This is a genomic window from Gemmobacter nanjingensis (assembly GCF_014652195.1).
GTDB lineage: Bacteria > Pseudomonadota > Alphaproteobacteria > Rhodobacterales > Rhodobacteraceae > Gemmobacter > Gemmobacter caeni.
In genome coordinates this window covers 1-55,832 of the sequence record NZ_BMYI01000012.1, presented here as the reverse complement: position 1 = coordinate 55,832, position 55,832 = coordinate 1, and the positions used below count along the sequence as shown (strand labels likewise).

Annotated in this window: 55 protein-coding genes (1 of these 55 running past the window's edge); 28 read left to right on the top strand and 27 right to left on the bottom strand. The window is 64.7% G+C overall.

All coding sequences use genetic code 11. The features are described 5' to 3' along the window. Nucleotides 1-514: the 3' portion of an alpha/beta fold hydrolase gene (locus tag IE126_RS17300; protein ID WP_189381717.1), read on the top strand. It extends 188 nt beyond the left edge of the window; the window shows 514 of its 702 coding nt (coding positions 189-702); its start codon lies off the left edge, out of view; its stop codon occupies nt 512-514. On the opposite strand, the gene phaZ is transcribed toward IE126_RS17300, so the two are convergent. Continuing rightward, complete coding sequence (gene phaZ / locus IE126_RS17295; protein ID WP_108129726.1) at nt 515-1,786, bottom strand: polyhydroxyalkanoate depolymerase; 1,272 nt, start codon at nt 1,784-1,786, stop codon at nt 515-517. Nucleotides 1,787-1,885: 99 nt separating this feature from the next. Here phaZ and phaC point away from each other — a divergent pair, with 99 nt between their 5' ends. The 4 genes from phaC (at nt 1,886) to IE126_RS17275 (ending at nt 5,983) form a co-directional block, all read left to right on the top strand. Then, complete coding sequence (gene phaC / locus IE126_RS17290; RefSeq protein ID WP_189381716.1) at nt 1,886-3,679, top strand: class I poly(R)-hydroxyalkanoic acid synthase; 1,794 nt, start codon at nt 1,886-1,888, stop codon at nt 3,677-3,679. A gap of 151 nt (nt 3,680-3,830) precedes the next feature. Then, entirely contained in the window at nt 3,831-4,286 is a 456-nt protein-coding gene (locus IE126_RS17285; protein ID WP_054302763.1) for a phasin family protein, read from the top strand. A gap of 143 nt (nt 4,287-4,429) precedes the next feature. Next, entirely contained in the window at nt 4,430-4,993 is a 564-nt protein-coding gene (gene phaR, locus IE126_RS17280) for a polyhydroxyalkanoate synthesis repressor PhaR (protein WP_189381715.1), read from the top strand. Between the two features lie 21 nt (nt 4,994-5,014). Then, entirely contained in the window at nt 5,015-5,983 is a 969-nt protein-coding gene (locus IE126_RS17275; protein ID WP_054302765.1) for a LysR family transcriptional regulator, read from the top strand. Here the strand turns inward: IE126_RS17275 and IE126_RS17270 are convergent. The 16 genes from IE126_RS17270 to IE126_RS17195 form a co-directional block, all read right to left on the bottom strand. Further along, complete coding sequence (locus IE126_RS17270) at nt 5,980-7,167, bottom strand: DegT/DnrJ/EryC1/StrS family aminotransferase (RefSeq protein WP_189381714.1); 1,188 nt, start codon at nt 7,165-7,167, stop codon at nt 5,980-5,982. The two genes, IE126_RS17275 and IE126_RS17270, sit on opposite strands and share 4 nt — an antisense overlap. 113 nt (nt 7,168-7,280) lie before the next feature. Continuing rightward, nucleotides 7,281-8,582 carry an NAD(P)/FAD-dependent oxidoreductase gene (locus tag IE126_RS17265; RefSeq protein WP_189381713.1) on the bottom strand — a complete coding sequence of 434 codons (1,302 nt, stop codon included), beginning with the start codon at nt 8,580-8,582 and terminating at the stop codon, nt 7,281-7,283. A gap of 7 nt (nt 8,583-8,589) precedes the next feature. Then, the gene (locus IE126_RS17260) at nt 8,590-9,945 is read right to left on the bottom strand and encodes a glutamine synthetase family protein (protein WP_054302768.1); all 1,356 of its coding nucleotides are present in this window, start codon (nt 9,943-9,945) and stop codon (nt 8,590-8,592) included. A gap of 30 nt (nt 9,946-9,975) precedes the next feature. Further along, nucleotides 9,976-10,662, bottom strand: coding sequence for a type 1 glutamine amidotransferase (locus IE126_RS17255; protein ID WP_189381712.1), 687 nt, complete (start codon nt 10,660-10,662; stop codon nt 9,976-9,978). A gap of 69 nt (nt 10,663-10,731) precedes the next feature. Beyond that, a complete protein-coding gene (locus IE126_RS17250) occupies nt 10,732-12,066 on the bottom strand; it encodes a glutamine synthetase family protein (RefSeq protein ID WP_054302814.1) in 1,335 nt (444 codons plus the stop codon). A gap of 205 nt (nt 12,067-12,271) precedes the next feature. Then, nucleotides 12,272-13,099, bottom strand: coding sequence for an ABC transporter permease (locus IE126_RS17245; RefSeq protein ID WP_054302770.1), 828 nt, complete (start codon nt 13,097-13,099; stop codon nt 12,272-12,274). Further along, complete coding sequence (locus IE126_RS17240) at nt 13,096-13,977, bottom strand: ABC transporter permease (protein WP_108129732.1); 882 nt, start codon at nt 13,975-13,977, stop codon at nt 13,096-13,098. The genes IE126_RS17245 and IE126_RS17240 overlap by 4 nt, the downstream gene beginning before the upstream one ends. A 75-nt stretch (nt 13,978-14,052) precedes the next feature. After that, complete coding sequence (locus tag IE126_RS17235; protein ID WP_054302772.1) at nt 14,053-14,772, bottom strand: transporter substrate-binding domain-containing protein; 720 nt, start codon at nt 14,770-14,772, stop codon at nt 14,053-14,055. A gap of 74 nt (nt 14,773-14,846) precedes the next feature. Next, on the bottom strand, nt 14,847-15,647 hold the full coding sequence (locus tag IE126_RS17230; protein ID WP_054302773.1) for an ABC transporter ATP-binding protein: 801 nt from the start codon (nt 15,645-15,647) through the stop codon (nt 14,847-14,849). Nucleotides 15,648-15,784: 137 nt separating this feature from the next. Further along, nucleotides 15,785-16,552 carry a phosphate/phosphite/phosphonate ABC transporter substrate-binding protein gene (locus IE126_RS17225; RefSeq protein WP_189381711.1) on the bottom strand — a complete coding sequence of 256 codons (768 nt, stop codon included), beginning with the start codon at nt 16,550-16,552 and terminating at the stop codon, nt 15,785-15,787. Further along, complete coding sequence (locus tag IE126_RS17220; RefSeq protein WP_189381710.1) at nt 16,549-16,989, bottom strand: tellurite resistance TerB family protein; 441 nt, start codon at nt 16,987-16,989, stop codon at nt 16,549-16,551. The genes IE126_RS17225 and IE126_RS17220 overlap by 4 nt, the downstream gene beginning before the upstream one ends. 36 nt (nt 16,990-17,025) lie before the next feature. Then, the gene (locus tag IE126_RS17215; protein ID WP_108129735.1) at nt 17,026-17,322 is read right to left on the bottom strand and encodes a DUF1330 domain-containing protein; all 297 of its coding nucleotides are present in this window, start codon (nt 17,320-17,322) and stop codon (nt 17,026-17,028) included. Then, nucleotides 17,322-18,233: a PhzF family phenazine biosynthesis protein gene (locus IE126_RS17210; protein ID WP_229825619.1), complete on the bottom strand. Its 912-nt coding sequence runs from the start codon at nt 18,231-18,233 to the stop codon at nt 17,322-17,324. The genes IE126_RS17215 and IE126_RS17210 overlap by 1 nt, the downstream gene beginning before the upstream one ends. Then, complete coding sequence (locus IE126_RS17205) at nt 18,230-19,006, bottom strand: 23S rRNA (adenine(2030)-N(6))-methyltransferase RlmJ (protein WP_189381709.1); 777 nt, start codon at nt 19,004-19,006, stop codon at nt 18,230-18,232. Before IE126_RS17205 ends, IE126_RS17210 begins: the two co-directional genes overlap by 4 nt. A gap of 56 nt (nt 19,007-19,062) precedes the next feature. Further along, on the bottom strand, nt 19,063-21,072 hold the full coding sequence (locus IE126_RS17200; RefSeq protein WP_189381708.1) for an NADPH-dependent 2,4-dienoyl-CoA reductase: 2,010 nt from the start codon (nt 21,070-21,072) through the stop codon (nt 19,063-19,065). An 80-nt stretch (nt 21,073-21,152) separates the two neighbouring features. After that, the gene (locus IE126_RS17195) at nt 21,153-21,590 is read right to left on the bottom strand and encodes an RbsD/FucU family protein (protein WP_189381707.1); all 438 of its coding nucleotides are present in this window, start codon (nt 21,588-21,590) and stop codon (nt 21,153-21,155) included. A gap of 72 nt (nt 21,591-21,662) precedes the next feature. Between IE126_RS17195 and IE126_RS17190 the strand changes: the two genes are divergently transcribed. From IE126_RS17190 to IE126_RS17140, 11 genes are all read left to right on the top strand, one after another. Next, complete coding sequence (locus tag IE126_RS17190; RefSeq protein WP_189381706.1) at nt 21,663-22,277, top strand: hypothetical protein; 615 nt, start codon at nt 21,663-21,665, stop codon at nt 22,275-22,277. 74 nt (nt 22,278-22,351) lie between these two features. After that, nucleotides 22,352-22,747 (top strand): tol-pal system-associated acyl-CoA thioesterase, encoded by a 396-nt coding sequence (gene ybgC / locus IE126_RS17185; RefSeq protein WP_189381705.1) that lies wholly within the window; start codon nt 22,352-22,354, stop codon nt 22,745-22,747. Between the two features lie 143 nt (nt 22,748-22,890). Then, a complete protein-coding gene (gene tolQ / locus IE126_RS17180) occupies nt 22,891-23,586 on the top strand; it encodes a protein TolQ (protein ID WP_054302782.1) in 696 nt (231 codons plus the stop codon). A gap of 3 nt (nt 23,587-23,589) precedes the next feature. After that, nucleotides 23,590-24,087 (top strand): protein TolR, encoded by a 498-nt coding sequence (tolR, locus tag IE126_RS17175; protein WP_054302783.1) that lies wholly within the window; start codon nt 23,590-23,592, stop codon nt 24,085-24,087. A gap of 10 nt (nt 24,088-24,097) precedes the next feature. After that, nucleotides 24,098-25,327, top strand: a complete 1,230-nt coding sequence (locus IE126_RS17170) for a hypothetical protein (protein ID WP_054302816.1) — start codon at nt 24,098-24,100, stop codon at nt 25,325-25,327. A 220-nt stretch (nt 25,328-25,547) separates the two neighbouring features. Further along, entirely contained in the window at nt 25,548-26,810 is a 1,263-nt protein-coding gene (gene tolB / locus IE126_RS17165) for a Tol-Pal system beta propeller repeat protein TolB (protein WP_229825633.1), read from the top strand. Nucleotides 26,811-26,904: 94 nt separating this feature from the next. Continuing rightward, nucleotides 26,905-27,432: a peptidoglycan-associated lipoprotein Pal gene (pal, locus tag IE126_RS17160; RefSeq protein WP_054302785.1), complete on the top strand. Its 528-nt coding sequence runs from the start codon at nt 26,905-26,907 to the stop codon at nt 27,430-27,432. Nucleotides 27,433-27,436: 4 nt separating this feature from the next. Further along, a complete protein-coding gene (ybgF, locus tag IE126_RS17155) occupies nt 27,437-28,246 on the top strand; it encodes a tol-pal system protein YbgF (RefSeq protein ID WP_189381704.1) in 810 nt (269 codons plus the stop codon). Next, nucleotides 28,243-29,514 (top strand): tRNA lysidine(34) synthetase TilS, encoded by a 1,272-nt coding sequence (gene tilS / locus IE126_RS17150; RefSeq protein ID WP_189381703.1) that lies wholly within the window; start codon nt 28,243-28,245, stop codon nt 29,512-29,514. The genes ybgF and tilS overlap by 4 nt, the downstream gene beginning before the upstream one ends. Nucleotides 29,515-29,591: 77 nt before the next feature. Next, nucleotides 29,592-31,496 (top strand): ATP-dependent zinc metalloprotease FtsH, encoded by a 1,905-nt coding sequence (gene ftsH, locus IE126_RS17145; protein ID WP_054302788.1) that lies wholly within the window; start codon nt 29,592-29,594, stop codon nt 31,494-31,496. After that, nucleotides 31,493-32,272 carry a methyltransferase domain-containing protein gene (locus IE126_RS17140; protein ID WP_229825618.1) on the top strand — a complete coding sequence of 260 codons (780 nt, stop codon included), beginning with the start codon at nt 31,493-31,495 and terminating at the stop codon, nt 32,270-32,272. The genes ftsH and IE126_RS17140 overlap by 4 nt, the downstream gene beginning before the upstream one ends. On the opposite strand, the gene IE126_RS17135 is transcribed toward IE126_RS17140, so the two are convergent. Continuing rightward, nucleotides 32,262-33,647, bottom strand: a complete 1,386-nt coding sequence (locus IE126_RS17135) for a calcium-binding protein (RefSeq protein WP_189381702.1) — start codon at nt 33,645-33,647, stop codon at nt 32,262-32,264. The genes IE126_RS17140 and IE126_RS17135 overlap by 11 nt on opposite strands. A 280-nt stretch (nt 33,648-33,927) precedes the next feature. Here IE126_RS17135 and IE126_RS17130 point away from each other — a divergent pair, with 280 nt between their 5' ends. The 5 genes from IE126_RS17130 to IE126_RS17110 all read left to right on the top strand — a co-directional run bounded on the left by IE126_RS17130 (nt 33,928) and on the right by IE126_RS17110 (nt 38,693). Continuing rightward, nucleotides 33,928-35,604, top strand: coding sequence for a formate--tetrahydrofolate ligase (locus IE126_RS17130; protein WP_054302791.1), 1,677 nt, complete (start codon nt 33,928-33,930; stop codon nt 35,602-35,604). 73 nt (nt 35,605-35,677) lie between these two features. After that, nucleotides 35,678-35,971 (top strand): chorismate mutase, encoded by a 294-nt coding sequence (locus IE126_RS17125; protein ID WP_054302792.1) that lies wholly within the window; start codon nt 35,678-35,680, stop codon nt 35,969-35,971. 19 nt (nt 35,972-35,990) lie between these two features. Further along, nucleotides 35,991-36,869 (top strand): bifunctional 5,10-methylenetetrahydrofolate dehydrogenase/5,10-methenyltetrahydrofolate cyclohydrolase, encoded by an 879-nt coding sequence (locus IE126_RS17120; protein ID WP_054302793.1) that lies wholly within the window; start codon nt 35,991-35,993, stop codon nt 36,867-36,869. An 11-nt stretch (nt 36,870-36,880) separates the two neighbouring features. Next, on the top strand, nt 36,881-37,771 hold the full coding sequence (gene folD / locus IE126_RS17115; protein ID WP_108129746.1) for a bifunctional methylenetetrahydrofolate dehydrogenase/methenyltetrahydrofolate cyclohydrolase FolD: 891 nt from the start codon (nt 36,881-36,883) through the stop codon (nt 37,769-37,771). Nucleotides 37,772-37,898: 127 nt separating this feature from the next. Next, entirely contained in the window at nt 37,899-38,693 is a 795-nt protein-coding gene (locus tag IE126_RS17110; protein WP_194678712.1) for a LytTR family DNA-binding domain-containing protein, read from the top strand. Here IE126_RS17110 and pdeM read toward each other — a convergent pair. The 7 genes from pdeM to IE126_RS17075 form a co-directional block, all read right to left on the bottom strand. Continuing rightward, nucleotides 38,657-39,349, bottom strand: coding sequence for a ligase-associated DNA damage response endonuclease PdeM (pdeM, locus tag IE126_RS17105; protein WP_054302796.1), 693 nt, complete (start codon nt 39,347-39,349; stop codon nt 38,657-38,659). The genes IE126_RS17110 and pdeM overlap by 37 nt on opposite strands. A gap of 84 nt (nt 39,350-39,433) precedes the next feature. Then, nucleotides 39,434-41,035 carry a 5-guanidino-2-oxopentanoate decarboxylase gene (locus IE126_RS17100; protein ID WP_189381700.1) on the bottom strand — a complete coding sequence of 534 codons (1,602 nt, stop codon included), beginning with the start codon at nt 41,033-41,035 and terminating at the stop codon, nt 39,434-39,436. A 3-nt stretch (nt 41,036-41,038) separates the two neighbouring features. Beyond that, complete coding sequence (locus IE126_RS17095; protein ID WP_189381699.1) at nt 41,039-41,842, bottom strand: ABC transporter permease; 804 nt, start codon at nt 41,840-41,842, stop codon at nt 41,039-41,041. Beyond that, complete coding sequence (locus IE126_RS17090; protein WP_189381698.1) at nt 41,839-42,651, bottom strand: ABC transporter permease; 813 nt, start codon at nt 42,649-42,651, stop codon at nt 41,839-41,841. Before IE126_RS17090 ends, IE126_RS17095 begins: the two co-directional genes overlap by 4 nt. A gap of 53 nt (nt 42,652-42,704) precedes the next feature. Then, nucleotides 42,705-43,820 (bottom strand): ABC transporter substrate-binding protein, encoded by a 1,116-nt coding sequence (locus IE126_RS17085; protein WP_189381697.1) that lies wholly within the window; start codon nt 43,818-43,820, stop codon nt 42,705-42,707. A gap of 57 nt (nt 43,821-43,877) precedes the next feature. After that, complete coding sequence (locus tag IE126_RS17080) at nt 43,878-44,903, bottom strand: ABC transporter ATP-binding protein (RefSeq protein WP_229825617.1); 1,026 nt, start codon at nt 44,901-44,903, stop codon at nt 43,878-43,880. A gap of 138 nt (nt 44,904-45,041) precedes the next feature. Then, nucleotides 45,042-45,926: a LysR substrate-binding domain-containing protein gene (locus tag IE126_RS17075; RefSeq protein WP_054302817.1), complete on the bottom strand. Its 885-nt coding sequence runs from the start codon at nt 45,924-45,926 to the stop codon at nt 45,042-45,044. Nucleotides 45,927-46,097: 171 nt separating this feature from the next. On the opposite strand from IE126_RS17075, the gene IE126_RS17070 reads away from it, so the two are divergent. From IE126_RS17070 to IE126_RS17055, 4 genes are read left to right on the top strand one after another with little or no spacing between them, the layout of a single operon-like run. After that, nucleotides 46,098-47,690: a zinc-binding metallopeptidase family protein gene (locus tag IE126_RS17070; protein WP_189381696.1), complete on the top strand. Its 1,593-nt coding sequence runs from the start codon at nt 46,098-46,100 to the stop codon at nt 47,688-47,690. A 14-nt stretch (nt 47,691-47,704) separates the two neighbouring features. Next, entirely contained in the window at nt 47,705-48,628 is a 924-nt protein-coding gene (locus tag IE126_RS17065; protein ID WP_189381695.1) for a dimethylarginine dimethylaminohydrolase family protein, read from the top strand. Continuing rightward, nucleotides 48,625-49,776: an alpha-hydroxy acid oxidase gene (locus tag IE126_RS17060; RefSeq protein WP_189381694.1), complete on the top strand. Its 1,152-nt coding sequence runs from the start codon at nt 48,625-48,627 to the stop codon at nt 49,774-49,776. The genes IE126_RS17065 and IE126_RS17060 overlap by 4 nt, the downstream gene beginning before the upstream one ends. Beyond that, entirely contained in the window at nt 49,776-51,125 is a 1,350-nt protein-coding gene (locus IE126_RS17055) for an FAD-binding oxidoreductase (protein ID WP_189381693.1), read from the top strand. Before IE126_RS17060 ends, IE126_RS17055 begins: the two co-directional genes overlap by 1 nt. 65 nt (nt 51,126-51,190) lie before the next feature. Here IE126_RS17055 and IE126_RS17050 read toward each other — a convergent pair whose 3' ends face one another. Then, nucleotides 51,191-51,982 carry an enoyl-CoA hydratase gene (locus tag IE126_RS17050; protein ID WP_189381692.1) on the bottom strand — a complete coding sequence of 264 codons (792 nt, stop codon included), beginning with the start codon at nt 51,980-51,982 and terminating at the stop codon, nt 51,191-51,193. 58 nt (nt 51,983-52,040) lie between these two features. On the opposite strand from IE126_RS17050, the gene IE126_RS17045 reads away from it, so the two are divergent. After that, nucleotides 52,041-52,460, top strand: coding sequence for a PaaI family thioesterase (locus tag IE126_RS17045; protein WP_229825616.1), 420 nt, complete (start codon nt 52,041-52,043; stop codon nt 52,458-52,460). Nucleotides 52,461-52,465: 5 nt separating this feature from the next. Here the strand turns inward: IE126_RS17045 and IE126_RS17040 are convergent, their stop codons facing one another. Further along, entirely contained in the window at nt 52,466-52,816 is a 351-nt protein-coding gene (locus IE126_RS17040; protein ID WP_108129756.1) for a bactofilin family protein, read from the bottom strand. Nucleotides 52,817-53,003: 187 nt separating this feature from the next. Between IE126_RS17040 and IE126_RS17035 the strand changes: the two genes are divergently transcribed. Next, on the top strand, nt 53,004-53,978 hold the full coding sequence (locus IE126_RS17035) for an agmatinase (RefSeq protein WP_189381691.1): 975 nt from the start codon (nt 53,004-53,006) through the stop codon (nt 53,976-53,978). Nucleotides 53,979-54,026: 48 nt separating this feature from the next. Then, nucleotides 54,027-55,712, top strand: coding sequence for an amidohydrolase (locus IE126_RS17030; RefSeq protein WP_229825614.1), 1,686 nt, complete (start codon nt 54,027-54,029; stop codon nt 55,710-55,712). The last annotated feature ends 120 nt before the right edge of the window (nt 55,713-55,832 follow it).

Sequence of the window (55,832 nt, the reverse complement as noted above, 5' to 3'; positions counted from 1 at the left end):
GGGCGGCGATGTGGCGCTGGATGTTCTGCGGCGCGCGGGCGACCGGATCAGCCGGATCGCGCTGATCTCTACCGATCCGCTGGCCGAACCCGCGAATATCGCTGCCGCGCGCGAGGCGCGCATGGTGGCCGCGCGCGCGGGGCGGCTGTTTCAGGCGGTGGCAGAGGAATACCCGCTGGACGAAGCCGGGCCACGCACAGGGGCCATGACCGCGCTGTTGCGCGAGATGGCGGATCATCTGGGCGAAGGTGTCTACCTTGCGCAGTCGCGCGCCATGCAGCGACGGCCAGACCAGCAAAAGACCCTGCGCCGCGCGACGGTGCCTGCCCTGATCCTGGGTGGCGCACGCGATACGCTGGTCCCGCCGCGGCGGCACGAGTTGGTGGCCGGGCTGATGCCCTTTGCCAAATTGCGGATGATTGAGGGGGCTGGGCACCTTCTGACGCTGGAAGCGCCCGAGGTGGTGACGGCCGCGCTGGAGGAATTCCTGCGCGGCCCGATGCTTCTGCGCTGATTACTTGGAAACGGCGAGCTTCACCGGCGCTTTCGCCGGTTTGCCGGAATTGGCGTCGATGAAGCTCAGCACGAGCGGACGGATATTCAGGCGCCAGGACTTGCCCGCGAAGATGCCGTAATGGCCTGCGCCGGGTTCAAGGTGCTGCGCCTTTTTCGACTCGGGCAGGTTGGTCAGCAGCTTCAGCGCAGCAAGGCATTGACCGGGGGCCGAGATATCATCCTTCTCGCCCTCGACGATCTTCACGGCGACATTGGTGATCGCGCCCATGTCGACCTTCTTGCCCGCCACGGTAAAGACGTTGCGCGCGATTTCGCGGTTCTTGAAGACGCGCTCCACCGTCGACAGATAGAATTCTGCGGTCATGTCCATCACCGCCAGATATTCATCGTAGAAGCGGTTGTGGGCATCGTGGTCCGACGACTCGCCACGCGCGGCGCGCATGATCTGGTCGGTGAATGCCTTGGAATGCCTTTCGGCATTCATCGACATGAACCCCGCGAGTTGCAGCAGCCCCGGATAGACCAACCGCCCGGCGCCCTTGTATTTGAAGCCCACACGCTGAATCGCCCATTGCTCCAGCTGACCCATGGTGACCCGACGACCGAAATCGGTCACTTCTGTCGCGGCGGCATCCGGGTCCACCGGCCCGCCCATCAGTGTCAGCGAGCGCGGCTGAGCGGCGGGGTCTTCTGCGGCGAGATACGCGGTGGCGGCCAGCGTCAGCGGCACCGGCTGACACACGGCGATGACATGGGTGTCAGGCCCGAGGTGGCGCATGAAGTCGACCAGATAAAGCGTGTAATCCTCGACATCGAATTTCCCGGCCGAAACCGGGATGTCGCGGGCATTGTGCCAGTCGGTGACATAGACATCGGCATCGGGCAGCAGGCTGGCGACGGTCGGGCGCAGCAGCGTGGCGTAGTGGCCCGACATCGGCGTGACGACGAGGATCTTGCGGGCCATCGGCGGGCGGCGGCGCACGAAGAACTGGATCAGGTCGCCAAAGGGCTTTTCGACCACCTGCTTGATGTCGACGAGGTGATCCTGCCCGTCCGGCCCGACGATCGAACGGATACCCCAGTCGGGCTTGGCAACCATGCGACCGAAGGTCCGCTCGGTCACCTCGCCCCATGCGGCGGTGAGGTTGACAAGCGGATTGGTGGAAAGTGCGAAAGCCGGGTAAGAGGCCATGGCCCGTGCGGTTGCCCCAAGCCATTCATTTGTGTTGCGGGCAGTTTCCATAAGGTCGTAAGTCGCCATATACTTCATCGCGTCTCCTTGCCCGTTGGGGCCGTGGCTCTGCCGCGCAACCCCGGAAGGCAGGCGGAAATGCTGCATGCGCAAAAACTTTAGGGGGGAATTGTTGATATGACAACCGAGACCAAGGACGATGACGCACGGCTGGAACGGCTCAATGCGAATCTTGTCAGGGTCGACGAGTTGTCGAGGCGCCTTGCAGCGGCGCTAACACATCGCAAACAGGTTGATATGTCGCTTCATGGCCCCTCTCAGGAGGTCTATTTGAAGGCGGCGGCGGCCTATGTTGCTGAAATGATGCAGGACCCCTCGAAAATCATCGAACAGCAGGTCGGCTACTGGGGGAAGACCCTGAAACACTATGTGCAGGCGCAGCATGCGCTGGCGCAGGGAGAATTGAAGGCTCCGGCAGACCCCGGCCCGAAGGATCGCCGATTCGGCAACCCGCTCTGGGACAGCCACCCGTTCTTCAATTACCTCAAGCAGCAATATCTGATGAATGCCGAGGCGATCAGCGGCGCTGTTTCCGGTATCGAAACGCTGGATGCCACTGACAAGAAGCGGATCGAGTATTTCTCGCGCCAGCTGGTCGATATGTTCTCGCCCACCAATTTCCTTGGCACCAACCCTGACGCGCTGGAGCGCGCGGTGGCAACCGATGGCGAAAGCCTGGTGCGGGGGCTGGAAAACCTGGTGCGCGATATCGAAAGCAACCATGGCGATCTTCTGGTCACGCTGGCGGATCGTGATGCGTTCCACGTTGGCGAGAATATCGCCACCGCGCCGGGATCGGTGGTTTTCCGCAATCACATGCTGGAACTGATCCAGTATACCCCGACGACCGAGAAGGTGCATCAGACCCCGCTGCTGATCTTCCCGCCGTGGATCAACAAGTTCTACATCCTCGATCTGAAGCCTGCCAACAGCCTGATCCGCTGGATCGTCGATCAGGGCTTTACCCTGTTCGTGGTCAGCTGGGTCAACCCGGATGCGAGCTATGCCGATGTCGGCATGGATGATTACATCCGTGACGGCTATCTGGCGGCGATCAACGAGGTGAAGCAGATCACCGGCGAAAAGCAGATCAACGCGGTGGGCTATTGTATTGCGGGCACGACGCTGAGTCTGACGCTGGCCCATATGCAGAAAACCGGCGACAAGTCGGTGAAATCGGCAACGCTGTTCACCACACTGACTGACTTCAGCGATCAGGGCGAGGTCGGGGTTTTTCTCAACGACGACTTCATCGACGGAATCGAGCGGCAGGTTGCTGTCGACGGGGTGCTGGACAAGTTCTTCATGAGCAAGACCTTCAGCTTCCTGCGCTCGAACGACCTGATTTATCAGCCTGCCATCAAAAGCTACATGATGGGCGAGGCGCCGCCTGCTTTCGACCTGCTGTTCTGGAACGGCGACGGGACAAATCTTCCGGCGAAGATGGCGGTCGAATACCTGCGCGGCCTGTGCCAGCACGACGAATTTGCCCGCCAGGGCTTTCCGGTCTTTGGCGAGCGGGTTCGGCTGGCGGACGTCAAGGTGCCTCTGTGCGCGATTGCCTGCGAGACCGACCATATCGCCGCCTGGAAAAGCAGTTTCAACGGCGTGCGGCAGATGGGGTCGAAGGACAAGACCTTTATCGTCTCGGAAAGCGGCCATATCGCGGGCATCGTCAATCCGCCGTCGAAAGGGAAGTACGGGCACTACACCAATGATGCCCAGATGACCTCGGCGGACGAGTGGATGCAGGGCGCAACCTTCACGCCCGGAAGCTGGTGGCCGCGCTGGGGAGAGTGGCTTGCAGCGCGGTCGGGCAAGATGATTGCTGCCCGCGTGCCGGGCGATTCGACCAATCCGGTACTGGCACCTTCGCCTGGCACCTATGTCGCCGCAGTCCCAAGTCTCTGAATCGGATATCTATTGTCGTTCCGCCCGGCTCTGCAACCTCTGATTTTGCTGCGTCGCAGAAATTTCACTTGATTTTCTGCGGCGCAGCATTTATGTAGGTGGTCAGGAAACGGCACTGCTTCAGTGCAGACCCGATAGATGGAGCACTAGTATGACCAAGACCCCCGACATGACCAAGATGGTTCAGGACATGATGGCTGCGTTCCCGGTGGACGGCACCGCGTTCCAGAACGCCTTCAAGACCCAGGCCGCCATGGGTGAAAAGCTGACCAAAGTGGCTCTGGAAGCCGCTGAAAAGTCGACCGAGATCACCTCGAAATGGGCCAAGGACACCATCGCCAAGATGGCCGACGCCTCGAAAGCCAAGGCTGACGTCGCCGAATACGGCAAAGCCGCTTCGGACTTCGCTTCGTCCGCTGCCGAGATGGCTGCCGAGAACATGGCCGCTTTCGCCGAGATCGCCAAGAAAGTTCAGATGGAAACCGTCGAACTGATGCTGGCTGCTGGCAAGGACGCTTCGGAAGAAGCTCAGGCTGCCGTGAAGAAAGCCACCACCGAAGCGACCGCTGCGGTGAAGAAAGCTGCTTCGGCTGCTGCCGCGAAGTAATTCTTCGCGCGCATTCCCGGCCTCTCCTCCCTGCCGGGAGAATGCGCAGGGGCGGGCTTCGGCCCGCCCTTTCTTTTTGCTTTCCTTTTCCGCTGCGCCTGCCCTAATCTTCTCTGCAAGCGCATAAAAGGGGAGGCGCCGCCATGGCCAACACCGAGAAGCCGCTGCTGATCAAACGCTATGCCAGCCGCCGTCTCTATAATACCGAAACCAGCGATTATGTGACGCTGGAAGATATTGCCGGATTCATCCGCGCCGGGCGCGAGGTGCAGATCGTCGATCTGAAATCGGGCGATGACCTGACCCGTCAGTACCTGCTTCAGATCGTGGCCGAACATGAAAGCAAGGGCGAAAGCGTCCTGCCGATCAACGTGCTGACCGATCTTGTCCGCAGCTACACCACCGAAATGCAAAGCGTCGTGCCGCATTTCCTCGCCGCCTCGTTCGAGATGCTGCGCGACGGCCAGTCCAAGATGCTGGAGAATTTCAGCAGCTTCCCCAACCCGATGAGCGCGATGCCGGGGTTCGAGGCGATGCGCAAGCAGCAGGAAGCCTTCATGAAATCCATGATGGGCGGCTTGCCTGCCTGGGGCACGACGGTGCCAGGCCGCGAGGCGGATGACGACAAGCAGGGATCTTCTGCCGAAGAACTGGCACAGATCCGCAAGCAACTGGCCGATCTGCAATCCAAGCTGTCCAAGCTTTGATGCCCTGATCCCGGTGCGGCGATGAACGACACCCAGAGCCGCATTTCCCTGTGGGGGGTCGAAATCTTTCTGGCAACCGCCGAAGCCGGGTCGATTTCTGCCGCGGCGCGGCGGCTTGGGGCGAGCACATCGACCCTGAGCCAGCAACTTGCCGGGCTAGAGGGCGTTCTGGGGGTGACGTTGCTGGATCGCGGCGCGCGCCCGATGAGGCTGACCTCAGCGGGGCGCGTCTTTCTGCGGCACGCCCGCAGCATGCTGGACAGCGCGACGGCCGCCCGTGCTGAACTGGCGCTTGCGGATCTGTCGGGGCTGCCCCGCCTGCGTCTGGGCGTGATCGAGGATCTGGACGCCGATGTCACGCCGCGCCTGCTGACCGCGCTTTCGGCGCAATTTCGCAACAGCCGCTTCCTGCTGGAAACCGGCGCGAGCCATCGCCTTCTGGAGCAGCTTTCCGCCCGTGCGCTGGATATGGTGATCACCGCCGACCCGGGGCTTGCCCGCAGCGCCGAGCCGGGGGAGGAAAGCTATCCTCTGCTGGCAGAGCCGTTTGTGGTCGCCATTCCTCGGGGAACACCGACCGATGCGCTGGCAGACACGCTGCGCGGGCTGCCGCTGATCCACTATTCCGCGCGGCATCTGATGGGGCGGCAGATCGCGGCGCATCTGGCCGGCCAGAGCCTGACACTGGCGCATCGGTTTGAACTGGACAGCTATCACGCCATTTTGGCGATGGTCGCGGCAGGGCAGGGCTGGACGATCCTGACCCCGCTGGCTTTGCACCATGCCGCGCGCTTCCTGCCCGAGGTGGAGGTCTGCCCGCTTCCTTTCGGGGGGCTGGAACGGCGGATCGTGCTGTCAGCCCGCAGCGGCGCCTTGCAGACCATGCCGGGGCAGGTGCGCGAGCACGTGCAGGCCCTGCTGGCCGAGGCGGTGATCGCCCCGGCGCTGCTGCGGTGGCCCTGGCTCGACGGGCAGTTGCGGCTGCTTTAGCCCTTCACATCCGCTGCTGCGGCGACCAGTGCCTCGGCAATGAAGTCCAGTTCCGCCCGGTTCAGCCGGGTCGGCAGCCGCACATCGCAGGCGCGCATCAGCATGGCCCGGGTCTGCGGCAGCTCTGGCAGGTCACCAAGGAATTGCCAGTTCCAGAAGGCGCGGGCGTTATCATCGCTGAGACCGAAGACCTGCACCGACACGCCGCGTGTCTTCGCGGCGGTCTGGAATGCGCGCGCTTCGGCATCAGTCTCAAAGCCCACGAGGTTGAACTGAATCGAATCCGGCGCGCGCTCCTCCGGGGCCAGCGGCGCGGGCACCGACAGCCAGGGCGAGCGGTTCAGCGCCTCCGCCACATGGTCATGGTTCTCGCGCCCCTTTTCGACACGCCGTGCCAGTTCCGGCAGTTGCGGGCGGATGACGGCGGCAGACAGGTTTTGCATCCGCATATTGTAAAGTGGCAGCTTGTTCTGCCACAGCATATAGCTGTTTTGCAGGCCCGGATGCTTCTTCCAGTTGTGCTCGTAGGCGCCCGACATGATGACCGCACGAGCTGCCAGTTCGGGATCGTCGGTGATCAGGATGCCACCTTCGCCGGCGTTGATCATCTTGTAAGACTGAAAGCTGAAACAGCCGATCTTGCCGATGGTGCCGATATTGCGGCCATGCCAGGTGGTGCCGAGGCTATGCGCCGCATCCTCGACCACCGGCACGCCCGCAGCATCGCAAAGCTGCATGATCGCGTCCATGTCCGAGGTATGTCCGCGCATGTGGCTGATGATGACCGCCGCCGCGTCGGGCAGCTTGGCGGCGAAGTCGTCCATGTCGACGCGATAGTTCTCGCCCACCTCGACCAGAACGGGAGTGCAATCGGCATGCACCACGGCCGAGGGCACAGCGGCGAAGGTAAACGCCGGGATCAGCACCCTGGCGCTGCGCGGCAGGTCCAGCGCCTTCAGCGACAAAAAGAGCGCAGCGGAACAGGACGATACCGCCAGCGCATAGCGCGCGCCCAGAAGCTCGGCGAATTCCGCCTCCAGCAGCGCGACCGGGGCACCTTCCGGCGCTGTGTATCGGAACAGATCGCCCGAGGCGAGCAGCCCCTCGATTGCCGCGCGCGCGGCCTCGGGGATCGGTTCGGCGTCATAAACATTGGGCGGGGCGATCTGTCCGTCAGCGGCCATATTCGGCTTTCCTGAAACTTTTCTTCGGAAAACCTGTAAGCGCTATGCCCCGCCAACGCCAGCAACAACTGCATGACCAGGCGTCGGGACGGGGCTTTCCGCCGACCAGCGCGTCAGATTCCCAGCCGGTCGCGCAGAGAAAACCACGTCATCGCGGCCACCAGCATTGGCCAGCGCAGCGCGACGCCGCCGGGGAAACGTGGCTGCGGCAGGGCTGCCATCAGATCGAACCGTTCCGCCTGCCCGCGCAACGTCTCGGCCATCAGCTTGCCCGCCAGTGTCGCCATCGCGACGCCGTGGCCGGAAAATCCAGAGGCCGACAGGATGTTGCCGGTGATGCGGGTAAAGCAGGGCAGGCGGTTCATTGTGATCGCCAGTGTCCCGCCCCATGCGTAGTCAATCTTCGCATCGCGCAGTTGCGGGTAGACCTCCAGCATCGGTTTCGACACGGTTTTCACGATGTCGGGGAACTTCCAGCCATAGCTTTCGCCGCCGCCGAACAGCAGGCGGTTGTCTTCCGACAGGCGCCAGTAATTCACCACGAATTTGGTATCTGCTACCGCAACGGGTTGTGACAGGATTTCTGCCGCGCGGTCGCCCAAAGGCTCGGTCGCGACGATGAAATTGTTGATCGGCATGACCTTGGCCGCCACCTGCGGCTCAAGCCCGCCGAGATAGCCGTTGCAGGCCAGAACCACATGATCCGCGACGACGCGGCCATGATTGGTGGCGACGGTCGCCGGGGCACCCTTGTCGATCCGGTGCACGGGGCTGGTCTCATGGATCACCGCCCCTGCAGCCATCGCCGCCTGCGCGAGGCCCAATGCATAGTTCAGGGGATGCACATGCCCGGCGCCCCAGTCGATTTCGCCGCCCTTGTAGGCGTCCGACCCGATCAGCGCGCGGATGCCCGCATGGTCCAGCACCTCCAACTGATCATAGCCGTAATCGCGGCGCAGCTTTTCGGCATAGGCATGGGTATGGCGGACCTCGCGGTCATGCCAGCAGGCATGGGCAACGCCGGGATGGAAGGTGCAGGGCATCGCGTGATCGGCGATCAGGCTCTTGACCAGCACCTTGGCCTCTTCCGCCAGATCCCAGTAGCGGCGGGCGTTTTCACGCCCGGCGATCCGCTCCATTTCTTCCTGGTCAAGCCGCTGGCCGCTGCCGACCTGCCCGCCATTGCGGCCCGAGGCGCCAAAGCCCACGCGATGCGCCTCCAGCACCACGACGCGCAACCCGGCTTGCGCCAGATGCAGCGCGGCGGAAAGGCCAGTATAGCCCGCGCCGATCACGCAGACATCGGCGCGCACCTCGCCCCGCAACTCGGGGAAGGGGGCAAGCTCGGCCTTTGTCGCAGCATAGAAGCTGGCCGGGTAATGCCCCGGCCGGTCATTTGCGTAGAGAAGGTTCATGCGGGCCTCAGACGTTCAGCAGAAGATGCTCACGCTCCCACGGGCTGATGACTTGCAGGAACTCTTTGTATTCATTGCGCTTCACGCTGTCGTAGACACCGCAGAACGTGACGCCCAGTACCTCGCGCAGCGGGCCGTCCTCTTCCAGAAGGTCCAGTGCATCTCCAAGGTTATAGGGGATGTCGTCGCTGTCGATATAGGCGTTGGTCGTGCATTCGGCACGGGGCATCTTCTTTTCCTTCAGGCCCAGATAGCCGCAGGCGAGGCTGGCGGCGATCCCCAGATAGGGGTTGCAGTCCATGCCTGGCAGCCGGTTTTCCACCCGCCGCGCAGCGGGGCCGGAGATTGGTACACGCAGGCCGGTGGTGCGGTTATCGCGGCCCCATTCCAGATTGATCGGCGCCGCGAAGTCGGGAACATAGCGGCGATAGCTGTTCACATAGGGCGCGAGCAGCGCGATGGCCGCCGGAAGGTGGTTCTGCATCCCGGCGATGAAGTGCAGGAACTCCAGCGTCTCGCCGCCCTCGGCATCGGAAAAGATATTGGCGCCGGTTGCCGTATCCACCACAGAGTGATGGATATGCATGGCCGATCCCGGTTCGCCCGCGATGGGCTTGGCCATGAAGGTGGCGAAGCAATCGTGGCGCAGCGCCGCCTCGCGGATCAGCCGCTTGAAGAAAAACACATCATCGGCCAGCCGCACCGGATCGCCATGGGCAAGGTTCAGTTCGATCTGCCCTGCGCCGCCTTCCTGAAGAATACCGTCAATCTCCAGCCCCTGCGCCTCGGCGAAATCATAGATGTCGTCGATGACCTTGCCATATTCATCCACCGCCGACAGGCTGTAGGCCTGTTTCTGCGCGGCGCGGCGGCCGGTGCGGCCCATGGGCGGTTGGATCGGCTGGTTCGGGTCGGTGTTGCGGGCGGTCAGGAAGAATTCCATCTCGGGCGCGACAACCGGGGTCCAGCCCTCGGCCTTGAACAGATCGACCACACGTTTCAGCACGTTGCGCGGGCTGAAGGCAACCGGATTGCCCTGCTGGTCCTGCGCGTCATGGATCACCTGAAGCGTGACATCGGCGGTCCAGGGCGCGGCGGTCGCGGTGCTGAAATCCGGCACGAGGATCATGTCGGGCTCGGTGAACGCATCGAAAGGATTGTCGGCCCATTCGCCGGTGATGGTTTGCAGGAAGATCGAGTTCGGCAGGAAATAGCTGGTCTGCTTGCCGAATTTCGCGGCCGGCATCGCCTTGCCGCGCGCCACACCGGCGACGTCGCCGATCACGCATTCCACCTCGTCCACGCGGCGGTTGGCAATATAGTTCCGGGCTGCCTCGGGCAGCTTGCTCGTCCAATCGGACATGGGTCACACTCTGGTTTTGGCCCTGTGGCCTCAGTTTTCCCCGCGAGGGGCTTTGAAAAATGCGGCAATCCGGCGCGCAATGGTCTGGTCATGGATCGGCGTGCCAAGACGTGCGCCCGCCCTGGCCATCACCTCGTCCGGCACAACGCCCTTGCCGCGCGTCTTCATCAGCCCGTCCACAAATTCGTCGCGGAATTCGGGATGGGCCTGCACTGTCAGCGCCCGGTCATCATAGACCAGCGCGGCATTTTCGCAGAAGGCATTGCTGCCGATGACCTCGGCGCCTTCGGGCCGTTCAACCACCTGATCGCGGTGCCAGGCGTTCAGGGTCAGCGTCTCGTCGCCAAAGGCATAATCGGTCGGGCCGACTGCCCAGCCTCCGCCAAACCGTTCCACCTTGCCGCCAAGCGCCTGTGCGATGATCTGATGGCCGAAACAGATACCGACCATGGGCACATGTTCGGCATAGGCGCGGCGGATGAAGTCTTCCAGCGGCTTGATGAAGGGATGATCCTCGTAGGCGCCATGGCGCGAGCCGGTGATCAGCCAGCCGTCACAGTCATGCACATTGGCGGGAAACCCCATGTCGACCACGCGATAGGTGCGGAAGTCGAAGCCGTTGCCATCCAGCAGGCGGGCAAACATGTCGGGGTAATCCCCCATCTGCGGCGCAAGCGCGTCAGGGGCGAGGCCGGTTTGCAGAATGCCGATGCGCATGGATAACCTGTGTCAGTGATACGGAAAATGTAGCAACCTGCCCCCCCTGACGGCAAGGGGGGCAAGGCATCACACGGTGTCGAGATAAAGCTCGACCTGCTCCTCGGGGCTGAGTTCCGCAAGGTAATGCAGCTCCTGCCGTTTGGTCAGCACGAGATTGTGGATCAGGTCGGGCGGCAGGATGCGCGGCATGATCGTCGAATTTTCGAAGGCGTCGATCGCTTCGGCCCAGTTCGCCGGGATCTGCGGCAGGTCCAGCGCATAGGCATTGCCGGTGATCGGCGAAGGCGGCTCCATCTCGTCCTCAATGCCGACAAGTGCGGCACCAAGGATGGTGGCGAGCATGAGGTAGGGGTTCACGTCCCCCCCCGCCACCCGATGTTCCACCCGCCGGGCCGAGGGGCTGCCCGCCGGAATGCGGATCGCGGCGGTGCGGTTCTCGTAGCCCCAGGCAATCGCGGTGGGCGCATGCTTGCCCGGCACCAGCCGGTCATAGCTGTTCTGATGCGGCGCGAAGATCAGTGTGCTGTCATGCATCGCATGCAGGCAGCCCGCCACCGCCTGACGCAGCGCCGCCGTGCCCTTCGGCCCGCCGCTGTCAAAGATATTGTCACCGTCCTTGTCGATCACGCTGAAATGGGTGTGCAGCCCCGAGCCGGAATATTCGGCATAGGGTTTCGCCATGAAGCTGGCGGCAAAGCCGTGACGGCGGGCCAGCCCCTTCACCAGCATCTTGAACAGCCATGCGTCATCCGCCGCGCGCAGCGGATCGTCGCAATGCATCAGGTTCATCTCGAACTGGCCCAGTCCGGTTTCCGATGTGGTGGTATCGGCCGGAATGTCCATCGCCTCGCAGGCGTCGTAAAGATCGGTGAAGAAAGTGTCGAAAGCGTCCAGCGCGCGGATCGAGAGTGTTTCCGCCGCTTTGCGCCGCTTGCCAGACCGGGGCGAGGCGGGCACCTGCATGGTCTTGCCGCTGTCGTCGATCAGAAAGAATTCCAGCTCCATCGCGCAGACCGGGGTCAGGCCGCGTGCCTTGTAGCGGTCGACCACCGCGCGCAGGGCATGGCGCGGATCACCGTCATAGGGCAGGCCGTTTTCGCGGAACATCCAGATCGGCAGCAGCGCGGTCGGGGCCTCCAGCCAGGGCATTGGCATGAACCCACGTTCGGTGGGCTTCAGCACGCCATCCTGATCGCCCTGTTCAAAGACCAGCGGGCTGTCGTCGATATCCTCGCCCCAGATGTCGAGGTTCAGGACCGAGAACGGGAAGCGGGTGCCGTTCTTCACCACATTCTCGGCAAAGCGGGCGGGGATGCGCTTGCCGCGCGCCTGTCCGTTCAGGTCTGCCGCTGCCACCCGGATCGTGCGGACCTCGGGGTGTTTACGAAGCCAATCCTTCATACTCATCGTGTCGTTCAAGACCGTCAGGCGCCGGTTCACCGTCGTGGGCCCTCGCGCCCGCCGGGGTGAGAGCCATGCCCTTGGCCCTTTCTCCCTTGTTTGATCCTTGCCATCCACGCCCGCCCGACGGGGCAGGGGACGCCATATGCCCCGCAGGGCGCACGGTTCGGGCGACGGCCCGAAGAATTTGATCAAATAATGGATACTATCGGATCAGCCTCGGACGCAAGCGAATTTTGCTGCGAATGTTCGATGGCAGGTGCCGGTTCAGCCTCCGGTTCACGATTCCGAACAAAAGGATCAGCGTCGCGGTCAACATGATGAAATAGAAGGCGACGATCGGATAGGGCACGAAAGGGTTGAACGTCTTGTCCGCGAAGTAGTTCGCGTAATAGAGCGCATCGCCCCTTTGCTGGAACGCCGGGAAGCCGGAAAAGAACACCAGCGTCGTGGCGTGGAACAGAAAAATCGCCTCGTTGGTATAGGCAGGCCAGGCCAGCCGCAGCATGGTTGGCCACTGGATACGGCGGAACTTGGACCAGCCATGGATGCCGTAAGCCTCGGCCGCCTCCAGATCGCCTTTCGGCACCGACATCAGGGCGCCATAGAAGATCTCTGCGGCGTAGGCGGCGGTATTGAGGAACAGCACGATCAGCGCGCCTGCCCATGCACTTGTCAGCCAATTGGTCGCAATATGCAGCCCGAAAATGTCGATTCCGCCGCGCGGCAGCATCACCAGTGCCGAATAGGCAAGGAAGAACTGGATGAACAGCGGCGAGCCACGGAACACGAAGATGAACCATTCGGCAGGTTTGCGCGCCCATGGGTTGTGCGAGGCCTTCGCCATGGCCAGCGCATTGGCGAAGAAGAAGCCGAACATCAGCGCCAGCGCGCCGAAATAGATGTTCCAGATCAAGCCCGAGCCGATCAGGGTGAATTGCTGGCACAGGGTGAAATCGCTGCGTGGCAGCAGTTTCTCGCCATAACCGAGGCTGCGGAAGGCATAGGCGCCAATGGTTTCCCAGCAGGTCATTGCGCGGCCCTCCGCATCGCCTCGCCAGCGGCGGTGGCCTGGCCATGGTTCAGTCGTGCCGACAGACGGCCCAGCAGGATTTCGGAAACGCGCGTCATGCAGAGATAGGCCACCAGCAGGAAGAGGAAATACCACAGCCGCCAGTCGGGATGCGGATAGGCATAAGCCTGGGTTTTGGCGCTGCCCAGTTCGCGCGCCCAATAAACGATGTCCTTGACCCCCAGGAGAAACAGCAGCGGCGTCGCCTTGATGAGGATCATCCACAGGTTCGACAGGCCCGGCAGCGCATAGGTCCACATCTGCGGCACCAGAATGCGGCGGAACACCTGACGGGGTGTCATGCCATAGCTTTCGGCGGTTTCAAGCTGCGCGCGGGGCACTGCATTCATGGCCCCATAAAGCACGTTCGCCGCGAAAGCCCCGAAGACGATTGAGAAGGTAAAGACCGCCAGCGCAAAGCCGTAAAGCTGGTGCCAGATCTGCGACGATGACCCCAGCGGCACCTTGGCCTGCGGGCAGACGCGGAATTCCAGCCCCTGGCGGATCGGCTCTTTCCAGTCCGGGCAGACCACCTGATGCTTCATCCACTCGATCCCCTGATCAAGGGCGATGACGAAGAACATGAAGAACACGATGTCCGGCACGCCGCGCACCATGACGATGTAAATCTTGCCCAGCCAGCTGACAGGCGCGATATGGCTGCGCGCCGCCATGGCGCCGCCAAACCCGAAGGCCAGCGCCGTGGGGGCGGTGACCGCAAGCAGGGTCAAAACCGTCAGGAACGAGGTGTAGAAGCCAAGATGCTTGCCGGAGGTCAGATAGCACAGAAGCCAGCCGAAGCCTTCCAGCGCCTTGGGGTCGGCGCAAAAGCTGAACATGGGTGACAGATCGCTGGGGCCGCGCGGGGCAGGTCGGAACACCCCGCCGGACGAACCGGCGGGGCAGGGGCGAAATCAGAACAGCGGCGTATCTTCGCCGAAGTGCTTTTTCAGCGCGGCGTTCAGGGTGCCGTCGGCTTTCATCGACTGGATCGCGGCGGTGAATTTCTCGCGCAGTTCATTGTCGCTTTGACGGAAGCCGAGGCCGACACCGCCGCCCAGTTCCACATCGTCGCCCACGAACATCAGTTCGCCGTTCGACTGCTCGACATAGGGCTTCAGGAAGTCCTTGTCGGCAAACACCGCGGCAGCCTCGCCGTTGCGGACGGCGGCGATGGTTTCGTCGGGGGTGGCGAATTCCAGCAGGGTCGCGCCGGATTCGGCGACATAGCCCGCCTGAATGGTGCCGACCTGCGCCGAGACCACGCCCTTGATGTCAGCGCCCGCATCCGAGGCCACATAGGCCGAGGCGGCCGGGGGGAAGTAGTTCTCCGAGAAGCTGATGACTTTCGAGCGTTCGTCGGTGATGCTCATGCCCGCGATGATGACATCATAGTTGCCCGATTGCAGGTTCGGGATGATCGAATCCCAGTCGTTCGTCACCCATTCGCAGGTCAGTTCGGCGCGCTTGCACAGTTCGTCGCCCACTTCACGCTCGAACCCGGCGACCTGGCCGTTGTCGTCGATGAAGTTGAAGGGCGGATAGGCGCCCTCGGTGCCCAGACGCACGGTCTGCGCGGCAGCCGCACCGCCGGTAAGCGCCAGAAGCGCGGTGGCAAGAAGCAGTTTCTTCATTGTTGGTCTCCCCTTGGTGATCTGATTTCTTTTTGGCCCGGAACGGCGGCGCAATCCAGCGTCAGGCGATGGTTTCAGGCCATTGTGGCTGAAAGGAAGCCGCGCAACCGTTCGGTCTGCGGATTTCCGAAAAGCTGGTCTGGCGGGCCTTCCTCCTCGATCCGGCCCTGATGCAGGAAGACGACGTGATCGGACACATCGTTGGCCATCTTCATGTCATGGGTCACGATGATCATGGTCCGGCCTTCCTCGGCCAGCGCCTTGATCACCTTCACCACTTCCTGCTCAAGTTCGGGATCCAGCGCCGATGTCGGTTCATCGAACAGCAGGGCGCGCGGCTCCATGCACAGGGCGCGGGCGATGGCGGCGCGCTGCTGCTGGCCACCGGAAAGCTGCGCGGGCCAGGCATCGGCCTTGTCGGCAATGCCAACCTTGGCCAGATATTCACGCGCCTTCGCCTCGACCTCTTTCGGGTCGCGTTTCAGTACGGTCAGCGGTGCTTCCATGACGTTCTGGAGGATCGTCATATGGGCCCAGAGGTTGAACTGCTGGAACACCATCGACAGATTGGTGCGGATACGCAGAACCTGTGCCTTGTCAGCCGGGTGACGGTGCAGGCCGGTACCCTTCCAGTGGACGGCTTCACCCTCGAACAGGATGTCGCCCTGCTGGCTGTCTTCCAGCAGGTTGCAGCAGCGCAGCAGCGTGGATTTGCCAGAGCCGGACGACCCGATCAGCGAAAGCACATGGCCTTTCGGTGCGGTCATTCCGACACCCTTCAGCACCTCCAGCGGACCGTAGGATTTATGAAGATCTCGGATCTCGATGACCGGAACGCTGGCGTCCGGGGCGGGCGTAAGTTGGTCGGCAGTCACGGTTTCTCGCTTGTCGTTGGCCTGTCAGGGCTCCCTTGACGGTCGAGTAGTGCGGAATTCGTGGTGCATTGCAACGTCAATTGTGTCGGAACAAACAGAGTTGCCTGCAAAATGGGCAATCTGCCCGTTCATTTCGGTCAGCCCTGCGCCAAAGCGGGCGGTGGCGGGATCGGCACGGCAAGATAGTCGGCAGAGGGAATCTGGATCAGCCCGCACAGGCCAAGCGCGGCCCGGTCATCCGGCGGCAGGGTGACAATGGCCTCGGCCACGGCGGCGGCCAGCGGCGCGGGATCGGTGCCCTGCGCGGTAACATAGGGCAGACCGGGCGTGGGGGCGGTCTGGCCGATCACGCGCAGGCGTGCTGCCACCTCCGGCTCCCACCGCAGCAAAAGCCGCCATGTCACCGCATCAAGGCTTGCCCAGTCTGCCCGGCCTTCCGCCACAGCACGGGCAGAGGCGGCATGACCGCCGGTTTCCAGCGCGGGGCGGATCGTCAGGCCAAGGGCCGTCATATGGTTTGCGGCGGCGGCCCAGCCCGATTGCGAGCGCGCTTCGTTGAAGGCGAAGGCGGCATCGGCAAAATCGGCCAGTTCCGCGCGCGGATCATCGCCGCGCGCGACCAGAACGCTGCGATAATAGCCGGGCGGGCAGCCTTCCACCCCGAAATCAGGGGTGCCGACCAGCGTCACCACCTCCTTCAACTCGGTGCGATAGGGCATGCCGCAGGTCTGCGAGAGCAACAGGTCGGGCGAATGCCAGCCCGCCCACCAGGCGCGGTCGTCACGGGTCAGTGCCTCGGGTGCCTCGATCCCGCGTTTGCGCAGCCCGTCGCGGATCAGCGACCAGTAAAGATCGGTCGGGCCGCGCAACTCGGGCCGGTCATACATGCCAAGGGCGGCGATCATTGCGCGGCCTCGGCCCGTTGCCGGGCCTGTGCCGATTCGACATCGGTCAGCCCCAGCAGATTGGCGATGAGCCGCAGCATCTGATCCTCGTCATCCGAACGCTGCCCGTCAGCAAGCGCCACGGTCCAGAGACCCTCGACCAGCGCCGCCCGCGACTCCAGCGGCACGGCCTCCTTGAGCGCGCGGGTAAAGCGCACGGTATCGGGGGCGGAGGCTTCCAGCGCCTCTGCCTCTGCGCGCAGCGCGGCGGCGGCAAAGGGCGACATTCCATGTACGCGGGTCAGAACCGCGTCGATCCGCGATTGCTCGGCCGGGTCATACACACCGTCCGCACGTGCCACGCGCACCAGCAGCGCCGCGAGTGCCAGCTTTGCCTCATCTGCGCCCAGACGGGCCGGGGCGGGGGCGGTCAGGCATCGCAGGAGTTTTTCGAACATGGTGCTTTCCGTTTTTCTGGCCCTGGCGGTTAGGCCTCAGGCGGCATCCCATCCGGCGACAATCATCACATCCGCGCGCGAGACGGGTTCGCGCAGCGCCTTCGCAGCCTGATATTCCGGGCTGTGATAGCAGGCGCGGGCAGTCTCGAGATCGGCGAATTCGATCACGACCGTGCGGGATTTCGCGCTGCCCTCCACGACCTGCTGCTCGCCGCCCCGCACCAGAAAGCGCGCGCCGTATCGGGCGAAGGGCAGGGCGTTTGCCTGGCGATAGGCCTCGTAGGCCTCGGCATCGTCGATTTCGACATGGGCAACCCAATAGGCTTTGGTCATCACGCGCCTCCCGGTATGCGAATACGGCCCTGCGACACGGGGACGGCGCTGCCGCGAATGCGGACTGCGGCAAGGCCGTCGGTCCCGTAATCGACCGTCATGGTCAGTTCGGAAGGCCGACCCATTTCGACGCCCTGACGCAGCCGGAACACCTGCGTGCCGCTGCGCAGAACCCGTGCGGCCCGCAGTTGCGCCGCCAGAATGGCAGTGGCCGAGCCGGTGGCAGGGTCTTCCGGGATGCCAGCGGTGGGCGAGAACATCCGCGCGCGGAAATCGCAATCTGTGCCTTCGGTGTAAAGATAAGCGCTGTCCACCCCGGCGCAATCCATGAGGCCGGACCAGTGCGGCTCTATCGGCCGGGCGCGGGCCAGCACATCCTGCGATGCGACGGGGACGTAAAGGAAGCTTGGGCCGCCCTGCCAGATACCGGGACGATGGGCGGCGAAACCGATGTCGGCCTCGTCAATGTCCAGCGCGCGGGCGATCAGGTCCGTGGGGGCCTGGCCGGGTGCGGCCTTGGGCAGCACCGGCGCCGTGAACTCGGCTTCCACGATAGCGCCACGCCGCGTCACCTGCACCGGCACCAGCCCGGCTTCCTCCTCCAGCACCAGATCGGCGCGGAAATCGCCGGGGCCATGGGCGCGGCTTGCCAGAAGAATTGCGCAACCGATGGTCGGATGCCCGGCAAAGGGGATTTCGGCCGTCGGGAAGAAGATCCGAACCCGCGCGGTATGCGCCGGATTCACCGGAGGCTGCACGAAGATCGTCTCGGACAGGTTGAACTCGCGCGCGATGACCTGCATCTGCCGTGCCGACAGCACGTCGGCCCCCAGCACCACGGCCAGAGGGTTCCCGGCAAAGGGCGTTTCTGTGAAAACGTCCAGCGTATGAAATTCCAGCATATCGGTCATGGTGCCTTGAACAGCTTTGAAAGATCGGCGGCCGCCTCGGTCAACCCCCAGGGCGGGTTCACCACGAACATGCCCGAGCCGATCATGCGATGCCCCGGACGCACGGGCGGAAAACGCACCTCGTGGCGCAGGTGGTCGGGGTGGGTCTGCTCCAGCCGGTCCAGCATCTCGCGATGCGCGCCCGAAGTCAGGATCGGATACCAGAGCATCAGGATGCCCACATTCCATTTGCGCGCGATGGCGGCGAAATGTTTGGGGATGTTCTGGTAGTCCTCTTTAACCTCATAGGACGGATCGCAAAGCAGCAGCCCGCGCCGGGGCGTGGGCGGCGTCAGCGCCAGCGCGAGGTCAAAGCCGTCGCGTTTGTAGATATGGGCCGGGAAATCCGCCATCGCCCCGGCCAGCGCGGCATGTTCCTGCGGGTGCAACTCGGCCAGATGGATATTGTCCATGTCACGCAGCGACAGCGCCGCCACAAGCGGCGAGCCGGGATAGGCCATTTCCCCCCAGCGCCCGCGCACCGCGTTCAGCTGCTGACGGTAGGGATGGTCGGCGGGCAGACGGCGCTCCAGCACCGAAATGCCGCCTGCCGCCTCGCCGGTCTTCAGCGCCTCGTCGCTGCCTAGGTCATAAAGCCCGCGCCCGGCGTGCGTCTCGATATAGGTGAGCGGCTTGTCCTTCCCCACAAGATATTGCAGGGCTGAGGCCAGAAGCGCGTGCTTCTGTACATCGGCCGGGTTCCCGGCATGGTAGATATGTTGGTAAGACAGCATGGGTCAGGCGTAGCCCCGGCTGGGCTGCGCCGCAAGAGAAATAGCCGTGAGCGGCGTCACAGCCGCGCGGCGAGCCGCGTGCCCTGATCAATGGCGCGCTTGGCATCCAATTCCGCGGCCACATCGGCACCACCGATGATATGGAAGGCACGGCCCGCAGCCTCCAGCGCCGGGGCAAGGCTTCGGTCGGGGTCTTGCCCGGCGCAGATCACCACCGTATCGACGGGCAGAACCTGCGGTTCACCGTTGAGGGTGACAGCAAGCCCCTCGGGCGTGATCGCCTCATAGGCCACCCCGCCCAGCATCTTCACGCGCTTCATCTGCAACGTGGCGCGGTGAATCCAGCCGGTCGTCTTGCCCAGCTTGCGCCCCGGCTTTTCGGGTTTACGCTGCAACAGCCAGACCTGCCGCGCGGGCGCTTCGGGCTGCGGCCCTTCCGGGGCAAGGCCGCCCGCCACCTGTGCCGGATCGCCGACGCCCCATTCGCGGCGCCAGAGCGCCGGGTCCAGCGCGGGGCTGATGCCGTGATGGGTCAGGAATTCGGCAACATCGAAACCGATGCCGCCCGCCCCCACGACCGCCACGCGCTTCCCGACGGGGGCACCCCGCAAGACATCGCGGTAGCCCAGAACCTGCGGCAGATCCTCGCCCGCGATTCCGGCGTGGCGCGGGGTGATGCCGGTCGCAAGGATGACCTCGTCAAAGCCCATCAGCATTTCGGGTGTTGCCTCGGTGTTCAGCCGCAGTTCGACGGTGGAGGCGGAGATGCTGGCCTCGAACCAGTCGATCAGCCCGCGAAACTCCTCCTTGCCGGGGATGCTGGCAGCCAGATGCAACTGCCCGCCCACGCGCGCGGCGCGGTCGAACAGCGCGACGACATGGCCGCGCCCGGCGGCAGTCAGCGCCGCAGACAGCCCGGCAGGCCCGGCACCGACTACGGCGATGCGGCGTGGCGCATCGGTTGGGGTGATCACCAACTCCGTCTCATGGCAGGCGCGCGGGTTCACAAGACAGGAGGTCAGCTTGCCGCTGAAGGTATGATCCAGACAGGCCTGATTACAGGCGATACAGGGCGCAATCTGCGCCGCACGGCCTGCCGCCGCCTTTGCCACGAAATCCGGGTCGGCAAGGAAGGGTCGCGCCATCGACACCATATCGGCCTGTCCACCGGCCAGCAGCCCTTCGGCCACATCCGGGGTGTTGATGCGGTTCGAGGTAATGACCGGAATGTCGACCTCCGGGCGCAAGCGCCCGGTCAGATGCGCGAAGGCCGCGCGGGGAACCGAGGTCGCGATGGTCGGCACCCGCGCCTCATGCCAGCCGATGCCGGTGTTCAGCACTGAAGCCCCCGCCGCCTCGATGGCTTTGGCCAGCGTCACGACCTCGTCCCAGGTGGAGCCATCGGGGATCAGGTCGATCAGCGAGATACGATAGATCAGGATCGCGTCGCCAATGGCGGCGCGCACCCGACGCACCACCTCCACCGGCAGGCGCATGCGGTTTTCGTAAGACCCGCCCCAGCGGTCGGTGCGACGGTTCACATGGGTTACGAGGAACTGGTTGAGGAAATAGCCCTCGGACCCCATCACCTCGACCCCGTCATAACCGGCCTCGATGGCGCGGGCGGCGGCGGTCACGATGTCGGCGATCTGTTTCTCGATCCCGTCCTCGTCCAGTTCCTTGGGCGGGAAGGGTGAGATCGGCGATTTGACAGCAGAGGCCGAGACGCATTCCGGGCCATAGGCATAGCGACCCGCATGCAAGATCTGCATGGCGATCCGGCCCCCCGCATCATGTACGCGGTCGGTGACGATGCGGTGGTTGGCGATGTCCTGGGCGGTGAACAGGCCCGCCGCGCCGGGAAACACCCCACCCTCGCGGTTGGGCGCCATGCCGCCGGTGACCATCAGCCCGACCCCGCCCCGCGCGCGCACGGCGTAAAATTCTGCCACGCGGTTCCAGTCGCCGGTTTCCTCCAGCCCCGTGTGCATGGAGCCCATCATCACGCGGTTGGGCAGCGTCACGGCGCCGAGCGTGATCGGCGACAGAAGATGTGGATAGGTCATGCGGCTGGCTCCTCCCGTAGCGTGGGCAGACTGGCAAAGCCGCCCGCCGGTGTCACGGCCAACGCTGCGTCACGAACGGATCAGAACACCACGCCCATGCGGAGGATAAAGCAGCCGAAGGGGCGGTTTTCTGTGCAGCGGACCACGGCGTAACAGCCGGGGGCATGGGCGTAGAAGGCCTGCCGCTCGATAGATCGGGCCGCTGCACCTTCGGGCAGGGCGGGGCGCAGCACATCCAGCGCGTCGACATGAACCGGATCGGGGCGGTCGCCCGCGCCGTCGTGTTCCATCCACAGGGCCCCATAGTCGGTGAAGCCGTCCAGCGGCATCAGCGTGGTGATCAGGCGCAGCCCCTCGACCACATCAAGGCCCGCCAGATCGACCACGCGTCCGCTGCGGGTGGGCAGTGCGAAGGCCGGGTAATTGCTGTCCACCACCGCAAGCTCGTCGCCATGACCCATGCGCATCAGCACATCCATCAGATCGGGCGTGACCCGCGGGTCGATCCCTTTCAGCATCGGCGCCTCCCTGCCGGTTGAGGCCGCGGCGGAAAGGGCGTATCCCCGCCGCGACTGGATTGGGAGCAAAGCATGGACGCAACGGCGGTGGAAGCCCTGTTTACCCGCAGCGACGGCAGCTATCTCTGTGCCCGCTGGGGACGCCCCATCGTGCCGGTGGTCTTTGGCGTCGAAGATGCGACGCTGTCGGTGGTAAAAGGCGCCATCGAGGCGGTGGTGACACTTGCCGGGCATCGCATGGCCGAGACCGACCCGGAACTGGGCGCCAATCTGATGGTGTTCTTCTTCCGCGACTGGGCAGAGCTGCCGCAGGTGCCGAACCTCGACCGGCTGGTGCCGGATCTGGCGCCGCTGTGCGACCGGCTGGCGGCGGCGGGCGCAAACCAGTATCGCGCCTTCCGCTTTGACGAAGCGGGCGCAATCCGCGCGGTCTTCGTCTTCATCCGCATGGATGATGTGTTGTCCGAGATGCCTGCGGAGACGCTGGCGCTGTCGCAGGCGGCGCAGGTGATCCTGCTCTGGTCGGATACAGCCTTTGCCGGGATCTCGCCCCTGGCGCGGGTGGGCGAGGCTGTGGTGTTGCGCCCAGAGATCGGCGCGGTGATCCGCGCCGCCTATGATCCGGTGATGCCAGTCGTGGCGCGTGAGGCAAGCCATGCCCTACGTCTGGCGGCGCGGATCGGATGAAGGGAAGGGGGCTTTCCGCTCCCTCGCCCCTTCGGGGCTCACCCCCGAGGATATTTGAACCAAGGTGAAAGCAGATGAGCCATAGCCATGCCGTGCGGGTCTATTACGAGGACACCGATCTTGCCGGGATCGTCTATTACGCCAACTACCTGAAATTCATCGAACGCGGGCGCAGTGAGTGGGTGCGTGCGCGGGGGCTGGATCAGGCGCGGCTGAAGGCGGAAACCGGCATTGTCTTTGCGGTGCGGCGGGTCGAGGCCGATTACCTGCGGTCTGCGGTGTTTGACGATCTTCTGACCGTGACGACCGAGTTGCGGGCGCTGGGCGGGGCGCGGATCGACCTCTGGCAGCAGGTTCTGCGCGGGGAAGAGGTGCTTTTCACCGCGCAGGTGACGCTCGTCTGCATGGGAAGCGATGGCCGTGCACATCGCCTGCCGGGTGAGATCCGGGCGCTTCTGGCGCAGAGTTGACGCCGGTGCATGGCGGCTATGATGCAGGGATGGGCGGCAAATCGCATCCTGACGAGGATGTGTTGGCAATCCCCCTCAAAACCGGATAGAATCGCCTGTAATAACGGGCCGACGAATGGACCCGATGGTAACGAGCAGGCGTAATGGACACGAACACCCTTGCGATGGCGCAGGAGATTGATTTCTCCCTGCTCGCGCTTTTCGCGCGCGCAACCTTCACCGTGAAACTGGTCATGATCGGGCTTCTGGTCATGTCGGTCTGGTCCTGGGCGATCATCATCCGAAAACATCTGATGTTCCGCGCCGCGCGGGGCGAGGCGTCGATCTTTGACCGGGCTTTCTGGTCGGGTGAGCCGCTGGACGAATTGTTCGAAAAGATCGGCCCTGCACCGGAAGGGCAGAGCGAGAAGATCTTTGCCGCCGGGATGATCGAATGGCGGCGCAGCCACCGGCAGGATGGCGGGCTGATTGCCGGGGCGCAGTCGCGTATCGACCGGGCCATGGATGTGGCCATCGCGCGGGAAAGCGAAAGGCTCAATGCCGGGCTGAGCTTCCTTGCGACCGTGGGCTCAACCGCGCCGTTCATCGGGCTTTTCGGTACCGTTTACGGGATCATGCACGCCTTCACGCAGATCGCGGCAACCAAGAACACCGACCTGGCCACCGTGGCGCCGGGCATCGCCGAGGCGCTGATGGCGACCGGCATCGGCCTTGTCGCCGCCATTCCGGCGGTGGTGTTCTACAACAAGCTGAATGCCGACAGCGAACGCATCCTTGGCGGTTACGAGGCTTTCGCCGACGAATTCGCCACCATCCTCTCGCGCCAGCTGGACGCCTGAGCCATGGGGGCCGGGGTCGCCAAGAAATCGGGCGGAGGCGGGCGTCGCGGGCGGCGTCGCGGCCATTCCAGTGCCATGGCAGACATCAACATCACGCCCTTCGTGGACGTGATGCTGGTGCTTCTGATCATCTTCATGGTGGCGGCACCGATGCTGACCGTCGGCGTGCCGGTGAAGCTGCCGGAAACGGCGGCGGCCAGTCTGCCGACCGAACAGGAAAAGCCGCTTGCCATCACCATCGGGGCTGATGGCAAGCTGTTCCTGATGAACAGCGAGGCCGAAGAGGCGTCGCTGATTCCGCAGCTTCAGGCCATCGCGGCCGAACGCAGTTCCGACAAGATCTTCCTGCGGGCTGACGGCACCGTGCCTTATGAACGCGTGGCGCAGGTCATGGGGGCGCTGAATGCGGCAGGCTTCCGCAATATCGGTCTGGTCACAGACAGCAATGGCCCGCTGATGGGCGCAGCCGCCGGTGGCGCCGCCGCCGAGCCGAACCAGTAGGGTGGGGCCGATGCTGCGGGCTTGGCTGGGCAGGGTCGACAGAAGCGTCTGGATCTCCGGTTCGGGGCATCTGGTCGTGATCCTGTGGGTTCTGTTCGGTGATGTGCTGTTCAGTCCGCCGCCACCGCCCGAACCCGAGGTCATGTCGGTCGATACGCTGACCGAGGCGGAGTTTGCGGCGCTTGAGGCAGCTTCGGGGGGGCAGGAAAGCACCGAGGAGCCGCAGGACAGCGCGCCCCCGGCATCCGTGCGCCCGCCGGAGCGGCCCGAACCGCCTGCCGCCGAACCTCCGCCGGAGCAGGTGGCAGAGCAGACGCCGCCGCCGGAACCCGCGCCGGAACCCGAGGTCGAGCCGCAACCCGAAGAGGTTCCGGTTGCCGAAACCGCACAACCCGAACCCGTGCCTGAACCCGTTGCCCCTCCGGCCGAGCAGGAGCAGCCTGTGGCGGTGATCCCGTCTTCGGTCGTTCCGCGCCCGCGCCCGGCGCAGCGCGTGGCCCCGACGCCGGAAGACGCACCCGAAGAGGATGTGCCCGAGGCCGAACAGGTTCAGGAGCGCGTGGCCGAGGAGGCACCGCCCGAGGCTCCTGTGGTCGAACAGGAGCAGGAGGCGACCGCGCCGCCCGAAGCCACGACCGAAGTCGTGACCGAGGCAACCGAGACGCAGGAAGCGCCGCAACTGGCGCCGACCGCGTCGAAACGGCCGCGGTCACGTCCGGCGCGTCCCGATCCGGTGGCAAAACCCGCTGAGCAGCCGAAGCCGAGCCAGACTGCGACGGCGCAAAGCCCCTCGCAATCGCAGTCCGACCGGGCGGCGACAGATGCCGCTTTGGCGGAGGCGCTGGGCGAGGCCACGGAAACACCCGCGCCCAAGCCTGCGAACCAGAACAGCGCGCCCGGTCGTGGCCTTGCCGCCAACGGGCCACCGATGTCCTCGGGGGAAAAGGACGCATTGCGTGTCGCGGTGGAGCGGTGCTGGAACGTCGGCTCGCTCTCGACCGAGGCGCAGCGTGCCATCGTGACGGTGCACGTCACCATCGGCGCCGACAAGAAGCCGGTGGCGACCTCGATCGAACTGGCAAGTTCGACCGCCTCCGATGCGGCGACACGGCAGGCCTTCGAAGCAGCCCGGCGTGCGATCCTGCGCTGTGGTTCGCAGGGTTTCCCGCTGCCGGACGAAAAATATGAAACCTGGCGCGAGCTGGAGCTGATCTTCGACAAGGGGAGGGTCGGGCTGTGAACCGGACACCCCGCACGAAGGACTTCGCGGCGCGGCGATACAGACAGCCGGGGCAACCCGGACGGAACCGGGGAAGGGCCTGCGCGCTTTCCCCTTTTGGACAGGCAGGCTGCGGGCTGAAAAACAAGTCAGTCGCAGGAACAGGAACGAGGGTCAGATGAGCCGTCTCCGCCAATTCTTCACCGCCGTCGCGGCCGTGGCCGCCCTGGCCGCGCCGGCGATGGTTGCTACCAAGGCCGAAGCCCGGCTGACACTCAACCTTGGCAATCCGGTTGTGGAGCCAATGCCCTTCGCACTGCCCACCTTCGTCGACGAAGGCGGGGCGGGCGATCTGGCGGCAAAGATTTCGCAGGTGGTGGCGGCCGATCTGGCAGGCACCGGCCTGTTCGAACAGATCCCCTCCACCGCCTATATTCAGCAGATCACCTCTTTCGGGGCGCCGGTTTCATATCCTGACTGGCAGGCGATCAATGCGCAGGCGCTGGTGACCGGCGCGGTGCAGACCTCGGGCGGGCAGGTCGTGGTAAAGTTCCGCCTGCATGACGTCTTTGCCAATGGCGAGATGGGCGAAGGGCTGCAATTCGTCGGCACGACCGACAGCTGGCGCCGCATGGCCCACAAGGTTGCCGATGCCGTCTACAGCCGCATCACCGGCGAAACCGGCTATTTTGACAGCCGGGTCGTCTATGTCTCGGAAAGCGGCCCGAAGAACCAGCGCCAGAAGCGCCTTGCGGTGATGGATTACGACGGGGCAAACACCAGCTTCCTGACGGATTCGGCCTCCATTGTGCTGGCGCCGCGGTTCTCGCCCACCGGCGACCGCATCCTGTTCACCTCCTATTCTTCGGGCTTTCCGCAGATCTATCTGATGGATGTCGGCAGCCTTGCAATCCGTGGTCTGGGCGAACAGCCGGGCACCATGACCTTTGCGCCGCGCTTTTCGCCCGATGGGCGCACCGTGGTGTTCAGCCTTGAACGGGGTGGCAATACCGACATTTACTCGCTGGACATCGGCTCGGGCCAGCTGTCGCAGCTGACCAACTCGCCCGCCATCGAAACCGCGCCCTCGTTCAGCCCGGATGGCAGCCAGATCGTGTTTGAAAGTGATCGCTCGGGCAATCAGCAGATCTATATCATGCCCGCCCGTGGTGGCGAGCCGACCCGGATCTCGGGCGGTGCCGGTCGCTATGGCACCCCGGTCTGGAGCCCGCGTGGCGACTACATCGCCTTTACCAAGCAAAACCAGGGCCGCTTCCACATCGGGGTGATGCTGACGGACGGGACCGAGGAAAAGTTGCTGACGGCCTCCTATCTGGACGAAGGCCCGACCTGGTCGCCGAATGGCCGGGTCATCATGTTCACCCGGCAGGATGCGGGCGGCGAACCGGCGCTTTATTCGGTGGATGTTTCGGGGCGCAACCTGCGCAAGGTGGCCACTACGGGCGCCGCCTCGGACCCGGCCTGGTCGCCGCTGCTGCCGTAACCGTAACAAACCTCACGCCGCCGTCATTCCCCCCGGCGGCGGAACTCTGATAAGCTGGCCTGGTCGAGCTGGCACAACGAAGGACAGAAAAGATATGGCGTATACTGCGAAAGCTCTGATGTTGCTGGCCGTTCTGGGTCTGGCAGCTTGTAACAACCCTGATCGCTACGGTGCGGGCGGCGCCGGTGGTGCAGGCGGTGCGGGTGGTGCCGGTGGCATCGGCTCGCAAGGGCTCGGTGGCCCCAGCGACCCCAACTCGGTGGCCTATTTCAACCAGACCATCGGTGACCGCGTGCTGTTCCTTGTCGACCAGTCGACCCTGTCGCCCGAGGCGCAGACCATTCTGGCGCAGCAGGCGCAATGGCTGCAAAGCCATGCCGACTACGCGATCATCGTCGAAGGCCACGCCGACGAACAGGGCACGCGTGAATACAACCTTGCCCTCGGCGCCCGTCGCGCCAGCGCGGTGCAGAACTATCTGATCTCGCAGGGCGTTGCGGCCCACCGGATGCGGACCATTTCCTACGGCAAGGAGCGCCCGGTCGAGGTGTGCCCGTCGGAAGCCTGTTTCTCGAAGAACCGTCGCGCGGTGACCGTGCTGTCGATGGGGGCGGGGGCCTGAGCCGATGAGACTGCGTTTCGCGGCACTGGCCCTGCTGCTGATGTCCGGTTCCGCCATCGCGCAGGACCGGGCGCAGTCGCTGGCCGACATCAAGGCCGAACTTGCGGCACTGAACGCCGAGTTCACGGGCCTCAAGCAGGAGCTGATCACTACCGGCGCCATCCAGAATGGCGCGGCAGGTGGCAATGCGCTGCAACGGCTCGATTCGATCGAGGCGGCGCTGACGCGGCTGACCGCGCAGACTGAACAGGTGGAACTGAAGGTGAACCGCGTGGTCACCGACGGCACCAACCGGCTGGGTGATCTGGAGTTCCGCGTCACCGAGCTTGAGGGGGGCGACGTAGGATCGCTGCCGCCGACGCAACCTTTGGGCGGAGGCAATGTGGCCGCCCCTGTCGTAACCGCCCCGACCGCCGGGGGGCCCGAGCTTGCTGTGGGCGAACAGGCAGACTTTGACCGGGCCAAGGAGGTGCTCGGTCAGGGTGACTTTCGCACCGCCGCGGAAAAGTTTGGTGCCTTTGCCACGGCCTATCCGGGCAGCCCCCTGATGCAGGAGGCGCAGATCCTGCGGGGTGACGCGCTGCAACAGGCGGGCGATACCGTCAATGCGGCGCGGGCCTGGCTGGATGCTTTTTCGGCGCAGCCGGAAGGCCCGAAAGCAGGCGATGCGCTGGTGCGTCTGGGGCAGGGGCTGGCCGATCTTGGGCAGGTTTCGGACGCCTGTGTGACCCTGCAGGAGGTCGGCACCCGCTTCCCCGGCTCCACCGCCGCGACCGAGGCGCAGGGCAAGATCGCGGCGCTGGCCTGCCAGTGACCGGCGCGCCCGTGCCGGATACGGAGGATACGGACCTCCTTGATGCTGTTGCTCAGGTGTTCGCAAAGGCGCGGCCCGATCCGGCTGCGCCTTTGTCTGTCGGGGTGGCCGTTTCGGGCGGTGGCGATTCGATGGCGCTGTTGCATCTTTTGCACCGCCTTGCGCCGTCGGAGGGATATCTGCTGCATGCGGTGACGGTGGATCACGGGCTGCGGCCCGAGGCGGCGGACGAAGCCGCCGGGGTCGCGGCTTTCTGCGCCCGCCTGGGGGTCGCGCATGAAATCCTGCGCTGGCGGGGGCCGCAGGAGACCGGAAACCTGATGGATCAGGCCCGCCGCGCCCGGCTGTGCCTGATCGCGGACTGGGCCGCCGCACGCGGGGTGGGTCATGTCGCCCTTGGTCATACGGCGGACGATCAGGCGGAGTCGTTTCTCATGAACCTGTCGCGCGCGGCGGGGCTGGATGGCTTGTCGGGCATGCGCCAGGGCTGGCTGGAGCATGGCATTCGCTGGCATCGCCCGCTGTTGCAGAAGCGGCGTGAGGTTTTGCGCGACTATCTGCGCCGAAACAGCGTGACCTGGATTGACGACCCTTCGAACGAGAATGACCGCTTCACCCGTGTGAAGGCCCGTCGCGCGTTGCGGGCGCTGAAGCCGCTGGGCATCACGGTAGAACGCCTTCTGGCCAGCACGCAGCATCTTTTCGACGCGCGCAGCGCGTTGCAGATGGCGCTGGCACAAGCTGTCGAAACCCATGTCACCGAGCGTGCGGGGGCATTGCATCTGAGCGCGGACGGTCTGTGTGCGCTTGGGGCAGAGCTGGAGCGGCGGCTTCTCAGCCATGCGATTCGCTGGATGAACGGGGCAGGTTATCCGCCGCGTGCCGAACAACTGCTGCGGCTGATGTCCACCTTGCATGACCACCGGGACGCCACGCTGGGTGGTGTCCGGTTCCGCTGGCGGCAGGAAACCCTTGTCATCAGCCGTGAACCGCGCGCCGTAATGGGGCCGGTTCCGGCGGCGCAGTTGTGGGATCACAGATGGCGGGTAGTGGGGCCGCTGGCGGAGGGTCAGACTCTCGCCGCTCTCGGGGTTGCGGGGCTGCGCCAATGTCCCGGCTGGCGGGATCTGGCCTCGCGCGAGGCTCTGATTGTCAGCCCGGCCGTCTGGCAGGGGGACCGGCTGATCGCCGCCCCGCTGGCCCGGCCAGAGCCGGATTGGGGTGCGACTCTCGGCCCATCCTTCGGAATGTTCATCTTGGCGCATTGAACCCCCGCGCCAGATGTCTATTTTAGGTCAAAAGTTGCGGCGGGGGTGACCTGCGCCGCCCCCTTTAGGAGTTCCTCGTGGGCAACGCACGCAATATCGCTTTCTGGGTGGTCCTGTTCCTGCTGATCTTGGCGCTGTTCAACATGTTCAGCGGCGGCACGACCACCACGGCCTCGCGCAATCTTTCCTATTCCGAATTCATCGCGCGGGTCGATCAGGGGCAGGTCTCCAGTGTCACGCTGGACGGCGAGCGGGTCATCGTCCGCGGCAAGGACGGCAATACCTATTCCACCGTGAAACCTCAGGACGAAGAGGTGACGGATCGCCTCATTGCCAAGGGCGTCGAAGTGCGGGCCGAACCGCAGGAGCAATCGGGGTTCCTGAATTTGCTCAGCCTCTGGCTGCCCTTCCTGATTCTCATCGGCATCTGGATCTTCTTCATGAACCGGATGCAGGGTGGCGGGCGTGGCGGTGCCATGGGCTTTGGCAAAAGCCGGGCGAAGCTGCTGACCGAAAAACATGGCCGCGTGACCTTTGACGATGTGGCGGGCATCGACGAGGCCAAGGAAGAGCTGGAAGAGATCGTCGAATTCCTGCGCAACCCGCAGAAGTTCAGCCGTCTGGGCGGCAAGATCCCGAAAGGCGCGCTGCTTGTCGGCCCGCCCGGCACCGGCAAGACGCTGCTCGCACGCGCCATCGCGGGTGAGGCGGGCGTTCCCTTCTTCACCATCTCGGGTTCCGACTTCGTCGAAATGTTTGTGGGCGTCGGCGCATCCCGGGTGCGCGACATGTTCGAACAGGCCAAGAAGAATGCGCCCTGTATCGTCTTTATTGACGAGATCGACGCCGTGGGTCGCGCGCGTGGCGTGGGCATCGGCGGCGGCAATGACGAACGCGAACAGACGCTGAACCAGCTGCTTGTCGAGATGGACGGGTTCGAGGCCAATGAAGGCGTGATCATCGTCGCGGCCACCAACCGCAAGGATGTGCTGGACCCGGCGCTGCTGCGCCCCGGCCGCTTCGACCGTCAGATCCATGTGCCGAACCCCGATATCAAGGGGCGTGAGAAGATCCTGACCGTCCATGCCCGCAAGGTGCCGCTGGGGCCGGATGTCGACCTGCGCACCATCGCGCGTGGTACGCCGGGCTTTTCGGGCGCCGATCTGATGAACCTCGTGAACGAGGCGGCGCTGATGGCTGCCCGCGTCGGCCGCCGTTTCGTCACCATGGATGACTTCGAGAATGCGAAGGACAAGGTGATGATGGGCGCGCAGCGCCGGTCCATGGTGTTGACGCAGGACCAGAAGGAAAAGACCGCCTATCACGAGGCCGGCCACGCCATCGTCGGCATGGCGCTGCCGAAATGTGATCCGGTCTATAAGGCCACCATCATTCCGCGCGGCGGCGCCCTCGGTATGGTGGTCAGCCTGCCCGAGATGGACCGTCTGAACATGCATAAGGACGAGGCCAAGCAGAAGATCGCCATGACCATGGCAGGCAAGGCGGCCGAGATCCTGAAATACGGTGAAGAGGGCGTGTCCTCCGGCCCGGCGGGCGACATTCAGCAGGCCTCCAGCCTTGCGCGTGCCATGGTGATGCGCTGGGGTATGTCCGACAAGGTCGGCAACATCGACTATGCCGAAGCGCATGAAGGCTATCAGGGCAATACCGCCGGTTTCTCGGTCTCTGCGCATACCAAGGAAATGATCGAGGACGAGGTGAAACGCCTGATCGACGACGGGTATGAAGCTGCGCGTCAGATCCTGATCGACAAGTCGGATGAGTTCGAGCGGCTGGCCAAGGGGCTTCTGGAATACGAAACCCTGACCGGCGACGAGATTCGCAAGGTCGTGGCGGGCGAGACGCTGGGCGGGGACGACAGCACTCCGGGCGATGGAGGCACTTCGGTCGTGGCCATCCCCAAGACCAAGCCCAAGGCGCAGAAACCCGAGGGCGGGCTGGAGCCGGAGCCCCTGGCGTGACCGCTACCGCGAACAAAGACTGGAACCCCGGAGCTTACGCAAAGTTCCGGGGTTTGCGTTTGCGCCCCGCGCTGGATTTGATGGCGCAGGTGGGCACTCTGCCGCCGGGGCCGGTGGTCGATCTGGGATGCGGGGACGGCGCGGCGGCGGCGGCGCTGCGGGCGGCTTTCCCTGAACGGGCCCTGATCGGTATCGACAATTCGCCCGCCATGCTGAAGGCCGCGCAGGGTTATGATGCCCTGCATCTGGCAGATATTGCCGCCTGGCAGCCCGAGACACCGCCTGCGCTGATCTTTTCCAACGCCGTTCTGCAATGGCTTTCCGATCATGCCCGTCTGATGCCGCATCTGGCGGGGATGCTGCCGAAGGGTGGGGTGTTGGCGGTGCAGATGCCTAGGCAAACGCAGGCGCCCTCGCACAGGTTGCTGCGCGACACGGCGGCAGCCTTGTTCCCTGAACGCTTCGGCGACTTGCCTGAGCGACAAGCCGTTGCAAAACCCGAAGATTATTGGCGGTTGCTGTCGCCGCTGGGCAATGTTCTGGCCTGGGAAACCACCTATGTGCAACAGCTTGGCCCGGTGACCGAGGGGCATCCGGTGCGGGCCTTTACCGAATCGACCGCCATGCGGCCCTATCTGGAGCGGCTTGACCGCCCGGAGGCATCCGCCTTCCGGGCGGCCTATGATGCCGCGCTGGCGCGGGCCTACCCGCTGTTGCCCGACGGCGGGGCGCTGCTGCCTTTCCGCCGGGTTTTCTTCGTGTTTGTCAAAGAATGAAGTCCGCGGCGCGCAGCGTCGTCACCCCCGCCACATCGACCGAGAAATCCGCCGTACCGTCACCATCCACGTCGAAGAACACCCGCGATCCGCTGGCTGTGGAGATGAAGCGCACCTCCCCGACCTCGCCGGAAAAGGCGGTATGTCCAATGAAGCTGCCGGTTCCGACAAGCTGGTCAAAGTTGATCCTGTCGCCATCGGCCCGGTTGAAATCCATGATCGTATCGCGGCCGCTAGCGGCATCGCTTTCGCCGCGCGCGATATACTTGAACTCATCCGCGCCCGCGCCGCCAAACAGGCTGTCGCGGCCCTGACCGCCGATCAGCGTATCGTCTCCGGCATCGCCATGCAGCCGGTCGCTGCCCTTGCCGCCGAAGAACAGATCATTCTGCCCCGCGCCGCGGAGCAGGTCGTCGCCGGTGCCACCACAGAGCGTTTCCCGCTGGTCGCCGCCAATGACGGTATCGCGACCGGCACCCCCATCCATCAGATTATACCCGGCGCCACCGAACAGCCGGTCCTGTCCGTCGCCGCCATAGATACGGTCGTTTCCGTTCCCGCCGAACAGCCGGTCATTGCCGCTCTCCCCTTCGATGGTGTCATTGCCAACGCCCCCGTTGGCCGTATCGTTGCCACCGCCCATCTTCAGATGGTCATGCCCGGCCATCCCGTCAAAGCGGTTGGCGTTGTAGGCGTTGCTTTCAGGCAGATCGCTGATCTTGTCATTGAAGGCACTGCCCCGGACATTGTGGACGCCATTGATTTGATCGCCCTCGGCATCACCGCCGAAACTGGTGCTGGTCTGGCCCGAGATCAGGCGCACATCCACCGCTGCCGATGACTGCGTGTAGAATACCCAGTCGGTTCCGTCCGCCCCGCCAGAGATCGAATCAGCCCCGGCGCCGCCGATCAGCGTGTCGCTGCCGCCGCCACCCGAAAGCGTGTCGCGGCCAGCGCCACCATGAAGCAGATCATCGCCATCGGCGCCGCCCATGTCATCCCGGCCGCCCCCGCCATAGATCGTGTCGTCGCCCGCCGCCCCGAACAGCGTGTCGTTGTCGCCAGGCCCGTCGCGGGTGGAGTCGCCGTAAAGAATGTTGTCGCGCTCGTTCCCGCTGATCCAGTCCTCGCCGGAGGAACCGCGCGCATTCTCGACAGAGCCGTTGACCAGCAGCGAGGTGCCCCAGTTTCCGACATGGTAGAAGAAGCCGCGAGCCTGGCTGGAAATGCCGTTTTCGACATAGTTGTCGAGACGGATCGAGGTCGGTTTTTCATAGCTTCCCTGGAACACCAGCCAGAACTTTCCCAATCCTGTAGCGGTCAGCTCCCGGTCCTTTCCGGGTGTTTCGTCGATGACATAGATAGTGTTCGGCATGGGGATCTCTGTCTGGCCTGAATTGAATGGGCCGAGAATTGCACAGGCCGCCAGGTCTGGCGTGCCCCGTTCGGGGTATGCGGCATCCCTGGGCCGAGTCGGTTTCGGATGGACGGTTTTATTCTTGGTAAAACTTCATTCCTGGATGCGCGGGTTTCCTATCGGAAACCGCAACTGGCGATTTTGCGTGGGCTTAGGTCGGAATCGGTCCTGTGGCCCCCGTTTCATGTCGGTATCGTGCTGCCATGAGATCGGGGTGCCACACCCAAGGGAGAGTAGAATGGCCTTCAAGACCGACATCGAGATTGCGCGCGAAGCCAAGAAGAAGCCGATTCAGGAAATCGGCACGAAGCTTGGCATTCCGACCGAACACCTGCTGCCCTACGGCCATGACAAGGCGAAGGTGAGCCAGGACTTCATCAAGAGCCTCGCGGGCAAGCCCGATGGCAAGCTGGTGCTGGTGACCGCCATCAACCCGACCCCGGCGGGCGAAGGCAAGACCACCACCACCGTGGGTCTGGGCGATGGTCTGAACCGGATCGGCAAGAAAGCCGTGATCTGCATTCGCGAAGCTTCGCTTGGCCCGAACTTCGGGATGAAGGGTGGCGCGGCCGGTGGCGGCATGGCCCAGGTCGTTCCGATGGAGGAAATGAACCTCCACTTCACCGGCGACTTCCATGCGATCACCAGCGCGCACAACCTGCTGTCGGCGATGATCGACAACCACATCTACTGGGGCAACTCGCTGGGCATCGACCAGCGCCGCGTCGTGTGGCGCCGCGTCATGGACATGAACGACCGTGCGCTGCGTGACATCGTGGTCAGCCTCGGCGGCGTGTCGAATGGCTTCCCGCGTCAGACCGGGTTTGACATCACCGTGGCCTCGGAAGTCATGGCGATCCTCTGCCTGTCGAACGATCTGGAAGACCTGCAAAAGCGTCTGGGCGACATCGTTGTGGCCTATACGCGTGACAAGCAGCCCGTCTACTGCCGTGACATCAAGGCAGATGGCGCAATGACCGTTCTGCTGAAGGACGCGATGCAGCCGAACCTCGTGCAGACGCTGGAAAACAACCCGGCCTTCGTGCACGGCGGCCCGTTCGCCAACATCGCCCATGGCTGCAACTCGGTCATCGCGACCAAGACCGCGCTGAAGCTGGGCGACTATGTCGTGACCGAAGCCGGTTTCGGGGCTGACCTTGGCGCAGAGAAGTTTTTCGACATCAAGTGCCGCAAGGCCGGGCTGAAGCCGGCTGCCGCGGTGATCGTGGCGACCGTTCGCGCGATGAAGATGAACGGCGGCGTCGCCAAGGCCGATCTGGGCGCCGAGAATGTCGATGCGGTCAAAAAAGGCTGCCCGAACCTTGGCCGTCACATCGCCAACGTGAAGGGTTTCGGCGTGCCGGTGGTGGTTGCGATCAACCATTTCTACAGCGACACCGATGCCGAAGTGCAGGCCGTGAAGGACTATGTGGCCGCGCAGGGCGCCGAGGCGATCCTTTGCAAGCACTGGGCGCAGGGGTCTGCGGGCATCGAGGATCTGGCCAAGAAGGTCGTGCAGCTGGCCGAAAGCGGCGCTGCCAACTTCTCGCCGCTGTATCCCGATGACATGCCGCTGTTCCAGAAGGTCGAAACCATCGCCAAGCGCATCTATCACGCGGATGAAGTTCTGGCCGACAAATCGATCCGCGACCAGCTGAAAGCCTGGGAAGCGGCGGGCTATGGCCATCTGCCGATCTGCATGGCGAAGACGCAATACAGCTTCACCACCGATCCGAACCTGCGTGGCGCGCCCACCGGCCATTCGGTTCCGGTCCGCGAAGTGCGCCTGTCCGCCGGTGCGGGCTTCATCGTGGTGATCTGCGGCGAGATCATGACCATGCCGGGCCTGCCGAAAGTCCCGAGCGCCGAAGTCATCCGTCTGAACGACCAGGGCTTCGTCGAAGGCCTGTTCTGATCGCGGCACCGGGCGCCGCCTTGCCATCTCCCCCGCGAGGGATTACCTCGCGGGAAACTCTCTGGAGGTTGCGATGAAGGCCCCGTCCGACTGCCACAACATGACGGAACTGCGCGTGGAAATCGACGCGCTGGACAGTCAGATCGTGGCGCTGATCAAACGGCGGTCCGGTTACATCGACCGGGCCGCCGAACTCAAGCCCGCCGAGGGGCTGCCCGCCCGGATTGATACCCGTGTGGAAGAGGTGGTGGCCAAGGTTCGCGCCCGGGCCGAAGCCGAGGGGCTGGACCCGGCGCTGGTCGAAACGCTCTGGCGGCAGATGATCGACTGGTCGATTGCCCGCGAAGAAAAAGTGCTGGGGGCCTGAGACCCCGGAAGGGTCGGAAATGACGGCAACCCTGATTGACGGCAAGGCCATCGCGGCCCGCATGGTGGAAGAGGTCCGCGCCGAGGCGGCGGATCTTGCGGCCAGGGGCTGGGCCCCCCGGCTGGTCTCCATCTCGGTAGGCGATGTGGCGGCGGCGGAGCTTTACGTCCGCAACCAGCAGCGGCAGGCCGAGGCTGCCGGTGTGGCCTTCGAGGCCCGCAATTATCCGGCAACCATCAGCCTTGAACAACTTACTGGCGTGATGATCGGCCTGAACGCCGATCCGCGCGTGAACGGCATCATCATCCAGCGCCCGTTGCCGCCGCATATTCCGGTGAAGGCACTGCAAAAGGCGGTGCATCCGCTGAAGGATGTCGAGGGGATGCACCCCTCGTCCATCGGCAATATCGTCTATAACGACCTGGCCCTTGGCCCTTGCACAGCCGTCGCAGCGGTGGAAATCCTCAAGACCCTGCCATTGAACATCGAAGGGCTGGATGTCTGTGTGATCGGCCACAGCGAGATCGTGGGCAAGCCCATCGCCTTCCTGATGATGGGGCTGGGGGCCACGGTGACCGTATGTCACCACATGACCCGGCAGGTGGCGGTGCACAGCCGCGCCGCCGATGCGGTCTTTGTCGCGGTTGGAAAACCCGGCCTTGTCACGGGCGCCATGCTGAAGCCGGGCGCCGCGCTCATCGACATCGGGATCAACCGGGTTGAGGGCAAGACAGTGGGTGATGCCGATTTCGAAAGCTGCGCCAAAGTCGCGGGCTGGATCACCCCGGTGCCCGGCGGGGTCGGTCCGGTGACGGTGGCGACCCTTCTGAAAAACGCGGTTCTGGCGACCCGCATGCAAATGGATCATTACAGCGCCGCCTTCGCGGTCGAACGGTAGGGAGAACGGACATGACGGCGGCAATCATTGACGGCAAGGCTTTTGCAGCCAAGGTGCGGGGCGAGGTGGCGGCCCATGTCGCGCGCCTGAAAGAGGAACATGGCATCCAGCCCGGCCTCGCGGTCGTGCTGGTGGGTGAAGACCCGGCAAGCCAGGTCTATGTCTCGTCCAAGGGCAAGCAGACGGTCGAAGCTGGCATGGCTTCGTTCGAGCACAAGTTGGAAGCGGATACCTCGGAGGCCGATCTGCTGGCGCTGATCGACCGGCTGAATAAAGATCCGAAGGTCCATGGCATCCTTGTGCAACTGCCGCTGCCGGGGCATCTGAACTCTGAACTGGTGATCAACTCGATTGATCCGGCCAAGGATGTGGACGGGTTCCATATCTCCAACGTCGGTCTCCTGGGCACCGGGCAGAAAAGCATGGTGCCCTGCACGCCGCTTGGCTGTCTGATGATGCTGCGCGATCATCACGGCAAGCTTGCCGGCATGAATGCGGTCGTGGTGGGCCGGTCGAACATCGTCGGCAAGCCCATGGCGCAACTGCTCTTGGGGGACAGCTGCACCGTGACCATCGCACATAGCCGGACCAAGGATCTGGCCGCCGTCTGCCGTGGTGCCGACATCCTCGTCGCCGCCGTCGGTCGCCCCGAGATGATCACCGGCGAGTATGTGAAACCTGGCGCCACCGTGATCGACGTGGGCATCAACCGGATTGAACGTGACGGCAAGACCAAGCTGGTCGGCGACGTTGAATTTGCCTCGGCGGCTGCGGTGGCCGGGGCCATCACCCCGGTGCCTGGTGGTGTCGGCCCGATGACCATTGCCTGCCTGCTGGCAAATACGCTGACCGCCTGCTGCCGCGCCAATGGCCTGCCGGAGCCGTCGGGCCTGACCGCCTGATCACCGGCCCCCGAAGAGGACCTGTGGCGCAAATGCATGTCCCGGCTGGATAATCTGGCCGGAGACATTGCACAGGGCAGGGATTGCGCTTATCCAGTCAGACAGGTTGCATGCGTTCCTGGTGCAGATGTCTGGTTTCGTCGCTACATTGATTGCAGACTTCCGTAGCAAGATTCCGCTTGTCGCCTGGGTTGTGCTGACGCTGACTGTCGGCATATCGGGGCCATTCGGCAGCTACGTTGCGCTGGATCTGCCCGCGCGTCTGCTGTTCTGGGGCGTGATCTCTGCCATGGGGATCGGCGTGGGCGCCGCGATCCGGGCTTTCGTCCACGCTGTCATCGGATTGAGCGACCTTCAGCGTGGCGCTTTCCTTGTCGCCCTGCTTTCCTCCGTCATCATGACCCTGCCGCTGCATGCGCTGGCAGATCGGATGTTCGATCCCGACAAGGCAACAGCGCCCGACCTGCCCGATATCGCGCTGTTCATCTTCGCGACCTCTCTGGGTATCGGCGCGTTCCGCCACGCCCGCGAAAGCCGGCCCGATGATGTGGCAAGCCCGCTGGTGCCGATCCTTCCCGACCTGCCGGCCAGCGAGACCGAGACGGTTCCGCCGCCGCGCGTCGTCCAGCGTCTGGACCCCGAGTTGCACGGCCGCCTCGTCGCGCTGACGGTGCGGGATCACTATGTCGACGTCTTCACCGTGCGCGGCAAGGGCAGCCTTCTGATGCGGTTCGCCGATGCGATGGCGGAAACCGGCGAGGAAGAGGGCGTGCAGATCCATCGGTCGCACTGGGTTGCGCTTTGGGCGATCAAGGGGGTGGAGCGCGAGGGGGGCCGGATCTGGGTGCGCATGTGCCCGGAATTGCGTCTGCCGGTCAGCCGCACTCACCGCGTAAAGCTGGAAGAGCGCGGGCTGCTCTGAACCGTAGCCGCATAGGGAACCGCGAGGCAGCGTCGCCCCGTGGCGATCACAAGCGCCTGTGGACCCATCAGCAGGGCGAGTTCAGCCGCCCCGCAGTCCAGGCCGCCGGTATAAGCGCCATAGGCGGGCAGGATCAGACGTTCAGGATCTGACAGCAGGAAACAGGGCCGCCGCTGACCGGCGAGCGTAAGTTTCGGGTGGAAATGCCCCGAAACCTCGGCAGTCGCTTGCGCTACTGCAATGTGGCGAAAGTGCAAGGGGCCAATCCGTGTTTCGGCCAGATGCGTGCCACCGATATTGCCAGGCCCCGGGTCGTGATTGCCCTCGATCCATCGCCAGTCGCGCCCGGCCATCAGACGCAGCAGCCAGAGCCGGTCAGCCTCGTCCATCTCGTCGCTGGCCGTCAGATCGTCGAAACTGTCGCCCAGACAGATCACCCGCGCCGCCGTTGTCGCTTCAAGATCGGCGTCAAGCCGGGCCAGCGTCGCGCGCGTCTCGTAAGGGGGCAACAGCGCGCCACCGCGCCGCGCCAGCCGGGCGGATTTGCCGAAATGCAGGTCGGACACGACCAGCAGGCTTTGCTCAGGCCAGTGAAGTGCACCGGAAGGCAACGCCCGAAGCGCACAGCTGGCAAATGTGAAGGCATGGGCATCCATGCGCCCGGTCTGCCGCAGCGCGGCCCGCTTTGCAACTTTGCTTCTTGCCCAAAGACTCACCTTTGCGACAGTGCCGCCGGGCGCTCAGCGCAGGCTTTCGCGCAGCGCCTCGCCATAAAGGATCATCGTGCAATCGCCGCGCGCCGCCGCCTCAAGGACTGCCCGCCGCAATTCGCTGGCATCCGTCACACCGCACACCTTCCATCCGCAGGCGTGCGCAATCGCGCCAAGATCAGGTGTCAGGATATCCACCCCCAGCGGTGGCACGTTCTGCGCGACCATGGCGGATTTGATCTCGCCATAGCCCTTGTTGTCATAGCAAAGCAGGATAACCGGCGCGCGGGCCTCCACGGCGGTGGTCAGTTCGGCCAGCGTGAATTGCAGCCCGCCATCGCCGATCAGGGCCAGAACCGGCCGCCCCTCTGCCAGGGCGGCTCCCGTGGCGGCAGGCAGGCCGTAGCCGAGCGTGCCAAAGCCGGTGGCCGAGTTGAAATAGCCGCCGGGCCGGGCTGCGGCGAAGCCCATGTTGCCCGCATAAACGGCCTGTGTGCTGTCCCCTACGATAAGCGTGTCGGGCAGGGTATCGCGAAGAAGATCCAACAGGGCCAGATCTCCGCGCAACGGCGCGGGCAGGGCGGACAATCCGGCTTGCGCGGCGGCGGCGCGGGCGGCGCCATCCCGCGTGTCGCGCGGGGTGATGGCGGCAAGCAGCGCCGCCGTGCCTTCACCTGCGTCGCCGGTCAGGCAGAGGTCGGGTGCCTTGCCGCGATGGGTCTGCACCGGGTCGATGTCCAGCCGGATCAGCCGTCCGGGGATGGCGAAGCCACCATCCTCATACATGTCGTAGTCGGTCGGCCCCATTTCTGTGCCTACCGCCAGCACCACATCCGCCCCTGCGATCAGCGCGCGGGTTTCGGGCATCGAGGCGGTCAGCGTCACCGCCAGCGGATGACCCGGCGGGAGGATGCCGCGTGCATTGGTCGTCATCACCAGCGGCGCATCCAGCGCTTCTGCCAAAGCGGGCAGGGCGGTCGCACGGGTGGCACCGCCGCCTGCAAGAATCACCGGCGCGCGAGCCGCAGACAGCATCGTCGCCGCCTCGACCACCGCCGATTGTGCCGGGGCAGGGCGCGGGGTGCGTGCGGGCTTCGGCAGGGGCAGGTACCCGGCCGGGGCCAGCATCACGTCGATGGGAAGCTCCAGATGCACTGGCCGCGGGCGGCCACCCTCGAACAGCGCGAAAGCCTGTGCCAGCGCGGTTGCCAGCTCCTCGGGGCGGTGGACGGTGCGGCTGAAGGCGCTCACGCCGGCAACCATGGCCTGCTGGTTCGGCAATTCATGCAGCCAGCCCTCGCCCGAGCCCATGCGGCCATGGGCGTTGACGGTGGAAATCACCAGCATCGGCACCGAATCCGCATAGGCCTGCCCCATGGCGGTCAGGATATTCGTCATGCCGGGGCCGGAGATGATGAAGCATACGCCCGGCCGTCCACTGGCGCGGGCATAGCCATCGGCCATGAACCCCGCCCCCTGTTCGTGGCGCGGCGTAACATGGCGGATGCCGCTGCCCGAAAGGCCACGGTAAAGCTCGATCGTATGCACGCCGGGGATGCCGAAAACGGTGTCCACCCCATAGGCGCGCAGCGCCTGCGTCAGCCAGACGCCGGTCGAGATGTCGGTGCTCATCGGTTACTTCGCTTTCCGCAATTGCCAGAGGGTCTTGCACAGGATCACCGCCACGACGATGGCGATCAGCACCACCGAGATTGCGGCGATGGCCGGGTCGATGTTGTCGCGCAGCCCCATCCACATCAGTCGCGGCAGCGTCACCGCATTGACCGAGGTGATGAACAGCGTCACGCCGATCTCCTCCCACGACAGGACGAAGGTCAGGAAAAGCGCGGTCAGCAGGGTGAAGCGGATATTGGGCAGGATTACCCCGAACACCCGCGTCATCACGCCCGCACCCATCGACCGGGCTGCAAGGTCGATGCGGCGGTCAAGCTGTGACAGCGCGACCGAGATCAATACCACCGCGAAGGGCGCGATCATCACCGCATGAGCCAGTGCCACCCCCGCCCAGGTGTCATAGGCGATGACGCCGTTCACCTTTGAGAGCGTGATGAGGAAGAAATAAAGCGTCAGCGCCGAAACGACCGGCGGCGCCACCATCGGCAGCAGCGCCAGCCCCATCAGAAGCCCCGCAAAACGCGGCTGCAACATCCAGATCCCCAACGCAAAAGCCGTGGCCAGCGCCGTTGCCACCACCGAGGCGACAAGGCCGATGCGGATGGACAGCCAGATGCCCTCGGCCCAGACCGGCTTGTCGAGCAGGCTGCGGTAATGGCGCAAGGACCATTCGGCATCGGGGACGGACAGATAGCGGTTCGGGGTGAAGCTGACCGGGATCACAGCAATCAGCGGCATCAGAAGGAACACGGCGATCAGTGCCGCGAGGATCAGCGGGATCGGGCCGGGGCGCAGCTGGATCATCGGGCCGCTCCTTTCGTCTGGCGCAGCATCAGGGCCAGCAGGGCGCCGACGGCGATCATCAGGATTACGCTGATCGCAGCGCCAAGGCCCCAGTCCGGGCTTTGGAAGATGCGCAGATAGATCAGTTCCGCCACCATCACGCTGCGCCCGCCGCCAAGGATGGCCGGGGTGACGAAGAAACCCAGCGCGAAGACGAAGACCAGCAGCACGGCGCCAAGGATGCCGCTTTTCGTCATCGGCACGAAGACCTGCCAGAAGATGCGCGCACGGCTGGCCCCCATGCCGCGCGCGGCCATCAGCACACGCTCATCCACGGCGTGCATGGACGAGGCGAGCGGGAAGACCGCGAAGGGGACCAGGAAATGCACCATCCCCAGCACGACGCCGAATTCGTTGCGCACCAGCGTCAAAGGCTCGGAAATGATGCCCAGCGTTTGCAGCCAGCCATTGACCAGCCCCTTGTTCGACAGAAGCGCCAGCCAGCCAAAGGCCCGCGTGAGGACCGAAATCCAGAAGGGGATGAGGATGCACAGTTCCACCACCAGCCGCGCCACCGGCCCGCCGCGCACCCAGACCAGAGTCATCACATAGGCCGCCGCGACCGACAGCACCGTCACCAGCGCGCAGATGCGCAACGTGCGCCAGATCACACCCAGCACCAAAGGGTCGGTCAGTGCGGTGCGATACTGGCCAAGGCCGGGTTCCGGCAGGGTCACGCTCCACTGCATGACACCGAGGAACGGCACGAGATATGCTGCGCCGAGCAACAGCAGCAGCGGGCCAAGCAGCATGATGTGGCGCGAGGTCATAGCTATTCCAGTTCTGGGCCGCCCCCGGCACATGACCGGGGGCGGCGAAGGGCTCAGGCAGAGATGATCTTGAGGTATTCGTCCAGCGCCGGGCCGTAGTTTTCTTCATACCACGCCATGTCGAGCGGGATCTGAAGCGCGAAATTCGCCGGATCCACGGGGTTATACCGCGCGTCCTCGGCGGGCAGCATCGCATCCGCCGCCGGATTGGCCGGGCCTTGCCCCAACATGCGGAACATGACGATCTGCTTTTCGGGGTCTTGCGCCGAGGCGATGAACTGCATCGCAGCTGCCGCGCCACCCGGATTTCCCTTCACCACGCCCATGGCGCCGGGCGCGACCAGCCCCTGATCCCAGATGAAGGCCACATCGCCTTCGCTGTCTTCCTCGATCAGCTTCGCGCGGGTTGACCAGATCAGCGCCATCGACGCCTCACCGTTCAGGAGGATCGACTGGCTTTCCGAACCGCCGCCCCAGAAGGCCACCACATTGTCCTTGAAGGCGGCGATCTTGTCATGCGCGCGCTTGAGGTCGAGCGGATACAACTGGTCCGGCGCCACGCCATCGGCCAGAAGCGCCGCTTCCCACATGCCCGTGCCCCATTTGTACATGCTGCGCTTGCCGGGGAATTTTTCGGTGTCAAAGAAATCGGCCATGGATTTCGGCGGGTTGTCTTTGAACTTCGCAGCGTCATAGGCGATGATATAGCTGTAGAAATAGCTGGAGGCCGAATGGTCCCAGCCGAAACCGGGCCGCATCTTGCCCTTGTCGACCACCGCGTAGTCGATCTTTTCCATCATGTCCTTCTTGCCCAGGGCCTCGGCCGAGAAGGGATCAACGTCGACGATATCCCACGAAGGCTTGCCGCTTTCGACCTGTGCCGCGATGGCGCCTTCAGTCGGGCCCGAGCCGTCCTGCTTTACCGTGATGCCGGTGGCTTCGAGGAAAGCCTTGCCATAGGCCTCGTCATAGGCGGCTCCGGCATCGCCGCCCCAGTTGACGAAGACCAGTTCCTTGGTTTCAGCCAGCGCCGGGGTGCCGCGCAGACCCAGCGCAGAGGTGCCCAAAAGCAGCGCAAGGCCGGTGGTGAAATCGCGGCGCGAGATCTGGCCGCGCTTCAGGCGGGTTTGCAGGATATCCACGCAGTCACGTTCAAAAGGACCGTTCATTGCTATCTCCCTGTTATTGTTCGGTCTTACAGGTGCCGCCCGTGGCAGGGCGGGTCGTCAAAGCAGAAAGCCGCGTTCCGGCGCCCAACTGGCCCAGACGGCGGCGCCAGGGGCGAGGCCCGCAGGCAAGGCGGCGGTGGGCTGATGCAGCACCAGAGGCACGCCGCCTGGTGTCTGAAGTGACAGCCGGGTTTCGGCGCCCAGATAGGTGAGGTCTTGCAGCGTGGCAGCGACGGCATTCCCCTGGCCCGGTTCGGTCAGGGACAACGCCATGTATTCGGGCCGGATTGCCAGATCGCCATTCGGCGCTGCGGTCTCGACCGCGCGGCCCTCGATCCGGCCGCCGCTGACCGGCAGGATGTTGATATCGCCCAGAAACTCGGCCACGAAACGATTTGCGGGACGTTCGTAAACCTCGCGCGGCGCGGCAAGCTGTTGCAGCCGGCCGCGTTCAAAGATAGCCACCCGTGAGGACAGCGCCAGCGCCTCTTCCTGATCATGGGTCACGAAAACGAAGGTGGTGCCGGTGTCGCGGTGGATGCGGCGCATTTCATCCTGCATCTGGCCACGCAGGTTCTTGTCGAGCGCCGAGAACGGTTCGTCCAGCAACAGAACCGGCGGTTCATACGCCAGCGCGCGGGCCAGTGCCACACGCTGCTGCTGCCCTCCCGACAGACCGGCGGGGCGCTTGTGGCCGTGTCCGCCCAGCCCGACCATCTCCACCATTTCGGCCACGCGGCGTTTGACCTCGGCTGCGTTCCGACCCTGCACTTTCAGCGGAAAGGCAATGTTGTCCTCGACCGACATATGCGGGAACAGGGCATAGCCCTGAAACACCATGCCGAAACCGCGCGCCTCGGGTGGCATCGCCGTCATGTCGCGACCATCCAGCGTCAGCCGCCCCGAGGTGGGGGGCTCGAACCCGGACAGTACATTGAGGAAGGTCGTCTTGCCCGAGCCGGAGGGGCCGAGCAGCGTCAGGAACTCGCCCCGCGCGATGGTCAGCGTGATGTCGGCGAGGGCTGTGAACTGGCCGAACATCTTGCCAATTCCGGTGGCGCCGATTTCTGCTGCTTGGCTCACGGATTCTTCCCTGCTGGCGGAGAGGCTCTCTCATCGTCAGGCAAAGCGTGGAAGCACTGCCTTCGAAAGACAACCGAAAGTTTTTCGCCTGCTTGTGAAATGAAATTTGTCGATCGAGGTGTTTTGTTCGACTTCCGCCTAATCCTGCGGCAGTTCTGCCCGCAGCCATCCCCGAAACGCCGCGCTGGCGGGATTGTCGGCCTTTTCCGGGGGCACGATCATGAAATAGGACCGGGGGGAGCGGATCGCCAGATCGAAGGGACGGATCAGAAGACCCGTCGCCATGGCCTGCTGGCAGATGAACTCGTCACCCATTGCCACCCCCTGCGCCCCAAGTGCGGCGGCATAGACAAGGTTCATGTCGGAAAAGCGGATGCCGGTCTGGGCCGCTTCGGTCGGCAGGCCGGACAGCTGAAACCACATTTCCCAATCCGCGAAATCGGTCAGATGCAGCAGGGTCGAGGACAAGAGCGCCTGCGGTGTATCCATCCCCTCGCGCCGGTTGAGCAGGATCGGGCTGCACAGGGGGGTGAACTCCACCTCCTTCAACAGCTCGACCTCCATGCCCGGCTGATTTCCAAGGCCAAAGGTGATGAAGACATCCACGTCCGGGTTACTGACATCATCCAGCCGGCGAGGGGTGACCAGCGACACAACCACATCGGGAAAGGCGTCGGAGAAGCTGCCGATCCGCGTGCAAAGCCAGCTGGAGGCAAAGCCGGGCGGGCAACTGACGGTCAGCGCCCCGGTCACGCCGCGGGCCGCGTTGCGGGTGGCAGAGCCGGAAATGACGGCCAGCGCGCGCCGCACGTCGATGGCATAGGCAAGCCCCTGCGGCGTCAGTTCGACCCGGGTGCCGATACGGTTCATCAGCCGGAAGCCAAGATCGCGTTCCAGCAGGCGCAACTGATGGCTGACCGCGCTGCGCGTCAGGTTCAGCTCGTCCGCCGCCTGCCAGACGGTGCCGTGCCGGGCAAAGCTTTCCAGCGCGCGCAGCGCCTGGGTCGAAGGGATGCGGGACATCATGCTCTCCGGGTTCTGCGGCGAGGCTAGCTGCGGTTCGCGTGACTTTCCAGCGAAAGGTGAAATCCGTTTGCCGATGGCGGGAAGAGGTTTCACTTTTTCCCGCCTGCCTCCGGCGCTAGCCCTGAAAGGGCGGGTTTCCCGCGTTCAAGGCAGCAGGGAAACCACGCCGTGACCACGACCGACCTTTCGCCCGCCCAGAGAACTGCCCTTGCCGCCGTGGCCGCGCGCCGGGCCGATCTGTCGGACTGGTGCGCGACAATCTTTGACCATGGCGAGACGGCATGGCGCGAATACCGCTCTGCCGAATGGTATGTGGCGCGCCTGCGGGCCGAAGGCTTCACGGTCGAGGAAGGCTCGGCCGGGATGCCCACAGCCTTCTGCGCCGAATGGCACAATGGTGCCGGGCCGGTGATCGGCATGTATGCCGAATATGATGGTATTCCCGGCAATTGTCAGGCGGCCAGCACGCGGCGCGAACCCCGCGCGGGGCTGGGGTTTCAGGCGGGCGGGCATACCGACCCGCATTCGGGCCTCGGCATCGCGGGTCTGGGCGGCGCGCTTGCGGTGAAGGCCGCGATGGAGCGGCACGGCATTCCCGGCGGCATCCGCTTTACCGGCGAACCGGCGGAAAAGGTGCGCGGATCGAAGCCCATCCATGCTGCGAAGGGCTATTACGACGGGCTGGCGGCGATCCTGTCCTTCCATCCGTTCTACATGCTGCCGATGTGCAATACGGTGCGCTGGGAAACTCACTGTGGTGCGGCCTATTCCATGGTCTATCGCTTCATCTGCGATACGCCCGAGGCATGGGGCCGCAGCGACGGGGCGCCGATTCCGCAATCGCATAGCGCAATCCGGGCACCGGGGGCGAATGATGCGCTGAACCTGATGTTCCTGACCTCGAAATCGCTGCGCGATTCCATGCTGCCGCATCAGGGCGGCTGGTCGATTTCCGAGGCGATTTTGACCGCCGGGCAGGCCACTGCCGACAACCAGCCCGCCGGTCTGGCCGAGGTGCAATACATGATGCGCGTGCCGACGCTGGTGATGGCCGAGGCGGTGACCGCGGCGCTCGACCGCAATGCCGAGGCGGCGGCGGCGATGACCGGCTGCCGGTGGGAACGGCACTGGGTCTGCAAGTCGCGCCCCGGTCTGGCCAATCACGCCATGGCCCGTGTGGTCTGGCAGGCGATGCAGACGGTGGGCGCCCCGGTCTGGGATGATAAGGCGGCAGCGGTGGCGCGCGAGATTCAGGCCAATGTCGGCCTGACCCCGATGGACGATCCCTTCATCCCCGAAATGTCACGCCTGATTGACCCCGAGGCGGCCGAGGCGATCCTGCGCCACGACCTGCCGCCGTCGCAGAAGAACTCCACCTCGGACGACTATACCGACATGACATGGCACGCGCCCACCGCGCGGTTCTACATCGCGCGCCCCGCGCTGCGGGCCCCGGCGGGCTATGCCTATCCAGCTTGGGTAATGAACGCGCTGGGCGGCATTCCGGCCACCATCGACCCGATGGTTCAGCGCGCCGCCGAGGTGCTGGCGCTGTCGGCGCTGCGCCTGCTGGAGGATGCGGGCGCGCGCGAGGCTGCCTGGGATGAATTCAACCGCCGCACCGGCGGCGGTGTCGGCGGCGCCGACTGGATCGCGCCGCTTTGCGATTACGACCCGCCGGTGAACTTCCGCTGGCCCGAATATGTGACAACCCCGCGCGGGCGGGACTGGTGGATCCCCTCTGCCATGCCCGGCGCCTGAACAGGAGAGATGCGATGAACGTGCAGACCCGTCCCGAGCCCTTCACCCTGCAACGCCGCAAGCCCGGCGGCGGCACGGCGCCGCTGTCCGGCTGGGGATTTGCCAATGAAACCGACCGGCTGACCGATGTGCTGCTGGGCAACCCCGCCTATCTGCGGCACATGGCGACCTCCAGCCTGTCGCGCAAGCATCTGCGGGAAAACCCCTGCAACATTCAGGTCGCACAGGCACAGCACAAGGAACTGGTTGCGGCCTACGAACATTTTGGCGTCAAGGTGCATACCGTGCCGCCGGAGCCGGAACTGGCAATGCAGGTCTATACCCGCGATTCCAGCGTGATGACACCTTACGGCGCCTTCATCACCGCCATGTCGCAATGGTGGCGCCGGGGCGAGAACTATGCCGCGATCCGGTATTACGAAAGTCTGGGCATCCCGATCTATGACATGGTGACGGCGGGCACCTTCGAGGGTGGCGATTTCAACGTGATCGAGGAGGGCTGCGTGCTCATCGGCTGCGGCGGTGCCCGCACGCAGGAGGAAGGCGCGCGGCAGGTCGCCGGCTGGTTCGAGGCCGAGGGCTGGGAGGTGCGGCTGGCCTTCATCGACGAATATTATGTGCATATCGACCTGATGGTGGTGCCGGTCGCGCCGAAGCTGACCGCCGTCTGCCTTGCCTGCACCGAACCGGGCATCGTCGACTGGCTGAAGGCCAAGGGGCATGAAATCATCGACGTGCCGTTTCAGGACACTATGGCGCTTGGGTGCAATTTCATGTCTCTTGGCGGCGACAGGGTGATCGCGCCCTCAAGCTCGCAGGTTCTGATCGGGCAACTGAAGGCGCGTGGCTTCGAGGTGGCAGAGGTGGATATGTCCGAAATCTCCAAGACCGGCGGTGGCATTCACTGCATGGCACAGGCGTTGAAACGGGTGCCATGATCGACCCTGCGCTGGACCGACGCTTCCCCGATGCCGCGGCGATGGAGGCTGCGGGCGTGCCCCGTATTCCACGCTTCGTGCGTGATTACATGGTCGGGGGGATCGGGGCCGAGGTCGGTCTGGCGCGCAACCGCAGCGCGCTGGATGCCGTGGCGCTGATGCCGCGCTATGTGGTGGAGTGCGCGGTGCCGGACCTGTCGGTAACGGTGGCGGGCGTGCGCTGGGCCGCGCCCTTCGCTGTGGCGCCGATGGGGCTGGGCGGGCTGATCTGGCCGGGGGCTGAACTGGCCATCGCGCGGGCGATGGGGGCGGCGGGGCTGGGGCATGTGCTGTCCACCGTGTCCACCACCGCGATGGAGCAGATCGCGCTGCTGGCTGGCGCCGGGCGGATCTTTCAGCTATATTCCTTTGCCGATCCGGAGATTGACGCCGCGCTGATGGCACGGGCGCAGGCGGCGGGATACAAGGTGCTGATGGTGACGGTGGATGTGCCCGGCGCCACCCGGCGACGGCGTGACATTCAAAGCGGTCTCAGCTTTCCGCCGCGCTTCACTTTACAGACGCTGTTGCAGATCATGGCCTGCCCACGCTGGGCGATGGGGCAGGCAGGGCGCGGGATTCCGGCGTTTCAGAACATCCTGCCCGTGCTGCCGAAAGGCAGTGTGACGGAACAGGCGGCCTTCATCGGGGCGCAGCTTGAGGGCCATATCGGCCCGGCCCGGCTGGCGCGGATCCGGGCGGTATGGCCGGGGCGACTGATCGTGAAAGGCGTGCTGTCGTCCGAAGACGCAGCGGTGGCGCTGGATTGCGGGGCGGATGGTGTGGTGGTGTCGAACCACGGCGGGCGGCAACTGGATGCCGCGCCCGCCTCGGTCGAGGTGCTGCCTGCGATCCGTGATCGTCTGGGCGAGGGCGCGCTGGTTCTGGCGGATAGCGGTGTGCGCTCGGGGCTGGATATTGCTCGGATGCTGGCGCGTGGCGCGGATGCGGTGCTGATCGGGCGCCCCTTCCTGCAAGCCGCTGCGGCGGCAGGCCCCCGGGGCCCCGCGCATCTGGCGGCGGTGCTGATGGCGGAATTGCGCACGACGATGGGGCAACTGGGCATGTCGCGGCTGGATGATCTCAGGGGGGCGGAATGGAGCCTGTGATGCTGCAAGATCTGCGCGCAGCACTTGGTCCGCAAGGTTGCCTGACCGGCGCCGATGTGCCCGTGGCCGCGCGGTCGGATGCGAGCCGCACCGGCCACGACCTGCCGCTGGCGTTGTTGCGACCTGCAAGCGTCGCGGAGGTTTCGGCTGCGCTGGCGATCTGCCACCGGCACGGCGTCGCCGTGGTGCCGCAGGGCGGCATGACCGGCCTCGCTGGCGGCGCGCAACCACAGACGGGGCAGGTCGCGCTGTCGCTGTCACGGCTGGCAGGGGTCGAGGAAATCGACGGCGAAGCCATGGCCATGGTGGTGCGGGCAGGCACCGTGCTGGAGGTCGCGCAGAAGGCGGCCGAGGCGGCGGGCTTCCTGCTGCCGGTCGATCTGGGCGCGCGCGGCTCGTGTCAGATCGGCGGCAATATCGCCACCAATGCGGGCGGGCTGCGGGTGCTACGCGACGGGATGACCCGTGACAACCTGCTGGGGATTGAGGCGGTGCTGGCCGATGGCACGGTGCTGAGCCAGATGACCAGAGTGGTGAAGAACAACACCGGCTACGACCTGCGCCACCTGTTCGCCGGGTCCGAGGGCACGCTGGGCGTCATCACCCGTGCGGTGATCCGGCTGCGCCCCTTGCCGGGGCCGCGGGGCACCGTGATGGCGGCGCTGCCGGATTTCGCCTCTGTGCTGCGGCTCCTGGCTATGGCGCGGTCGGCACTACCCGGCCTTTCGGCCTTCGAGGCGATGTGGCGCGACTATTTCACTTGTAGCCAGAGCCATCTGACTCATGTGGTTTTCGCCGATCCGCCGCCCTTTGCAGTGATCCTTGAGGCTGACGAAGGCCCCGCGCTGGAAGCGCTGCTGGAAGCCGCTTTCGAGGAGGGCGTGATGACGGATGCGCTGATCGCGCAATCCTTCGCCGAGGCGCGGCGCTTCTGGGCGGTGCGCGAGGGGCTGGAGATGGATGCCGCGATGCCGGGGCTCATCAATCTGGATGTCAGCCTGACGACCGGGCGGCTGGATGATTTCGCGCGGGCCTGCCGGGTGGCGCTGCTGGCGCGTTTCCCCGGCGCGCATGTGTCCTTCTACGGCCATGTCGCTGACAGCAATGTGCATGTCGCCGTGCATGTGCCGGGCGCGTCTGATGCAGAGGTGCATGAGGTTGATGCCATCGCTTATGGCGTGGTGCGCGACTTTGGTGGCTCCATTTCAGCGGAGCACGGGATCGGTACGCTGAAGCGTGACTGGCTGGGCTACAGCCGCAGCCCGGCGGAACTGGCGGCGATGCGGGCAATCAAGGCGGCGCTGGACCCGAAAGGGCTGCTCAACCCCGGCAAGGTGCTGCCGGGGTGAACTGGTCGCGCAAATTTCTTGCAGGAAATTTGCAAATTCGTTGCGGCGAATTTGGCGCTGGATGGTCAGCGTTCGGCCCAGTCAGGCGCGCGTTTTTCGATGAAGGCCTGAATGCCTTCGGCGGTGTCGCGCCACAGCATGTTTTCCTGCATGACGGCGGCAGTATGGGTATAGGCATCGGCCAGATCGAGGCCGATCTGATCATAGAAGGCGCGTTTGCCGATCTTCACGGCGGCAGACAGTTTGGCCGCGACGGTCTGCGCAAGGGCCAGCGTGGCCTCCGACAGATCGGCATGCGGCACGACGCGGTTCACGAGGCCGACTTCGCGGGCGCGGGTCGCGTCGATGAATTCGCCGGTTGTCAGCATCTCGAAAGCCACCTTGGCGGGGACATTGCGGCTGAGCGCGACCATCGGGGTCGAACAGAACAGACCAATGTTCACCCCGTTCACTCCGAACCGTGTGCCTTCCGCCGCCACCGCCATGTCGCAGGAGGCGACGAGCTGGCAGCCGGCGGCGGTGGCGATGCCATGAACTTCGGCAATGACCGGCTGGGGCAGGGCGGGGATGGCCTGCATCACCGCGCCGCAGCGGGTGAAAAGGTCGAGGAAATAGGCGGCGCCTTTGTCGGGCGACTGCCGCGCGGCCTGCATTTCTTTCAGGTCATGCCCGGCACAGAACGCCTTGCCCGCCCCGCGCAGGATGACGACGCGGGTGGTGCGATCCTCGGCCAGCGTCGCGAAAGTATCGGACAAGGCCGCGAGCATCGCATCGGACAGCGCGTTCAGGCTTTGCGGCATGTTCAGCGTCAGCCGTGTCACCGGGCCGAGGCTTTCGCGCTGGATCAGTTCGGTCATCTTGTCATTCCTCCCGTTTCACCGGAGGCTAGCGGTGAATGCGCAGGGAGGAAAGCGGATGCTGGCAATGGACAGGGCGGAATTACTGGCGTTTCTGGGGCGCGAGTTTCCGCAGGTGGCAGCGGATTTCGACATTGCGGCGGTGACGCCCGACCTGCTGACCATGCGCCTGTTGACGGCCGAGCGGCATCTGCGCCCAGGCGGCACGGTGTCCGGCCCGACCATGTTCGCGCTGGCGGATGTGGCGATCTATCTGGCGATCCTGAGCCGGATCGGGCCGGTCGCCCTTGCGGTCACGACCAATTGCAGCATCGACTTCATGCGCAAACCCGAGGCAGGGCGCGACCTGCTGGCCGAGGCGCGGCTGTTGAAGCTCGGGCGGCAACTGGCGGTGGGCGATGTGCTGATCCGCAGCGAAGGTGCCGGGGGCGTGGTCGCCCGCGCCTCGCTGACCTATGCGCTTCCGCCGCGCGGCTGAGCGGGTCAGCTTGTCGTGCGGGTAAAGCGGCCCTCGACCGTGGCGCCGCTTTCGATGGCAAGGGTGGTGTAATTGCTGTCGGCTGTCACCTGGGCCGCGGCGCGCAGCGTCAGCGTCACGCAGGAAATCTTGCCCTCGACCTTGCCGCGCACCTCGACCGTTTCGGCCATGACGGTGCCTTTCACGAAACCGTCGGCACCGACGATCAGGGTGCGGGCGGTGATCTTGCCCTCGATCTGGCCCATCAGCTCGACCGTTCCTTCAGAGCCGATGTCGCCCTTGATCCGTACATCCTGCGCGATGACAGAGCGCCCGGCGGCGGCTGTGGTACGGGGCGATTCGGCGGGCAAGGTCATGACGCGGTCCTGAGAAGCTTTTGCCCGATAGAGGCGCAGGGGCGCGCGGTGGTCAAGGCCCTGTGCAGCGCAGGCGGGGATTTCCGCAAGGAGAGATGTCGGTTCGGGAGGTCGCTTCCGGGCGTGACAAGTACCTGCGCGGGTGGTTGGATGCAGAAAATGATCAAATTGAACAGGGAGTGCCGTCATGACGGAGGACAGCTTCTTTCACCCGGTTTCGGGATTCGACCTGCCGCGCTTTGCAGGAGTGCCGACCTTCATGCGCCTTCCGCATGTGGCCCTCGACAACCCGCGACTGTCGGAGGTGCAGGTGGGGCTGATCGGCGCGCCATGGGACGGCGGCACGACCAACCGCCCGGGTCCGCGCCACGGTCCCCGACAGTTGCGCGACTATTCCACCATGATCCGGGCGCAGAACGGCGTGACCGGCATCCGGCCCTTCGAGATGGTGCGCTGCGCCGATCTGGGTGACGTCGGGCCAAATCCGGCGGATGTGATGGACAGCCTGAAGCGAATGGAAAGCTTCTATTCAAAGGTGCGCGCGGCGGGGATCGTGCCGCTGACCGCCGGGGGCGACCATCTGTGCACGCTGCCGATCCTGCGGGCCCTCGCAAAGGACCGGCCTCTGGGCATGATCCATTTCGACAGCCACACCGACCTGTTCCACAGCTATTTCGGCGGCACGATGTATACCCATGGCACACCCTTCCGCCGCGCGGTTGAGGAGGGGCTGCTGGACCCCGCGCGCGTCACCATGATCGGGATTCGCGGCACGGCCTATGACAGCGAGGACCGCGACTTTGCCAGGGCGGTGGGCATCCGCGTCATCCCGATCGAGGAATTCCATGTCCGGGGTGTCGAGGATGTGATGGCCGAGGCACGGGATCGCGCGGGCGCGGGCGATACCTATGTCAGCTATGACATCGACTTCGTGGACCCGGCCTTTGCCCCGGGCACCGGCACGCCGGAGGTGGGGGGACCGAACAGCTGGCAGGCCTTGCAGGTGGCCATGGGGCTGCGCGGGGTAAAGATCGTCGGCGCCGATCTCGTCGAGGTTTCGCCTCCATTCGACCCGTCGGGCGGCACGGCATTTCTCGGCGTCTCGATCATGTTCGAGATGCTTTGCGCCATTGCCGAGGGGCTGGCGGGGCAGGCGTGCTGACCCCGTCATGCGAAGCGCGATGCCCACGGGATATCTTGGAGATAGAAAATGACAGGTGACGCGATGTTTCGGGCCGATCTGATCGTGACCAATGCGAAGGTGCTGACGATGGATGCGGGATGTCCGCGTGCCGAGGCGGTGGCGATCCGGGGCGGGCGGGTGCAGGCTGTCGGTACGGCCGGGGGGATCGCCGCGCTGGCCGGGCCGGATACGCGGGTGATCGACGCGGGCGGGCGCACGGTTCTGCCGGGGTTTGTGGAAAGCCATCTGCATCTGGTTCTGGGCGGGGCGGAACTGACGCAGCTGCAACTGGGTGGGTTGCATGGGCCTGAGAACCTGAAGGCGGCGTTTGCAGGCTATGCGGCGGCCAATCCCGATGCGCCGCTGCTGATGGCGCAGGGGGCGGAATACGGGATTCTCGACCATCCGGTGACGCGGGCGGATCTGGATGCGGTGATCGCTGATCGTCCGCTGGCGATGATGGCGCCGGATCACCACACCGTCTGGGCCAATACTGCCGCGCTGGAGGCCGCCGGGCTGCTGCACGGGGCAGCCATGCCGCATGGACATGAGGTCGTGATGGGCGAGGACGGTCTCGCCACCGGCGAGCTGCGCGAGTTCGAGGCCTTCGGGCCGGTGCTGGCGCTGGGCGGCGAGGCGCATCTGCAACTGGGCATTGCGACCGGCGGCGAGCCCGACCCCTGGCCCGATGCCGCGCAGCGCGAGGCGGACAAGCAGAAGATCGCGGCGGGGCTTGCGCATTGCGCTGCGCATGGCATCACATCAATGGTGAACATGGATGGCAACCGCTACACCCTGACCCTGCTGTCAGAGATGGAGGCCGAAGGTCGGTTGACCGCACGGGTCAAGGTGCCCTTCCACTTCAAGCCGCATATGGAACTGTCCGAACTGGACCGGGCAGAGGCGATGGCGCGCGATTTCGCCTCGGATATGGTGTGTTCGGGATTCGTGAAGATGTTCATGGATGGGGTGATCGACAGTCGCACCGCCTGTATGCTGAATGATTATCCCGGTCGTCCGGGGCATCGGGCGGAACCTTTGTTCGCGCCAGACCGGTTTCAGCAGATCTGCACCGAGATTGACCGCCGCGGTCTTCAGATCGCCGTACATGCCATCGGCGACGGGGCGGTGCGGGTGACGATTGACGGCTATGAGGCGGCAGCACTGGCCAATGGCCTGCGCGACGCCCGGCACCGGATCGAACATATCGAGTTGATCGACCGGGCTGATGTGCCGCGTCTGGGGGCGCTGGGCATCCCCGCCAGCGTGCAGCCGCCGCATCCGCCGGGGGTGATGGATTTCCCGATGGAGCCGACGATGAGCGTCGGGTTTGCCCCCGAGCGTCGCCGCGACGCCTATCTGTGGAAGACGCTGAAGGACCATGGGGCGCCGGTCGCCTTTGCAAGTGACTGGCCGGTGACCGATGTCAGCGTGATGCGGGGGCTTCAGTCCGCCATGACGCGCCAGCCGTATGACGCTCGCTGTGCTGATGAGCGGTTGGGTCTGATGGAGAGTCTGCACGCCTATACCGCCGGTGGGGCCTGGGCCGCGCATTGGGAGGGATTGACCGGACGGCTGGCGCCGGGACTGGCGGGTGATCTTGTGATGATCGATGGCGATGTGGAAGCGATTGCGCCGGAGGATCTTGGGGCGACGGGAATCACGCTGACGATGTGCGGTGGCCGCGTCACATATCAGGGTTCTGGCCCCTGAATCATCGCGGTTGACGGTGCATCGTCTGGCTTTTCTGGGGTGATTCTGTTGTTTGGTCAGTCTGTTGTGCGGGTTTTTTGTGGATAACTCGGTCGCGCCTGATTTTCGGGTCGCACGTCC

Bases quoted from the DNA above. Each gene is read 5' to 3' on its own strand.
- phaZ (WP_108129726.1), bottom strand. From the start codon at position 1,786: ATGAAGTATATGGCGACTTACGACCTTATGGAAACTGCCCGCAACACA.
- phaC (WP_189381716.1), top strand. From the start codon at position 1,886: ATGACAACCGAGACCAAGGACGATGACGCACGGCTGGAACGGCTCAAT.
- IE126_RS17285 (WP_054302763.1), top strand. From the start codon at position 3,831: ATGACCAAGACCCCCGACATGACCAAGATGGTTCAGGACATGATGGCT.
- phaR (WP_189381715.1), top strand. From the start codon at position 4,430: ATGGCCAACACCGAGAAGCCGCTGCTGATCAAACGCTATGCCAGCCGC.
- IE126_RS17275 (WP_054302765.1), top strand. From the start codon at position 5,015: ATGAACGACACCCAGAGCCGCATTTCCCTGTGGGGGGTCGAAATCTTT.
- IE126_RS17270 (WP_189381714.1), bottom strand. From the start codon at position 7,167: ATGGCCGCTGACGGACAGATCGCCCCGCCCAATGTTTATGACGCCGAA.
- IE126_RS17265 (WP_189381713.1), bottom strand. From the start codon at position 8,582: ATGAACCTTCTCTACGCAAATGACCGGCCGGGGCATTACCCGGCCAGC.
- IE126_RS17260 (WP_054302768.1), bottom strand. From the start codon at position 9,945: ATGTCCGATTGGACGAGCAAGCTGCCCGAGGCAGCCCGGAACTATATT.
- IE126_RS17255 (WP_189381712.1), bottom strand. From the start codon at position 10,662: ATGCGCATCGGCATTCTGCAAACCGGCCTCGCCCCTGACGCGCTTGCG.
- IE126_RS17250 (WP_054302814.1), bottom strand. From the start codon at position 12,066: ATGAAGGATTGGCTTCGTAAACACCCCGAGGTCCGCACGATCCGGGTG.
- IE126_RS17245 (WP_054302770.1), bottom strand. From the start codon at position 13,099: ATGACCTGCTGGGAAACCATTGGCGCCTATGCCTTCCGCAGCCTCGGT.
- IE126_RS17240 (WP_108129732.1), bottom strand. From the start codon at position 13,977: ATGTTCAGCTTTTGCGCCGACCCCAAGGCGCTGGAAGGCTTCGGCTGG.
- IE126_RS17235 (WP_054302772.1), bottom strand. From the start codon at position 14,772: ATGAAGAAACTGCTTCTTGCCACCGCGCTTCTGGCGCTTACCGGCGGT.
- IE126_RS17225 (WP_189381711.1), bottom strand. From the start codon at position 16,552: ATGATCGCCGCCCTTGGCATGTATGACCGGCCCGAGTTGCGCGGCCCG.
- IE126_RS17220 (WP_189381710.1), bottom strand. From the start codon at position 16,989: ATGTTCGAAAAACTCCTGCGATGCCTGACCGCCCCCGCCCCGGCCCGT.
- IE126_RS17215 (WP_108129735.1), bottom strand. From the start codon at position 17,322: ATGACCAAAGCCTATTGGGTTGCCCATGTCGAAATCGACGATGCCGAG.
- IE126_RS17210 (WP_229825619.1), bottom strand. From the start codon at position 18,233: ATGACCGATATGCTGGAATTTCATACGCTGGACGTTTTCACAGAAACG.
- IE126_RS17205 (WP_189381709.1), bottom strand. From the start codon at position 19,006: ATGCTGTCTTACCAACATATCTACCATGCCGGGAACCCGGCCGATGTA.
- IE126_RS17200 (WP_189381708.1), bottom strand. From the start codon at position 21,072: ATGACCTATCCACATCTTCTGTCGCCGATCACGCTCGGCGCCGTGACG.
- IE126_RS17195 (WP_189381707.1), bottom strand. From the start codon at position 21,590: ATGCTGAAAGGGATCGACCCGCGGGTCACGCCCGATCTGATGGATGTG.
- IE126_RS17190 (WP_189381706.1), top strand. From the start codon at position 21,663: ATGGACGCAACGGCGGTGGAAGCCCTGTTTACCCGCAGCGACGGCAGC.
- ybgC (WP_189381705.1), top strand. From the start codon at position 22,352: ATGAGCCATAGCCATGCCGTGCGGGTCTATTACGAGGACACCGATCTT.
- tolQ (WP_054302782.1), top strand. From the start codon at position 22,891: ATGGACACGAACACCCTTGCGATGGCGCAGGAGATTGATTTCTCCCTG.
- tolR (WP_054302783.1), top strand. From the start codon at position 23,590: ATGGGGGCCGGGGTCGCCAAGAAATCGGGCGGAGGCGGGCGTCGCGGG.
- IE126_RS17170 (WP_054302816.1), top strand. From the start codon at position 24,098: ATGCTGCGGGCTTGGCTGGGCAGGGTCGACAGAAGCGTCTGGATCTCC.
- tolB (WP_229825633.1), top strand. From the start codon at position 25,548: ATGGTTGCTACCAAGGCCGAAGCCCGGCTGACACTCAACCTTGGCAAT.
- pal (WP_054302785.1), top strand. From the start codon at position 26,905: ATGGCGTATACTGCGAAAGCTCTGATGTTGCTGGCCGTTCTGGGTCTG.
- ybgF (WP_189381704.1), top strand. From the start codon at position 27,437: ATGAGACTGCGTTTCGCGGCACTGGCCCTGCTGCTGATGTCCGGTTCC.
- IE126_RS17135 (WP_189381702.1), bottom strand. From the start codon at position 33,647: ATGCCGAACACTATCTATGTCATCGACGAAACACCCGGAAAGGACCGG.
- IE126_RS17130 (WP_054302791.1), top strand. From the start codon at position 33,928: ATGGCCTTCAAGACCGACATCGAGATTGCGCGCGAAGCCAAGAAGAAG.
- IE126_RS17125 (WP_054302792.1), top strand. From the start codon at position 35,678: ATGAAGGCCCCGTCCGACTGCCACAACATGACGGAACTGCGCGTGGAA.
- IE126_RS17120 (WP_054302793.1), top strand. From the start codon at position 35,991: ATGACGGCAACCCTGATTGACGGCAAGGCCATCGCGGCCCGCATGGTG.
- folD (WP_108129746.1), top strand. From the start codon at position 36,881: ATGACGGCGGCAATCATTGACGGCAAGGCTTTTGCAGCCAAGGTGCGG.
- IE126_RS17110 (WP_194678712.1), top strand. From the start codon at position 37,899: ATGTCTGGTTTCGTCGCTACATTGATTGCAGACTTCCGTAGCAAGATT.
- pdeM (WP_054302796.1), bottom strand. From the start codon at position 39,349: ATGGATGCCCATGCCTTCACATTTGCCAGCTGTGCGCTTCGGGCGTTG.
- IE126_RS17100 (WP_189381700.1), bottom strand. From the start codon at position 41,035: ATGAGCACCGACATCTCGACCGGCGTCTGGCTGACGCAGGCGCTGCGC.
- IE126_RS17095 (WP_189381699.1), bottom strand. From the start codon at position 41,842: ATGATCCAGCTGCGCCCCGGCCCGATCCCGCTGATCCTCGCGGCACTG.
- IE126_RS17090 (WP_189381698.1), bottom strand. From the start codon at position 42,651: ATGACCTCGCGCCACATCATGCTGCTTGGCCCGCTGCTGCTGTTGCTC.
- IE126_RS17085 (WP_189381697.1), bottom strand. From the start codon at position 43,820: ATGAACGGTCCTTTTGAACGTGACTGCGTGGATATCCTGCAAACCCGC.
- IE126_RS17075 (WP_054302817.1), bottom strand. From the start codon at position 45,926: ATGTCCCGCATCCCTTCGACCCAGGCGCTGCGCGCGCTGGAAAGCTTT.
- IE126_RS17065 (WP_189381695.1), top strand. From the start codon at position 47,705: ATGAACGTGCAGACCCGTCCCGAGCCCTTCACCCTGCAACGCCGCAAG.
- IE126_RS17060 (WP_189381694.1), top strand. From the start codon at position 48,625: ATGATCGACCCTGCGCTGGACCGACGCTTCCCCGATGCCGCGGCGATG.
- IE126_RS17055 (WP_189381693.1), top strand. From the start codon at position 49,776: ATGCTGCAAGATCTGCGCGCAGCACTTGGTCCGCAAGGTTGCCTGACC.
- IE126_RS17050 (WP_189381692.1), bottom strand. From the start codon at position 51,982: ATGACCGAACTGATCCAGCGCGAAAGCCTCGGCCCGGTGACACGGCTG.
- IE126_RS17045 (WP_229825616.1), top strand. From the start codon at position 52,041: ATGCTGGCAATGGACAGGGCGGAATTACTGGCGTTTCTGGGGCGCGAG.
- IE126_RS17040 (WP_108129756.1), bottom strand. From the start codon at position 52,816: ATGACCTTGCCCGCCGAATCGCCCCGTACCACAGCCGCCGCCGGGCGC.
- IE126_RS17035 (WP_189381691.1), top strand. From the start codon at position 53,004: ATGACGGAGGACAGCTTCTTTCACCCGGTTTCGGGATTCGACCTGCCG.
- IE126_RS17030 (WP_229825614.1), top strand. From the start codon at position 54,027: ATGACAGGTGACGCGATGTTTCGGGCCGATCTGATCGTGACCAATGCG.